This is a genomic window from Cupriavidus basilensis, from assembly GCF_000876015.1.
Taxonomy (GTDB): Bacteria; Pseudomonadota; Gammaproteobacteria; order Burkholderiales; family Burkholderiaceae; genus Cupriavidus; species Cupriavidus basilensis_B.
In genome coordinates this window covers 1-52,845 of sequence record NZ_BBQM01000031.1, presented here as the reverse complement: position 1 = coordinate 52,845, position 52,845 = coordinate 1, and the positions used below count along the sequence as shown (strand labels likewise).

Here is a 52,845-nt window from a genome sequence, read left to right as displayed (position 1 = left end):
CGACAGGCTGACCATCTCGCTGATGGTGAGACCGAGCCCGATGCCGCCGAGCGTGCGCAGAAGACCATCAAACTGGCGGTTCAGCGCGCCGGTGGATTCCACGGCCCGGTTCATCGAGCCGGCCAGGCGCTCCGAGCTGCGCGCCACGATCGCGGCGCTCTGCTCCGCTCGTGTCGCGGCGCCCTGCATGGCGCCCTCGATCTTGGCCCCGGTTTGCACCGCGACGGCGGCGCCACCGGCCATATCCTGTTTGTATTCGGCCAGGTCAGCACGCAACCGGACAACCATGTTCCCGAGATCGGACACAGGCCCCTCCCTTCAAATGAAAACACCCGCCGAAGCGGGTGTTGTGGTCATCGGCGGCGTCTCTCGGCTTCCTCCAGGAAGACTTTGAGCGCCGCACTCTCCATCAACTGGAGATCTGCGAACAAGGCCGCGCGGCTCTTTCCACCGATGCCGCTGAGGCGCATGGCACTCTCCACGGCTGGGTAGTTGAGGCCGGTGCGCACCACACCGGCCATCGTGCCAACGTGGTTCCACTGGCTCCACAGGTCGAGGAAAAACAGCACCGCCTCCCGGGTGTCGTCGTGGTAGAAAAAATCCTCGCCACTGCCCCGGGCCCGCGCTGCTGCCACCACCTCCGCCGGCGCACCCATCGCCTCCAGCGCGTCGGCCACATCGGCGTCCGCCTCGAAGTCGGTTTCGCGCGCGCCGGCCCAATGCCGCGCGGCCTCGATCAGTTTTTTGCGCGCGAGGTGATGACGTTGTCCCAGAACGCTGCCTGCAACGCGGCGACAGCCGGCGGGATCTGCAGCAGCACGGCCTTGTTCTCTTCGTTGAACTCGGCCACGGTGCCGTCGTCGGCTACCAGCTCTTTCCAGCCGACCAGGACCTGACGCGCGAGCCAGCAGGGATCATCCTTGCCCTCGGACAGCCAACGTGCTTTGAGCTCCTCGAGCTGGGTCACGGTGTAGCGGGTGAAAATCGCCAGGAATTGCGATTTCTCGATGACGCCCCTCTCGTTGAGGGTCTCGACGGTGACGCGCGCGCCGAAGGTCGGCGTGGTGGTGAGCTTGAATGCCATTGGGGTGGTTCTCCTGGAAATGACGGAGGCCCGCTCGACGGCGGGCCTCACGGGTTGTGCAGCGGCAAGGCCGCAGCCGGCTACTTGACCGTAATCAGCAGCTCGTCGTTGCCCACGTTCGGATTGATGGTGAGGTTGGAGGTCATCATCGCAACGCCGTCCTGGTCGGCGTATGCCAGGTTCGACATCTGCACCTTGGGAGCGTCGATCTTGACGATGTTGCCGGCCACCGTACCGTGCGTGATCGACAGCGCGCCCAGCACCACGTCGCGCACGGTCGACCACCAGTCCTTGCTGGCCACCGTGGTGAGCTCCATGTTGATGCTGCCGGTCGGCTGGCGATCGGTCTGCTCGACGCCCTCGTAGGCGACCAACGAGCGCCAGACCAGGGTATTCGCCAGATCGATCTGCAGCGCCTGCAACGGGCCCGTATAGCCGGAGATGGACCAGGTTGCCGTATTGGTCTTGTTGACCGCGGCCGGCCGCTGGAATTTCGAGTAGTCCACGCCCGCCGGATTACCCGCATCCGTCACCGGCGCGAACGTACCGATGAACTTGAAACGCATCACCGGGACCTGCTTGGCGGTGATGTCGAAGGCCACCGTACCCTTACAGCCGACCAGCTTGTGCAGCAGGCCGTCGATGTAGGCGTAGATGCTCACCGTCTCGTTGGTGCCAGTCACGGGCGCGTATTTGACATCCGTGGCCGCTGTGACGGTTTCGGACATGCCGCACGCACGCATGAGCGGCCCCCAGGCCGGTGCCGTACCGGCCGCGCCGGCGCCGGCCAGTTCGACCTCGCAGTCGAGCTCGCTGTGAATGCCCACCGGGATCTGCTCGCTGTTGCCGAAATAGGCCCGGATGAGATTGCGCGGCACGTTCTCCGCCACCAGCGGTTGCACGGTGCACGAGCGCGCCAGGATGGCATTGGCGGCGCCGGTCGGAACGGCATCGGTGCCCGGCGTCGTCTCGATTTTTGCCAGCAGCACCGTCTTTCGATTGAGCTTAGCCATGCTGATTCTCCTCGGGTTGGTTGATGGCCGGCCCGGCTACCGGACGGCGCGTGCCGCTGACCGGATCGAACTCGAACGAGCCCGCCACGCCGGCGAAATGGTCGGTGGCCAGCACGCTGGCCGAATCGGACGGTGCCGGCGTGGCCGCGGTGGTAGCCGCGTCCGCCGGCGGCCCGGCCTCCGTGTTTTGCTTCATCTGGATCTCCTATGCACTGAGGCTGTCACGCCCCGTGCGGTAAAAGAAGTCGTAGTGGACTGCGCGCGCGCCGACGATGCCGCCGAGGTTGTCGTAGCTGGGTGCGTCCGTGCCCAGCTCACTGATGTCGATCAGCGCGGGGTCCGTGAACGTCATGACGGCGGGATGCATCAGCGCGAACGCAGCTTCGGACAGGCTGTCCGGGTCCGGGTCGCGCGTCACGATGGTCACGATCAGCACGGCATGCCGGTCGATCTCCGCAGTCGACTCGGCGCCGAGCTGCTCTTTGCCGTGGTGCACCACCAGAACACGCTTCTTTCCGCGCATGTCCAATGCGGCAAAGAGGGACCGGGAGAACGCCAGTCCCAGCGCTTGCAGACCGGGCACGGCCTGCAAGCGCTCGTAGAGGCGCTGGGCCATTTCCTCGCGCTTGGTGGTGGTCATGTCGATACCGGGTTGAGATCGATCAGCACGAACGCGCCGTCACTGCGCTTCGCGGGCTCGCCGACCGGGTTGTAGTCCCCGGCCGCGGGGCCGGCGCTCACCGTCACCACATCACCGGCCGCCAGGACACCGAACAGATCCGCACGGCCCAGCAGTTGCACGCCATTGCCCCGCGAGAGACCGTTGAGCGTGTCGCCGGGCAGATGGTTGATGAGCGCCTTGTGGGAAATGCCCCGGCTGGGCACGTTGACGAGCTCGCCGAAATCCTCGACAAAATCGTCCAGGTCCTCGCCGTCCATCAGGCCTGCGAGCCGGGGTTACTGCCCTGGCCGCCCTGGTCGCCGGTCTGGTCGTCGCCGGCATCCGTATCGCCGGCGCCGCTACCACCGGGCGCGCCAGGCGCGCCGGGATCGGGGGGCGGCGGCTCCAGCTGCGTGCCGGCCGGGTTCTTCGGCTCGCCACCGCGCTTGCGCTCCACGATTTCCACCGCGCCCGCCGCCTTGAGCTCGGAGGCAAGCTCCGGCGAGACATCGAACTCGGCGCCGGCGGCGTGCGGCTCCTTCCTGCCGGTATCCACCGGCCAGATTGCTTTGACTCTCATGCTGTTCCTCTCGAAAAGGAAACGGCCCGCACATGGCGGGCCGCTCTGACAAGACGCGGCGCTAGCGCCCTCAGGCGATAGCGTTCTGGAAGAAGAAGGACAGATCCGGTGCAGTCACCAGTTCGTTGACGCGCTCGCCAGCGCGCACCATGTAGCTGCCCTCGAGGCCGCCATACTGCTTGCCGAAATCGGCATCGGAGATACGTTCGCCCTGCTGCGCGGTGAAGCCCCAGGTGGTGGAGCGCGTGGTCTCCGCCGGCTTCTCGCGGTAGATGAATGCCGCATGCTTGCCCCAGCAACGCTGCAGCGACATCGCCTGGCCTTTGCGCGCCGTGTTGACGAAAGCACTGCCGACCAGGATCTCATCGATCTCAATTGCGCCGGCCAGTTGCTGGCGCGTCACGCCGCCGGACGTACCACCCTTGCCGTTCACGTAGTCGATCACCTTCGGGTGGAGGATCAGCTTGGTCCACACGGTGCGACCGAAGATCGCCACATTCGGCCGCATGATCGGCGCGTCCAACGCGGTCAGGATGGCCGTGATCGGGTCCGAGCTGGTGTAGTCGGACCACTGCGCCGAGCCCGCCAGGGTGAGCTTGTTGGTGTGATTCGCCGCACCGAAGACGGTGTTGGCCACGCGTACCTCCCGGTCGAGCGTGACCAGCTTCATCACGAATTCGGCGGCGAGCGCCAACGGGTCGACACCCTCCGGGGCGTTCTTCACGTCCTCGACCGGGACGATCTCGTCCAGGCCGTAGTCGAACACGGCGCCGGTCTGCATGGTGCCGGAGCTTTCGACCTGGTTGGGCTTCGCCTTGCGGCCCACACGGGTGTCGGGCACGGTGAAGTGGTCAGCGACCGTTTGCACCAGATACTTGAACTCGGCCTGGGAAACCGGCACGCGCGGCATCACCTGGTCGGCGATCATCTCGCCGTTGGCGTAGGCAATCACGATCGCCGCGATGAGCTGCAGATTGATCGGGTACGGAGCGACAGCAGTCGTCATGGATGACTCCTAGAAGAAAGGGAAGAAGGAAGGCGGGACGGGGCGTCTAGCCCTGCATCACGCTGGGCGCCAAGGACACCGGGCAGATGTCGCCCTGGACGCCCGACACGTCGGCGAAGCCGATGATGCGAACGTTGCTGCCAGCGGCCGGCGCCGCCGCGACGGCACGGCCGACCGCATCCGCGGTCAGCGGCTGACCGCGCGTGACGTTGCCGCCGTACTCGATGTCGGCGATACCACTGCGCACGATGGTCGGGCGGTCGCCGGCGACGTAAGCGAAGCCCTCGGTGGCGCCCAGCAGGGGATCGGTGGCCGCGGTGGCCTGCTTGACGCTGCCGTCGGTCGCACCGTGGGTGACGATGCGATTCTTGGCCAGCGGGCCCTCGGCGATATGGGCCTTGAGGAGTCCGGGATTGCTCATGGTGATTTCCTGTGAAGTGATGAGAGACGCGGTGCGGTCAGTCCTGCGCCAGTTCCTTGGCGGCCTGCGTGGCCGCCGCGGCGTAGGACAGGCTCCCGCCATTGGCCTCGGCCTCACGGCGCAGCTCGGCCGCGCGCGCGGCGATCTGCGCTTTGGTCGGCGCATCCTTCTTGCCGCCAGCGCTGGCATCTACCGACGCCGGCAGCGGCGGCGGAGCGTCGGCAGCCTGGCCGCTGGCCTGCTTGGCCAGCGCCGCGCGATGCGCGCCCAGGACTTGGGCGGCGGCCTGGTCCGGCGTCGTCTTGCCGTCGGCCTTCAGCGAGGCAATGAGCGCCTCGTGGCCGACCATCGCGTGCGCCTCGATGCCGAGGATGCGTGCGCGCTCGGCGGTGGCGCCGGCAGCTTCGCCGGCGGCGCGGGCGGCGGATTCGATTTCCTGCAGCAGTGCGGGCGATTCTGCCGCCAGCTCGTCGCGGGTCGTGATGCTCATGGAGTTTCCTTTCGGAGAAGTGGGCATATCCGCCCGGGTCTTGGGACGGGGCACTGCGGCCCCGGGGGTTTTGAACTCGCCAGCGGCAAGCCGGCCGACCAGCTGGTCGAGCGTGGCAATGCCGTCAACCAGCCCAGCATCGACGGCCTGCTGGCCGACGAAAATGCGCCCGTCGGCCATGTCGGCCAGGACCTTCTCAGTGCTGACGCCGCGGTATTCCGCAACGGCCTGCACGAACTGGCCATACAGGTAATCCACGTAGTCCTGCACCGAAGCCCTGCCCTCCTCGGACAGCGGCGCGTAGCTGCCGGCGATGCGCTTGTACTTGCCGGCATAGATTTCGGTGGTCTTGACGCCGCGCATTTCCTCGGAGCGCGACACGTCGCGGTGGCTGCTCACGACGCCGATGGAGCCGACCTGCGTGGTGCCGTCGGCGATAAACACCGCCTGTGCGGCGGCGCCGATCCAGTAGCCGGCCGAGGCGATCAGACCATCGCCCAGGGTGACGACGGGCTTGACCGCGCCTACCTCACGCATCACGTTGGCGGTCTGCTGCGTGCCGGCGACGGTGCCGCCGGGTGTGTCGGCATGCAGCAGGATCGAATTCACCCGGCTGTTCGCCGCAGCCGAGCGCAGATCGCGCATCACCAGGTCGCTGGAAGCGCCGCCGGAGATGTCGCTGAACAGATTCGCGCGGCGCGCGATCGTGCCCATCATCGGAATGATCGCCACACCGTCGACGATCTCGTAGTCCTGCGGCTCGCTGCCGAGCGGCCGGCCCAGGCTGGCGGCTACCGCCTGCAGGTCGATCTGCTCGCCCAGCATGCGCGCGTCGTAAGCTGCGACGATCTCCGAGAGCTTGGCTGGCAGGATCGCCCAGGGCGCCGTCACCACATCGAGTAGTCGATTCATCACTGCTCCTGAAAAACAAAACCCGCCACATGGGCGGGTCCGCGTTACTTGTTGGCCGGCAGATCCGGCAAAGGCTTGGGGTCGCTGGGGTCGGGCGGCGCCGAGGGGTCATCGAGCCCGGGCTCCATTTCTGCGCCGCTGGCCGTGGCCGGCACCAGGAGCCCATCGCGGCGGCGGGCCTCCATCTCCCGTGCCTGCTGCGCGTGGTTGTCGACCCAATTGCTCCCGTCATAGGCCATTGTTTCCTTTGCCAGGGTAGTGCGCCCGATCGCCAGATTCTTCTCCGACGCCAGCGCTTCCTTGAGTGGATCGACCGCGCCCGGCGCGTCACCCACCCACTGGCAGCCCAACCAGGCGCGCCGGATGAGGGGATCAGTGAAATAACCCGGCGCCGACAGGCGGCCGTTGGCGACCGCTTCGTCCATCACCAGCTCGTAGACCGGCTGGCAAAAGTTTGTCGAGAGCCAGAAGCGACGCAGCTTGAAGAAGCGCCATGCGTCCAGGATGGCCGCGCGCGCCGCGGTGTAACTCGAGGTGTAGTGCTTGATGAGCACTTCGAACGGCAACTCGAGCGCCACGCCGATCTGGCGCAGGATCGACTGCACGAAGGGATCGAACAACGCATTCGGGCGGCCTGGGTTGATGACCTCAACGCTGTCGCCGGGCGCACCCTGGATAACTGCGCCTTTGCCAAGCCGGTAGTCCGGCTGCGATTCCTTCCCTTCGTCCTCGGGCAAAACGCCCTGCCCGTCCTCGGTCTTGATGAAGACCGTGAACATGCCCGATACAACCGCAGCGGCCAGCTCGGCCTCCGTGTAGATACCGAGCTGCCGCAGCGGCTCAATCACGGGCGCCAGGTACGGCTGGCCGCGTGTCTGGCCAACCCGCCGCCGCTCGAACAGGTGCAGCACGTTGCGGCGGCCGGTGCCGTTGCCGAATACCTCGCGCCGATCCCAGATGCGCTTGCCTGCGCGGGCACCGATACCGCCCGGGTGCTTGCGCAGGAAGTGACAGGCAACCGGGGCGCCGTAGTCGTCCATCTCAATACCACCAGCAAGATTCTCCGTGTCGGCGGCGTAGTTCGGGTTGCAGCAGCGATCGCCCTCGATCAGTTGCAGGCGGAGGCGATATGCAGTGCGGTGGCGCGTCAGGAGGGGCGTGACTACGAACAGGTCGCCATTTTCCAGCGTGGAACGGAACGCCAGCTGCTGCATCTCGTAGAACGTCTGCGCTAGCGAGATGTCGCATTCCTTCGTGTCAGCGAACAGGGAAAATTCCCGCTGCGCCTGCTGCTGCCAGGTGGACGCCTGCTCCTCCGTCAAGCCCAGCACCTCCGCGTCGATGGTCGGCTGCGGCGCAAGCCCGGTGCCGACCACATTCGTCACCGCCGTGTTGATGGCGCCCAGCGCCAGGGGATTGTTTCGCGCCAGGTCGCGGCTACGATTGCGCAGCTCGGCCAGCGCCGGCAGCAGGTCGGCATCGGCCGAGCCGCCGAACGCAAACCAGTTACGCAACGAGCGCTTGGAACGCGAGGCACCCTCGTATGCGCCGGAGTAGGCCTGCGCGGTGCGCGCCTGGGCCCGGCGGTTGCCGGCGACCGGATCGAAGTAGTTGACGATCCGGTCCGTCAGCGTGAGCTTCAGGTCTGGTTTGCCGACTTTCATTCGGCGACCCCGTAGCCGATGCGCATGCGGCGGCCACCGTTGCGCGCGGCCGCGAGCTTGCCCTCCCAGAAATTGATCTGCCGGCGGATCTCGGCCGCGTCGGCGCGCGTGAGCTTGCGCCCCTCGATCTCGTAAGACTGGTTGCGTGCCACCGCGAGGCTGGCGGCGAGCCATGCGTCGAGCTGCGCCTGTGCTTGTTCTGCAGTAATCATGGGTCAGATCTCCACGCCGCGCGAGACGGTGCCGTATCTTCGGCGCCGCGCCCGCGGTGGCAGGTTGGGTGATGTGTCGGCGGCAGCCGGCTCTGCGGCTCGCTGTGGCCGGGCCTGCAGCGCATCCTCGTCCGGGTCCTCATCTTCCGACTCCGGCACGGCGGGTACAGGTGATGGCGCGTCGGCAACTTGAAGCGGCGCCGGTGGTGGCGGCATGTCGTCGAACAGGCCGCCTTGCGACAGCCGCGCCTCGAGCGTGGACCAGTCCCGCTCCTGCATCAGGTGGACCTTGGCCGCGCGCGTGGCGTGCAATGCGTAGACCTCGCAGTCGAGCGCCTCATTGCGTTTGCCGACCTTCTTCTGCCAGACGCGCACCACGTGCCCGTTTTTCTGGCGCACCGGCGCCTTGACCTCCGCCAGCAACTGGTCGAAGTAGTCGGCGATCACGTCCTTGTAGACGTGAAAGCGGCCCGGCCCCTTGCCCTCCAGTCCGACGCGACCGCGTTCGCCGATCAACAGGTCCTTGGCGCGGCCAACGCCGACCATGAAGACCGACACGCCGTAGCGCGCCGCCTTCGTGTTCTTCTTGTTGGTCTCGATCACCGGCCCGGGCTTACGGAAGATCTCCGCATCGGGACTGCGCGCGCCCTTGATCGCCATGACATGCGGAACGCCGCGGCCCTGGCGCGATCGCACGTATTTGTAAACCGCATCGGATGTGTTGCCGTCCGAGCTGTCGATCGACACCGCCGAGAGGCTCAGGGCGAAGCCGCGCTCATGCCGGTACTTGCCGAAGACCAGCTTGTCGAGCTGGTTCCAGACATCATCCGTAATCAGGCCCGGCTGGCCATAGAGCCGGTCATACCGCACCAACCAGGATTCCTCCCCGCGCCCGTAGGCGCGCAAAACCACCTCCAGGCGGTCGGGCTGCACGTCGACGCCCATGACGAGCACGAGGCCGCCGGCAGGCACAACGCCGGCGGCATATGGCTCCGCCCGCTCCGCCAGCACGCTGGCCTCGGGCTGGTCGCCCTTGAACGAATAGGGCAAGCCCATCGAGCTGTTGACGAAGGCGACGAGCTTGCTTTCGTCGCCCATCTCCAGGTGGTGCATCGCCGTGAGGCGATTTGCCATCAGGATAGGCATCGTCGAGCCGGCGAACGGGCTGTACAACTCGTTGATGTAGTAGCCGGCAATGCCGTTGAACGGCGCGGTCGCCATCCAGCGGCCTTGCTTCACATTGCGGCGTTTCTCCGCATCGTTCCATCGGCCTTCACAGTGCGGGCACACGTAGTAGGCTTCGTCCGGCACCTTCTTGCCGTAGATCGGATGCGCCGCGTCAGGATCTTCGGGGCAATGCAGGTTGGCGAAACTCAGCGCATGCTCCGCGCCGCAGTGATGGCATGGAATCATGCCCACCCGCTTGTCCGAGAGCTCCATCTCGGCCGCGATGGTCGAGGTGCCCTCCACGGTCGGCGTGCCGCCGATGACGATCTTGACGCGCGATCGCCGGTACGTCTTCGTGCGCTCCTTGGCCAGCTTGATCGAATCGCCCTGGCCGCGCAGGTTGAGGTTGCAGTCGTCCGGCTCCTCGATGAAGACGCGCGGGATCGGGCTGGACTTCACGCTCGACGGCGAATTCGACCCGACCAGCTTGAGGAAGCCGCCGCGAAAGCGCTTGAACAGCATGCGCTGCTGCGCCTTGCGGCTGCGCAGATTCACCGCGGCGCGAAGCCGCGGCGTGGCGCCCACCATCGGCTCGAACTTCTCGGCCATGTATTCCTTGGCCGCGCCCTCTTTCGGGAACAGGCCAAGGATGGGCGACGGGTCGAGGTCGATCCACTTGCCCAGGATATTGCCGAGCACACCGGAGGTCCACGCGACCTGCGCCGACTTCTGGCAGCACACCTCGATCACGTTCGGATCGTCGATCGCCTCGAGCGGATTGCCTGGCCAGCACAGGTAAGGCGTCACCTCCGGGTCGTACTTGCCGGCGCGGTCGGCCTCGATGCTCGACAGATAGCGGTGCCGGCGCGACCATTCCAGCGCGTTCATGCGTGGCGGCAACGCCCAGCGCGACACGGCCGCGCGCAGCGCGCGCCTAGCCGTCTTCGTCATCCTCCTCGAGGTCTCCTGCATCGTCAGGATGCTCAGAGTCGGGGTCAGCGTCATCGTCTTCGTCCAGGTGTTGGAGTTTGCCCAGGCACTCCTCAATGAGCGGCAGGGTCAGTTGCTCGTCGACTTCGATGCCATGCGCCTCGAACACGGCGTCAGCCAACTTCCCGGGCAGCAGGAGCAACTCGGTCTTGGCCGCCTCGATGTGGTTGCTCCAGAGCGATTCGAACGTGGCGGCCGGCGCCAGCAGATCGAGCTTTTCGCCGATGCGGATCTCGACTTCGACCTTGCGCACCCGATCAAGCTCGTCTTTCGGGCTGGACAGGCCAGCGCGATGGACCTCGCGCCGCGCCAGCCAAGAAATGACCGCGGCGGTGTCGTACTCGTTGCCGCGGCCGCGCTGGCCAGCGAGCAGAACCGGCATGTCCTCGTCCTTTTGCCACCGAATCAGCGTCTGCACGGCGAATCCGGTGATCTCGGCCAGCTCCAGCAGGTTCACGGTCTTGCCCATCCCATCCCCAAACTAACTAACCCTTGGCGCCCTTTCATCTGGAAATGAATCGGGGCGTGAATGACCCCTGTGAGTCGGGAGGCCGGAAGGACCCGCGGGCCCCCGGCGGGCGCCCCCGCCCCCCCCTGGGGGGGCCGGCCGCCGGGCGGCCCAGCCGGTCGACGCCGCCGATCAGCGCGCCGTGGTCAGCGCGTCGCGCCAGGCCAACAGCATCTCGCGCTCGAAGTTGGCCCGCGCCGTGTGCTCCGCCACCTCGCTGAAGGCCAGCCGCTTCCGGTACTGGGCATCGTTGACGAAGACCAGGAGCGGCACGATGCGGCGATTGCCATCGACGCGGGCATAGATCGCCTCAGGCAGGTCGTGCCCGCGAGGCTTGCCCATGAAGTAGCGCTTGAACTCGCCCGACGAATTCAGCTCGGCGGCGATCTTCTTGATGGTGCCGCGCGTGAGGTTGCCGTACTGGTTCAGCTTGGCGCCAACGCTGGGCACGGCGATGCCCTTGCCGAACAACCGCTCGAAGGTCTTGAGGTCCCGGCGGCCGCCCTCCACTTCCGTGCGCAGGTACGCCGCCTGCCGATCCTTGATGAAGACCGTTGCCTCCAGCAACGCCTTTGTCGCCGCGCTGCTGCCAATCGCGGACCGCGTGAACGGCACGGGGTTATCGAAGGCCTGCACGATCGCGGCGGTCTCGGCATCGCGGACCAGCCCGGCCAGGCGCGTGAGCCCCCGCGCCGCCGCGAACGGCATCTGCCGCTCTTGCGCATCGTTGAACGCGCGCAGCACTGAGCCGATGTCGACGCTGACGGTAGCCATGCACTCCCCCAAAAAGAAAGCGGGCTGGCACCCCACAACACCAGCCCGCATGAAGCCCGCCCTGTCACCGGCGGGTGGAGACAACGGAGGCTCAGGCGGCCGGCGCCGCGTCCTTGGCCGCCTGCGCGGTCTGGTACGGCATCCACTCGGCATAGCGGCCGATGATGTTGCCGTCCGCGTCGGTGGACGGCTCGTCGCCATCCTGCAGCAGGGTGCAGGACAGGACCGGGAACGAACGGCCGACGGTATCGACCACGTTCAGGTTGACGCAACGATCACCCCACACCGCGATGACGGTGGCATCGAGCGGCTGGCCGGCACTTGCGACCATCGGGATGGGGCCGGTCTGGTCAGCTTCGCTCGGGCGATACCAGACCTTGCGGCCGACAGAAGGCTTAATCATGGGAAGCTCCAATGAAAACGGCCCGCGCTGCGGCGGGCCATGCGGGTATGCGCCGAAGCGCAACGGAAAAAGCCCGGAGGCTTGCGCGCTCCGGGCTTCAGTGACTTGCGTTTTGTATGGACGGCCAGATCCCAACGAACCAACCAGGCACCCCTAATTTTTATTCTGTCCTGGGAGGGCTGCACGACTAACGCGAGTGCCAGCGAAAGGGATCGGCATGGCCGACTGGAGCGAAGTCTAGTCCATGTCAGTCGGAGATGCAATGCGCACGCGAAGCTGGCGCGCCACCACATTCTCCGTGTCGCCGTCGAAGGCATCCAGCACGGCCAGCATGCCCAGCAGCACGTCGGACCATCGCCGCCGGTAGGTTTCCAGCGGAAGGCGGAGCGCGTGGGCACGGTCCGCATCGGCATATCGGGCGCGGCCGGAGCCGCCGCACCCGGCGCACACTGCCATCCGATGCAGCTTGCCGCCGGCGGCCACGCCGCCCAGCCCGTTGCATCGATCGCAGCGATCCCGCCAGCGCAACACTAGGCCCGGCGCCGCGAAGGGAATGCGCTCCTCCCACGAGATCCATCGCGCGCCGCCGCAGACGGGACAGCCATCGCGCCCGCGCACCACCGCGCCGCCACCGACTCGCCCGCGGCCGGAACAGCTCGAGCAACGATCATTGACCCACTCGGCCACGGCCCGCGCTGCGAGCCGCTCCAGCAGATCGCCGTCGCCAAGATCGGCTTCCGTCGCGCGCCGGCTCATGCGATGGCCCCGCCGCAAGCGCTTCAGGCCGCGCGCCCGGCGCGCCAGGAGCAGCGCGGCGCGGTGGAATGTCTGCGGCGCGGTGTCCTGGCCGTACTTGAGGCGCCAGAGCATGCGGCCCAAGTCATCGGCGAAGGCCAGCGCCCCGAGCTTCATCTCCGGCTGGGCCACGGCGTCGCCCAATTGCCCCTTCGGATTCATCGCCGCGGCGACCTGCTCCCTCAGATCATCCATTCGGCTCTCCCCTCTTGTCCCATTGTCCCAATGTCCCAAGAGATAAAAGGAAAAATCCGCGCATGATGTGGCGCGCGTACACGCACCCATCGCGCGCTCCCGTGCACGCCACGTCATGCGCACGGAATTTCGCGGGAGTCCCTTGGGACATGGGACAATCCTTGCTGGGCAAGGGATTGCGGCCCGTCCCAAGAAAATTGCATCTGGGACATGGGACACGTCCCAAGAAGCGTCCTTGGGACAAACGAACCGGGACATTGGGACAGCCCGCTATTCTTCCGGCCTCTCGAGCACAAACTGCCCATTGGCGTAGCGCATCACCAAGCCGTCGGGCGACCAGGTTTCCCGAACCGCTCCCAGCGCGATCTCGTATTCCATCACGCTCCGGAGCGGCTCGAACAGCGCGCGTGCCATCTCGTATGCATCGCGATTGATCTTGCCCTTCGTCTCTCTGTCCAAACGCATTTCTGCCTTCTCCAGTGTGGACGGTACTCATGTCAAAGCGGCGAATCATCGTCGCTCCCCGGAAGCGGTGGCATCGGTCCTTCTGGTTCAGCCCCCTGTGCATCCTCCGGGCGCACATAGTACCAATCACGCTTGCCTTTTGCATTGGCTTTCCTCTCGCGCTCGCGCACCCAGCCAAGCGATTTCATGCACTTCCCCACGCGCCGCTGCTCGGCTGGAGTCCACTTGGACACGTCCAGCTTCAGCGCCTGGCCGAGCAGTTCCTCCATCGTGACCTTCGGCACCAGCTCCACGAACTTCGCAATGACGGCCTCGTAGACATCCCCCTCGTAGCGAGCATCCTGCTCGAGCTCGAACAGCGGCCGCTCGTCGCTGGAAGGCCACCACTGCATGCCGCTGCGATACAGGGCGAGCGCCTCGGCCCACAACTGGTCACGATCCACCGCTAGCGCCCCAGCATCGATCTCGTCCATGACACGCACAGGCCAGTAGCGCCGGTTCCCCGTCTCATCCTTGAGGTAGGTGTCCAGGTTCACCGTACCGCCGAAAACGCACATGCGCGGCACGTCGATAGGCCGCTTGCCGTAGGGAGTGCGGTAACGATCCACTGGCGTCGTGAAGAAGCGCTTGGCCTCGCTGGACTCCGCCTTGTTGAACGAATCCAGCTCCGCCAGCTCGACGATCCATTTCCCTCGCATGATCATCGCGCCCTCGCGGTCCCCGAGCTTGAAGGCTGCATCGGTGAACCACTTCTCGCCAGCCAGCACCTTGAGCGCCGTAGACTTCTTCAGGCCCTGCTCCCCCTCGAAGATCAGCACCGAGTCTGCCTTCACGCCGGGCTGCATGATCCGCGCCACGGCCTGCACGAGCCACTTCATACCAGCCAGCCGGACATACGGCGAGTCGGGCACCTTGCAATACTGCGACAACCACGTTTCGACGCGCGGCCGGCCGTCGTGCGCGAGACCTTCGAGATAGCTGCGCACGTCGTGGTAGCGGCATTGATCGGCGACCAGCAGCACCGCCTCCATAACCATGTCCTTCCGCGGCCGGACGCAGTATCGCTGCTCCATCCAGCGCGTGGTACGCAGGTCGTCCATGTCGGACCACTCCCCCACTTCGCCGGCGGAGAATGGTGGCGCCTTCAGCTTGACCACCTGCCCCGTGAATTCATCTTGGGCGATGACACCCTGCCACAGCGGATTCTTCTCGATGATGCTGGCGATGTTGTCCAGCGTCGGGAGGATCGCGCCGCGGTCATTGCGCGCAAGGTGCGCCTCCCAGCGCAGCGCGCCATTCTCCGCACCGTCGTCCTCGTTGTCTTCTGCCCCAGCGCCAGCCTGACGTGGGGGCGGAGCATCGGGGACGAGGGCAAGTTTGGCCTTGCCCTTCCGCCCGGGCTTGCCCGCCGTCGCGGCGGGCGCCGGCGCATCGCTCTCCGACTTCGGCCGAGCGTCCGGCGGCATCAGCGCAGCCAGCACCGCGGCGGAGATCTGCTCGCGCACCACCTGGAGCCCTTCGGCGCAATGCAGGTCGTTGAAGTCGGTCCAGGCATTCTCCCCGCGCGCCGCGAACGCTGGCGCAACGACGGAAGCATTGCCCAGCTCCGCCGCTGCCGCGCGGGCGCGCGCCAGGCCCGTGTTCTCGAAACGCACCGTGTGCGGCAACACCCGGTCATTCGACACCGTGAGCGCCAGGTACGTGCCGCCCAAGGCATCAACCTCACGCGCGAGCGCGAACTCGTACCAGGTGCCATTGCACTCGAGCCGCTGCGGCGGCGCGCCGGCCTCGAGCGATTGCGTTAGGCCGTATCGCTTGAGGAGGTGCGCCGCGAGCTGGCGCTCTATCATCCAGTCGTCGTCAGCGCAGAAAAGCAGATGCAGGTCCGGGTACTGCTGGCGCGCGACACGGCCTACCTCGAGCAAATTGCCGGCATCAAAGGCGATGAACGCAGCCATCGCCTCCTCCGTTGCCATGCGAATGGAGCGCACGGTAGCGTAGCCCTCGCCGATCAGCGCAATGCGGTCGGTCTCGCCCGGCTTGCCGAGCCGGCATGCTGCGCCTTTCTTCGCCATGCCTTTGTTGAACCGCTTGCTGCCGTCCGGCGCGATCTTCTGCAGGCCGACCAGCTGGGCGGTGTCGTACCGGATGACCGGCACGTAGATCGTGCCGTCGGGGTCAAAGCGCACCCACTCCGGCGTCAACTGCTTGCGCCCGAGGTATTCTGACTCGCCGGTCGCCGCGGCGCGCCGCCACTGCTCCGTGGCCCGGCCGGCCGCGCGCTGCGCCTCCAGTGTCCGGCGTTCCTCCTCCTGAACCTCTAACTGCCGCTGGCGCTGCAGCATGTCGGCGCGCTCGGCCGCCGACAGCTTGCCGCCCTCCGCCTGGAATTTCTGCGCGCCATTGTCCAGGCCCTGCCATTCGCCGAAGCTGCCAAAATATTGAACGGCGCCGCTGGCGAGCAGCGCCTCGTGCAGGACATACCATGCCTTCTTGCCCGGCCCATACCGCTTCACCTTGCCGTCGGCGACCGGGTGGCCCTCCGGCAATGCCGGCATGCCGGCCTGGGCGAGCTGCTGGACGATCTGATCCAGTGTCGCCATGAATTATCGTCCCGTGCGGCGCGCCTGGCCGAGCCGGCGCAGGCGCGCGCAACCCGCTGCACTGCGCATATTCACGCGCCGGCCGACAGCTCGCAGCAGGCGCGCGTCGTAATGGGGCTTCGGTTGGGTATCGCTCATGGTTTCTCCCTTAGACGCCGCCATTCGGCGGCATGCAGTTCAGTGAAGCGGCTGTAGTCAGCCTCGGAAAGGATCTCGGCGAGCAAGCCGGCATAGACCTGGCGCTCGTACTTGGAGGCAATCGCCGCGCAATGGCGCGCGGCGGCCGGGATGAAGTGGTCGAAGCAGCCGGCGGCGCGCGCAATGTCGTGCACCGCGCTGGGAACGAAGATCGAGAGGAGCCGCAGCAGGAAGCCCGGTAGCCGGTCCGGCTGGTCCTCCGACAGCGCGCCGCACGCACGAATGGCGCAGCTATGCATGCTGGAGAGACTGCACTCGAGGCCCTGGCCGGTGCGCTCCGCCCTGCAGCAGAGCATTCCCGAATGGAAGCGCGCCACGACTATTCTGCCGCGGCCGCACGCGCGGTGATGAGCAGCCCCTGCAATGCCTGCTGCGCCTCGCGTATTGAGCGGGCAACCCGGTCCGCTTCCTTGTGCGTGATCTTGCCGTCGGCCAGAGCGTCCTGGATGGCGGTGGCCACGTCACCATGCTCCAGGCCAACCCGCAGAAACTGCTGCAGCACCCCGTCGACACCCGTCGCCGTGGGCGCTGCCTCGACGACCAGGCCGTGCGCGGCGGCGCGCGCGTGGATCACATCAAGGGCATGGGGCTGGCGAAGCTCCTGCATCCATTCGACCAGCAGGTCCAGCATCTCCACCGACAGCTTCGTGTCGGCCTCGCCGCGCAGGCGCAGACGGAGCGCCTCGACCGAAATGCGCGTGCCGCGCCGGTTCGTGAGGTAGGCCGCGGCCGCTTCAACGCGGCCCGGGGTGTTTCGCACCGACGTGTAGAGAACGTCGAGCCAGTTCGTTTCGCTGTACCAGCACGTCATGCGTCACCTTTGGAATTTTGGTTTTTCATCCTGTTTACGCACCGGCGCCCCCTCTACGATGCAAGCCATCACGAGGAGCACTGGAATGAGCCGGATTGAGAGAGCGACGCGCGCAATGAGGGCGGCGCGGATGTACAAACAGAACCGAATTGACGCGCACCGCCGACAGCCGCGCGCGCGCCGTGGGCTGCTGGAGCCGGAGACACGTCTTGCCCAGCATGCAGGCCTCGGGCGCCCGGCAAATACTTCTGCCGGCAAATGACAAACACATCTGCATAGCCGCGATGCCAAACTTCTGCGCATGTACACGTATGCCGAACGCCTCCGCTGGGCAATGGACCAAACCGCACCGCCAACGACGCGGCGCGGCCTTGCTCGCCAGATCGGTGTTCAGTACCAATCAATTCAGTACCTTTGCGACCCCAATCGCAACGCGAAGGGAAGCCGCCACACAGACGAGATTGCACGCGCGCTCGGAGTGTCGTCACACTGGCTTGCCACAGGGAAAGGAAAGCCGTATCGCACTCGGCGCCACGCGGCCGATCAACGATCCGCGCTGCGCGAGTCGATTCGCTGCGCAAAGCAACTGCTTGCCCAGCTCGAGCGCATCGCCGTTGCGCTGGACGACGGCCAGAACGGAAACTGAACACGTCAGACCTGCCGTTCGGCCTGATTGCCCGCACCGCACTCGCTGCCTAGCAACGACGCCGGTAGGTGCTTTCGCGCAATCGCCGCGACCACGCGGTCCGCTAGCCGTGGCGGTAGCACCGACGGCCACTGCGAATACGCCTGTGGCGAGATTCCGATTGCCTCAGCGGCTGCTGAGGTCGTCCCTCCCAGGAGGGCGGTAGCCTTGGACTTTTCCATGCGCCAATTAAAGCATTCTTTAAGCTGCTACGCAACCATGCTTTACGGCATTGTAAGTATGCTTTCGCAATGAAAAGCACCTTTGGTCAACGGCTCGAGAAGGCCCTACTGGATGCCAAGAAGGACCGGCATCAATTGGCGGATGAGCTCGACATCAGCGTTCAGGCGGTCTCCCAGGTAATCATCGGGAAGACCAAGGCGCTCACTGCCGAGAACACCGCACGGGCCGCGAGATTCCTCCAAGCGGACTGGTTCTGGCTGGCCACAGGCATTGAATCTGCCGCCGCCCCTGCCCGAGGCGAGGCGACCGAGCGAGCATGGCCTTTTTCGCTGGGCCGGGGCGAATTCGATCGTCTTACCGACGCTCAACGGACTGTGCTGGACAGGGTGATTTCGGAATTTGTCCGCGCCTGCATCGCGGCACAAGACGGATGGGGTGAGCCGCCACCGAGTGGCGTTGTCAGCCTAGAAAAGAAGGGAAAAGGCAAGCTGCATACCGGCTGAACCCGTTCCCGGCACCATACCGATTCTCAACCCGCCCGCTCATCGCGGGCTTTTTTTTTGCCTGGAAATACTCGCGCGGCAGAGAAGCCTGCCGCCCCGGCAGATGCTTTTGCCTCCCACCTCCTAGGGGAAAGCCTGCCCTCCATATCGGCCGTTATTCGATTGAAAGGTTGGGACCCTTACCCAACGCTTTGGCCCATCTGGAGACGTATGGCATGGCAAATCTGTACGACCTAGCAACCTATCGAAAGGCCCAGAAGCGCCCGGAGCAGGCGCCCCCACAAGCAGACACGATCCTGATCCGCCGGATTGCAAACGGTGACTACGCCTATTTCCTGAACGGCATTTTTAGGACCTCCCGCAGGCTGACCGCACAGGTCATCACGAGTGTTCTCGGGGAGGTACTTGAGGACTGACCAAGCCATTTTCATGACGCGACCTTAAAGCATGCTTGCTTTGCTCAATCAAGCATGCTTTAATCACTCCATCGACGCGCCGCCCGGCGCTCATCTGATGGAGAGCGAAGTGAACAAAACCCAACGTATCAAAGTCTGGATCGCCTACGTCGCAGCCGTGGTGGTCGTCTACGTCGTGCACTCGATCGCGCTGGAGCGCGACCAGGCCGCGCCGGCCACCCCGACCACCACCAGCACCAGCCATCGGACTGCGTGAGGTCGGCCATGCATCTCGAACACTTCCGCGTCTATGGCGCAGCCGGCTTCCACTACGAATCCACGCCGAATCCTTGGGTTGTCGTCGACGACTATGGTACCGAGCACGATGACTTGGGCACCCGCGATGTGCCGTACGACCAACGGCAGTACCCCAAGCGCACCGCCTTGCTGTACGCGGACTACCAGGACCCGGATTTCTTCCATGCCAGCACGTGCACCCCGCGCTGGTACCGCATCGACGAAGCGACTGCGTTCTCTACCCCCATCGGGCTGAGCATCAAGGGGTACCTGCGCATCAGCTTTCAGGTCAATCCGCATTGGGATGAGCAGGTTGGCGATGCCTACTACGAACGCGACCGCGGCGCCCGCCTGGAACTCCTAGAGCAAAGCGTCTCGATCGGCGGCTATGACTCGACGTGCCCGATCATCCTGGCTGCGGCCGAACTCGAGGAATTCTGCTGGCAGTACATCGAGCTGGAGCGCGCCCGCGAGCAAGCCAAGGAAATGCGCCGCGCCGCGGACGCCCAGGCCAGGAGGTCATCGTGATGACCGCCGCTCCGAAGAAAAGCTACAGCACCGTGCACGAGCTGGCGTTCCTGCGCACGCTGGGCAATGAGCACACGCGGCCCACGCTCCTGCGCAACTACATCGCGGCAGCACCCACGCGCAACACGTGGGGCGCCATCGACAAGGCCGCAGTGCTGAGCTTCGCCACGCAGGAACTCGCCGCTGCAGAGGCCCGGCTCAGCGCGCACGCGAGGTCGGCATGAGCACGGTCGACCGGCTGGCCAACGGCTATTTCAGCCGGCACCCGGTGCAGGGCATGGTGCTCCTGCTGCTGGCCTTTGGCGTGGCGGGCGCAGTCGCGCCGGGCGTCGAGTTGCTTCTGCCCCCGGGGTAACGATGCCCATTCCGGCCCTGACCGACGCCGACGTGCTCCGCGAGCGCGTGCGTCTCCGCCTGGTTTGCAGCGAGGCGGAGGCGCTGGCTCCTGGCCCGATCCGCAGGGCCATCGAAGCGGCGGCCCATGCCCGCCGTAGCTCGCGCGCGCCGGCCGGCCAGCCGGCACGCGCAGACCTCAAGAAACTCGCCGCCGGCGACAACGAATAGCGACCCATGAACGAAATGACACGCCTCAAGACGGACCGCGCGGCGCCGCCGCGGCTCACCACTGCCATCCTGGTCGGGAAACACGTGGTCGTCCGCCGCCCGATCCCCAGGACGCCGTACCACACCTACACGGTGATGGACGGGAATACCCCTGTGTGGTCGCTGATGAGCTACCCGGACGCCGACGAGTGCGAGCACGCTATCTGGCGTCATCGCGCCGCCGCGGTGCAGGCAGACCAGACGAAGATTCGCAGGCCCGTAGCCCGCACCGGAGCCCGGCGCGCGAAGAAGGGTGCGCTGTGACTGCGCCCGATCATCCCGCGCGCGCCCAGGCCGAAAGCATCGAATTGCTCGCCGAAGTCGCGGCGTGGCGCGAATGCGCGGCGGCCCAGCACGCCTATCGCTACCTGCGCGCCCGCGTGGGCTCGCAGGAGGAAATGCTCGCCGCCCAACGCCTCGAGGCTGCGTTCCGCGCCTGTAGGCCCTACGTCGACGCCGCTACCGGCGTCGTGCCGAAATCCAAATCCTGATCCACCCCAAGCAAGGAGCCCACATGTTCCGGGAATTGCATGAACTCGCCCAGGCCTCGCCGTTGATGCTCACGATCGTGGCCGAGGGCGAGCAACTGCGCGTCACCGTCACGCCGCAGCTCGACGCCTCGAAGACCGTCAAGGCATCGCCTCATCCGCTCTACATCCTGGCCACGCCCGAGGAGCTCGACACCGACTTCGCCGCCGCGCTCAGCATCTATGCCCCTGGCGCGCGCTCCGTCCTGGAGCAGGCATCGGCAGCGGCCGCGGCGAACGGCAGCACGAAGGACAATGCGCCGCCGGCGAAAGGCAGTAACAAGGGGCCAGGCCGGGGCAGGCCGCGCGCGCAGAAGGCGGGCGAGGCAGCACAGGACCCCTCGGGAAACAAGCCGAACGGCCCGGACGACGCCAGCGACGACAGCGGCTCGGACGATGACAATCAAGACTCGCCAGGCAGCGCGCCCGAGCAGGTCCCGGAAGGCATTTCCCCCCCTCCCCCCGCTGCGCCTGCAGAAGGAATCGCGCGCGAGGAAACGCCCAGCGATCCCGCTCCCGCGGAAGGAATCGACCCCCGTCAAATCGGCCTCGAGCTGCCCATCTAAGGTGACACCATGCAGGTCAACATTCTCTCGCGCGAGTTTCGCTACAACGGCGTCAAGCTCGCTGACCCGTCCCCCAGCTTCACGCTGGCGCAGGTTCGTGACTTCTATGCGAACACCTACCCCGAGATCGTCAATGCAGAGATCGAGGGCCCGGAACTGCAAGGCGAGAAGCACATCTTCTCGTTCCGACGTGCCGTCGGAACGAAAGGTAACAAGGGTGGTCCGCTGACGCCCGAGGCTATGCGCCACATCGTCGAGGCTGGCGACTTCGTGAAGTCGAAAGGCGACCGCATCGCGCCCGAGCACATCAACACCCCGGTGGCGCGCACTCTGCGGCTCCTTGGCCTGCGGCGTGGCGCGGGCAGTGCCGTACGGCTCTATCCCCTCTCGACTTCCTTGCCGCTGCTCCCATGACTGCGCTCACTCTGCCACGCCTGACCGGCGTGCCCAGCCAGTTCATGGTGCCTGGGGATTCCACGTGGTGCAGTCAGTTGCTGCTCTCTCTCATCGACGACGGCGCGATGCTGCCCGTCGACTTCGCAGGCCGCCCCACCAGTGCCGCGGAGCTGCTGAAGAACGCGTTGCGCAGGCACTGGCTCGAGATCACCAGGGGCGAACGCATCTTCCGCTGGAATCTCGGCGTGCAGCAAATGGAATGGCCGACCACCGGCGACTACGCAGGTTGCCCCTGGCTGGCTATCTACCCACCGCCACCCGACGATGACTGGTTTCCCTGCCAGCCCTATTTCATCGGCCCGGCCATCACCCGGCTGGAATCCATCATGGAAGGACTCGGCCAGACCGTACTAGCCGTGTTCTTTGACGCACTGGTCTATCTTCCCGGCACGCTCTCGCCACGTGACACGTTGCGGCAATGTGCATTCACCCATTGGCATGGGTGCAGCGATGAAAACGAGGCGCTGGCGGAAATGGCCGCGACCGACGGCATCACCGTGGAACAGGCGCGCGAGACCTACGACATACCCAGGCGCGCTGATCTATTTGCCGGCATGCCTGAGTGGGTCCCGACGCCGCGACGCACGTTGACCGACGCACAGGTTCGAGAAGCGGCTGCATGCGATGAATTCGCCAGGCAGGTGATCGGCGCCGTTGACAGGATCGTCCGCATCGTTCACACCAACGGCCCCTTCGCAGACTGCGGTCACGGCGAGTCGGAATGCGACTCCGTGGCGTGGTGTGCCTGGTTCCGCTGGTCCCCCTCGGATGGAGCGCCTCGCATACTGGACGATTGGGCCAACGACGCGATGCAGGGAGAGTATATCGAGGCAGCGACGGCGGTGCCCTGCCTGCCAGGCGAACAATCGGCAGCCACGTGGCTCACGCGCATGCGAGCCACCGCCAAGCTGGCCAGAGCCGTCGAGAACCTTGTCAATCTCATCGGGGAGCGGGCATGAGCAACGTGCACATTGCCACCGGCGGGGACATGGCCTTGCACCTTAAGCAGGCAATACTGCTGTACTGCTCGGAGAACTCGGGAGCTGTCTACGCCACGATCCACGACGTGAATACCGACCGCAAGACACCCGTCCTGCTGGCCGGCCGCGCAATGACACTGCCTGACCTGGCCACCTTCGCAACCGCGGCGGCTGGCCGCACCGCCTATCACGGCTTCATCGACGAGCGGCTCCTCTACGCGGGCCCCAACACCATTGCCTGGCGGACCCCTCCTCAGCGCCGCCACGTCTGGTTCGGCGCCGGGTCCGACCTCGGCGAGGTGTCGGGACCTGCCAACCATCCCGGCCTGGTCTTCGTCGCAACTGGTGAACGCTGGTACGTGTTCGCGCTGCGCGGCACGTTCCGGCCGACACCGGAGAGCCCCGTCTACGTTGCACCCTACTTCAACGTCTGGGACTCGGGCCAGATATGCACCGGCAATGTTGATCTGCCGGATCGCCCGGGGCCGGCCTCAATCGTCGCCTACGAGAACGCTTTCTTTCGCAGCAATTTCACGCACCCCAACCAGCCCCGGCTGGTCAAGCGCCGCGGCGGCGCGAAACAGCTCTGGCGCGATCTGCTGGCCGGCGCCGAATTTCCGATCCGCTGCCTGATCCCTCGCAACGAAACGCTCGCCGACGCTATTGCCCGCGTCACCAAAGGAGAATGACCATGCAAGCCCTGATAACCGAGTTCAACGCGGCGGCGAAAAGCGGCATCGAAACCATCTCTGGAGCGCTGACGCGCTTCGTCGAGGAAGCGGCCAGCAAGGTGGAGGCCGCGCTCCACAACCCGATCGCGGCCTCGCGCGACGATGCTCAGTATCCGCTCGATGAAAAGCTCTGGCAGAGCGCGCCCACCGTCGCCGTGCCGAAATACGCCGAGTTCCAGGCATTGAAGGAAGTCGGCCACCGCTTCCTGGCCACGGCCGAGGGGCTGTATATCGAAGTGCGCCGCCCCTGGCTGCACTTCATCCAGCCCATCGCCCAGCTGCAGGAGAACTCGCCTCGGCCGCCCTACGGCACCGTCGGCAAGAAGGTCGAGTTGGCGTTCCAGCGCCTCGGCGTGGTCTTCCCGCTGATTCGCCAGTTTGTGGAGGCCGCGCGCGCGGCGCTGCCGAACGAGCATGCCGCATGGATCGTCTGGAATTCCCGGACGGGCGATCTCAACTATCGGGAGGTCGATGCCCCCTCCACGAGCCCGAACCACGTCGACATTCGACGGCCGGCGCTGGAGGAATTTGAAAGCCTTGCCTTCGACATCCACAGCCACGGCGACGACCCGGCGTTCTTCAGCCCGACCGACGATGGCGACGATGCCGGCGAAGTGAAGATCGCGTGCGTCGTGGGCGATCTCGGCCCCGGCAAGACACCCAGCATCGTCTTCCGCATCGGCGTGCTTGGTATGACCATGCCGATCAACGTGCCGGCGAGCGCCGTATTCGGGGAAACGAAGTGAGCGGCGTTCACCTGACGCCTTCCGCCTGCCTCAGTCGCGCGACAGAGGTGGTGCTGGTCGGGTGCGGCGGGAATGGCTCGCAAATGCTGACGGGGCTCGCACGCCTGAATCATGCTCTGGTCGCCCTTGGCCACCCTGGCCTGCGCGTGGTGGTCTTCGATCCCGACACGGTAAGCGAGGCCAACATGGGCCGCCAACTCTTCAGCGCGGCCGACGTTGGCCTGTTCAAGTCCGTGGTCCTGGTGCATCGCGTGAATATGCACTTCGGGTTGGAATGGATCGCACGGCCGAAGCGCTGCGAGGCTGGAGAGCTCCACCATTTGCAGGCGGGAACCATCGTCATCGTTTGCGTGGACAGCGCACACGCACGCCTTGCGCTGCATAAGACCATCGTGCGGCGGCGCGACATCTACGTGCTGGACCTGGGTAATCGCTCAAGCGATGGCCAGGTGATTTTCGGCCACACCCCCCTGGACAAGGTACAGATCGCCGAGCGTGGCGAGATCCCGCTCAGGACGATCCACCCCGCAGAAAGCGCGCTACTGCCGTACCCCTACGATCTACTGCCCGAGCTGATCGACACCAGCCGGCCGGACGACGATACGCCCAGCTGCGGCCTAGCCGAGGCGCTCGAACGTCAGGAGCTGTTCGTCAACCAATCCGTCGTCACACCCGCGCTGGCCATCCTGTGGGAATTTTTCCGACACGGCCGCATTACCTGGCACGGCGCCTTCGTCAACCTCAAGACCGGCAGCATGCGGCCGGTCCCCGTCCCTGAAAGGAAAGCTCATGAAACGGATCTCGTGGCCATTCCCGCGTGAAGTGAAGCTCGCCCACGGCGATGCGCGCGAGGGTGGCGACCCGGACCAGTCGCCGGCGCCGGCCGAGCTCTTGCGCCGCCTGCGCGCTGCGGAACAGGCACGCGCGGAGGCCGAGTCGCTGCTCGCCGTGGCGCGCGAGGTGAACGTCGCGCAGGCCGCCCGGATTTTGCGGCTCGAGCAGCTGGCGCGCGTGCTGATAGCCAGCGCACGAAGGAACCCGATGCAGGCGCTCGCGCGCTGGGTAAAGCATGGCCCGGAGTCACACTTCCTCGCTTCGTTCAACCAGCCCGGCCAGGACAAATGACATGAGCAACGAAAATATCATCGGGAAAGCCGAGGCCTGGCGCAATAACGCCGATGGTCCCTACACGTCGAGCGAGGTGGTTGTTTCGATCACGGACGATGGCCAGCCGCGCGACTTTATCGAAATCGGATTCCAGTTGGGCGATCGACGCGACCAGGTATTCCTATGCGCTGATGCCGAGGCGCTGCTGCTGGCGGTCCTGCGAGTTAGGAGCAAGCGATGAGCAACGAGGACAGGAACAGCCGCAACGAGCGAGTGGCCGAGACGCCCGCCCGCGACGTTCTCGCCGGCTACGGTGCTGCGCCGGCGGATAGCCAGGTTGAGGCTACAGCGGCCATTATCGCCGCGCACTTGCTCGGCCAGCCACAGCGCGACGACGTTGAATGGGTGTCGCGCTTGATCCGCGCCATGCTCGCCGCATCGCCTGCCGCCCAGCACCAGAGCGAGCCGATTGCATGGGTGCACGAGGAAGATCCCTCGCGCGCAATCTCGGCATTGCAGAAGGCCGGCATGCTGCGAGATGGTGGCGCCGGCGCTTCGTCGGTCCGTCCTTACTCAATCGCTGCGTTCGAGCATGCCGCCCCGCAACCGAGCGCCAAGGCGCTGGCCCTGGTCCGCGAGAAGCTGGAGCGGTTTGAAGCGTGCGCGGCAGACGATGAGGGCTGCGATATTGGCCGAAAATGGCTTGAGGCGCTGACCACCATTGGATTGCTGTCTCGCACCCAGCACAGCCCCGCCATGTGGTCGCTGACGCCTGCTGGCGAGGCGGTACTGGACACAGGGCAGCCCAGCGAGGACAAGCGCGATGCGGCTGCACGCACGCTGGAGCGCCTGGGCTACACCTACCACGGCGCCGAGCTGTGGGAGCCGCCCATCGGGAGCACAGCAACGCAGCTGCCACGCCACGCGCTGGAGGCGTGGCGCGCCGTGGTGCGGGAGCGCCGCCGCCAGATCGCGGAGGAAGGCTGGACGCCGGAGCACGACGACGAGCACCAAGCCGGCGACCTGGCACGCGCCGGCGCGTGCTACGCGCTGCATGGCGGCGATGATGCTGGCTTCCTGGACTTCCCGCCGCCTCAATGGCCCTGGGCCGCCCCCTACTGGAAGCCCGGTACCCAGCACCGCAACCTGGTGAAGGCCGGTGCGCTGATCCTGGCCGAGCTGGAGCGCGACATCCGCGCCGCAATCGCCAAAGGAGACGGGACGTGATGAAGCAAACTATCCGCACGACAACCCATGCGGTTGTCTCGGTCACGGTGGAAGTAACCGTGGGCAGTTGGGGGCCGGAGTGCGCCCTCTCGCAGGTATATGACCAGGCAGCACGTGAAGCTGTGAACGCGGTGCGCAATGCCATCCATGCAGGCGGCCGCCAGCACAAGGCGCGCGTCGTCAGCATCGAGCGGATCAAGGCCATCACCACCGACACGGAGCACGGACATGGCTGATAGCGTCAACCTGAAACGTGAGGCACTGGCTTTGCTGATCTCTGCGGCGCGCGAGGCATTGGCCGTCATACCGAAAATCCGGCCAGAGGACCACGGTCGCGGTACCGAGATCCGATTGCAAAAGGCGCTGGACGCGGTTGTGGCCAGCGGGCTGGACGTTGCCTGGGAGAAGGAATGATCGTTGACGACGTGATGACCAACCAGATCACTCTGCACGGGCTCGGCTTCATCCAGGTCCAACTGCCCAACAACCAACGCCTGCATGTCTGGCACCCGGAACTGCCGCGCCGGCGCTGCTTCGAGCACTCATCGATTCACGACCACCGTTTCAGCTTCCGCTCGCGCGTGCTGGTCGGTACCCAGGTCGACATCGGCTATCGCCACTATCCCGCGGAGGAGTCAGGCGAATATGTCATGTATCTGCATGAAGGCGCTCGCACAGCCAGGGGTGGCCGCCCCTGGGTACCTGATGGGCGCTGCGACCTGATCCAGGACTATCGTCGTGCCATCGAGGCAGGCAATGAATACCGCATTCGCGCCTATGTCTACCACCGCACGGAGCCCGGAGGGAACGGCAAGGTTGCCACGCTGATGTACAAGTCCGAGGAGTTCCGCAAAGGCTCTCACTCGACCTGCCGCATTGGCATCCACCCGGATGCCGATTTCGACCGCTACCAGTGGTCGCCCTCGCGACTGTGGGAAGTCGTGAGCGATGTGCTGTTGGCCCCCGTCGGAGAAACAAAATGCGCACGCTAGACACCAACGAATGCGCCGAGTTTCTCAAGGTCTGCCGGGAAACGGTATTGCGCTTAGCGCAGGCCGGGGAGATCTACGGGGCTCGCATCGGCCACGCGTGGGTGTTCATGGAGGACGACCTTGTTGAATACCTGCGTCGGGAATCTCGCCGGCAGACGAGCGAGCGGCAGACCCAATCGCGCGTGATGACCGGCTTCCAGACACCACAGCCGACGGTCAGCCCTATACGCCGGCGCGGCCGCAGTCGGGGCGCGCCACCCGCCCTGCCTGAGATTCCCCAGCCTCACCCTTCGGTATAGCCCCAGCTCGCATCACCAGAGGCGAGCAGCCAGATCACTCCCCCTCAGATTTGCATACCGGCGCAAGACGGCTAGCGTCTTGTGTCCGGTGATCTTGGCGATCTGCAGGTCTGTGAGCGTGGTCTTTTCGTAGAGCCGCGACGTGGCCTCGTGGCGCAGGTCGTGAAAGATGAGATCCGGGCACCCGGCCGCGTCGAAGACCCTGCTGAACTGGTTCGATAGCTTTCTGGACACCTTGCCCAGCACGGCCTTGTCACCATCCCACCAGGGAAAGAGCCAGCCACCATCGAACGAGAATCCGGCCATGCCGCGCTCGCCGGCGGCCACCAGCGACTGGTAGCGCTTGATGGCCGCAACCGCCACCGTCGACAACGGCACCGGACGTTTGTCGCCGTTCTTGGTCTTCTCGAGCGCCACGGTTCGCCCCGCCAAATCGACCTGATCGATCGACAGGGTGTACATCTCGCGCAGCCGCATGGCAGTCTCGACAGCGAGAACGAATAGCAGCTCGAGCGCGGCCTGCCAGGGCAACGTCAGCGGGCGCTGGCGACGCCTCGGCCGGGCGCCGGCGAGAACGAGATTGATCTCCTTCTCCTCATGGGGCGGCAAGCGCCTATCTCTCTCCACATCGGCCTTTGGCGCCAGGTCCTGCGCCAAGACGGCCGCCTGGTCCATCTCGCTATAGGTTGCATACCGCCGCGGCAGCAGGCGAATGGGATTCAGAGGAAAGCCGGGCGCCGGGCGCAACACGCACCAGTCAAAGCAGCGCGCGAGAGCGCCCACGTAGTGCCGAATCGTCGACGGCGACAGATTCTCCTCTCGCTTCATCGCCGTCACCCACGACTGCACCCAGCGATAGTCGATGCTGGCCAGCCTGGCGGACGCCACGACATCCTTGCTGGCGAGGGCATTCAGCAACGGACGGTCAGTGATCGAGACGGCGTGATGGGAGACGTACTCCCTGATCGCGTCCAGGCCTGTCACGATGGAGGATCGAGAATCGACGAACTCTTGCGGCACGACACCGGCGTCGAGTAGCCGCTCGAGCCGGGCGACATAGGCGTCGCCCTCGGCCTCGCTGGAGAAGGTAAAGTAGAGCGGCTTGGGCAGCAGGCCCTTGCGGCGCACCACGTATTCCCATGAGCCCGCTGATCTCTGTCTTTTTGTCGCCATCGTTCGCCTGAAATTACACTGGCGTGTATTGCCAAATGGACAATCACACGCGTGGTTCCCCACTCTTTCGGAGTGGTTTCAGGCAGATTTATACCACTGCGCATCACTTTCAGGCGCGACACGCTCCCGCAGGAAATAAAAAAAGCCCTGACTAATCAGGGCCTTATGGAGGCGGGGGGAACGGAATCGAACCGCCGTGTACGGCTTTGCAGACCGTCGCATAACCACTCTGCCACCCCGCCGCCGAGGAGGACGCCGCGCTGCGCGTCCTCGTTCAGTGCGGGGCGCAGTGTATCCGGAAACGGAAAACTCTGCACGGCGCGGCGCGCATCAGGCCGGCCGCGGCGCGCCGCCGGGCCGCCCCGCGAACAGTTCGTCGATCAGCAGGCGCGCGCCCGGCGACGGCGCCGAGCCGGCGCGGCTGACCACGCCGAACGGCTCTTCCAGCGACGGCAGCGTGACCGGCAGGCGCGCCACCAGCCCGAAGCGCTCGCCGAACAGCGCCACCTCGCGCGGCATGACCGCCACCAGCGTGGGGTCTTCCTGCAGCATGGCGAAGGTGGTGAAGGTGGAGGCGGTCTCGAGCGGGAAGCGCGGCGCCTTGATGCCGGCGCTGGCGAGCTCGCGCTCCAGCGCCACGCGCATCGGCATATCGACCGGATAGGCGATCCAGCTCGAGCCGGCCAGCGCTTCGAGCGCCACCGCCGGCGCGCCGGCGAGCGGATGCGCGCGGGCCACCACCACCGACAGCGGCTCCTCGTCCAGGCGCAGGCAGGCGTAGGCGTCGGGCCGGCGGCTCACGCCGCTGCGGCAGATGGCCACGTCCACGCGGCCCTCGTCGACGAGGTCGAGCAGGCGCGCGCTGGTGTCCTCCACCACTGCCACGGACAGCGTCGGATGCTTGCGGCGCAGCGACGCCAGCGCCCGCGTGAGCAGCGGCACCGCGCCCATGATGGTGCCCACCGCGAGGTGCCCGCCGTGGCCCTGCGCGATGGCGGTCATCTCTTCGCGCAGATGTTCGAGGTCGCTGTAGATCAGGCGCGCGTAGCGGATCACGCAGCGGCCCAGGTCGTTGGCGACCAGCCCCTTGGGCTGGCGTTCGAACAGCGGCATGCCGAGCAGGGTCTCGATCTCGCGCAGCACCCTGGTCGCGCCCGGCTGCGAGATGGCGATCTCGTCGGCGGCCTTGTGCAGCGAGCCGTGGCGGTCGAGCTCGATGAGCAGGCGCAACTGCTTGAGGCGCAGGCGCGAGGCGAGGATGTGCAGCGAGGGAACGGTGTGGCTCATGGCGATGGCGGCGCGGGAGGAAACGCCACTATATCGGCTGCGGCGCCCGGCGGGCTTGCCGGGGCGCCCGGGGCGTCCCGCGCCGGGTGCGGGAACCGGCCCCGGGCCGCCGGCCGATGGCGCCTGGCCGGCAGCACCCGACCGATAGCACCCAACCGATAACGCCCGCTTATCACCCCGGGCCGAAACGTCATTGGCCGGGCGCGGCCGCGGCCGCTACAGTCGACGGCCCGGACGCGCGGCCGGCTCGGCCACGCCGCGCGCCTCGTTGCGGATCGCAGCACCATCCCCCCATCCACAGGAGACCATCGCCATGCCGGAAACGTCGGGCTACAACTACATCGGCGGCGAGCGCCGCGCGGAAGGCTCGGCCTTCCTCTACAGCGTCGACGCGGCCAGCGGCGAACGCCTGCCGCTGCGCTTCGTCGAGGCCACGCCGGCGGAGATCGACGCCGCCGCGCAGGCCGCGGCCGCCGCCTTCCCGGCGTTCCGCGCGCTCGCGCCGGGCCGGCGCGCCGAATTCCTCGATGCCGTCGCCGACGAGATCGACGCGCTCGGCGAGGATTTCGTCGAGCTGGTCTGCCGCGAGACCGCGCTGCCGGCCGCGCGCATCCGCGGCGAGCGCGGCCGCACCAGCGGCCAGATGCGGCTGTTCGCGCAGGTCCTGCGCCGCGGCGACTTCCTCGGCGCGCGCATCGACACCGCGCTGCCCGCGCGCCAGCCGCTGCCGCGCCCGGACCTGCGCCAGTACCGCACCGGCATCGGCCCGGTGGCGGTGTTCGGCGCCAGCAACTTCCCGCTGGCGTTCTCCACCGCCGGCGGCGACACCGCCTCGGCGCTGGCCGCCGGCTGCCCGGTCGTGTTCAAGGCGCACATGGGCCATATGGCGACCGCGCAGGCGGTCGCCGACGCCATCCTGCGCGCGGCGGACCGGCTCGGCATGCCGGCCGGCGTCTTCAACATGGTGTTCGGCGACCGCGTGGGCGAGCGCCTGGTCAGGCATCCGGCGATCCAGGCGGTGGGTTTCACCGGCTCGCTGCGCGGCGGGCGCGCGCTGTGCGACATGGCCGCCGCGCGGCCACAGCCGATTCCCGTGTTCGCCGAGATGAGCAGCATCAACCCGGTGCTGCTCATGCCGCGCGCGCTGGCGCGCCGCGGCGCGCAGGTGGCGGCGGAGCTGGCGGCGTCGGTGGCGCTGGGCGCCGGGCAGTTCTGCACCAACCCGGGCCTGGTGCTGGGCGTGCGCGGCGAGGCGTTCGGCGCGTTCGTGGCGCACCTGTGCGCGGCGGCCGAGGCGCAGCCGGCGCAGACCATGCTGAGCGCGGGCGGGCTGGACCACTACGCGCACGGCTCGCAGGCGCTGGCGGCGCACCCGCGCGTGGCGCGGCTGGCCGGCGCGGCGCCGCGCGACGGCAAGGCCGGCGCCCAGGTCTTCAAGGCCGACGCGGCGCTGCTGCTCGCAGGCGACGCGCTGCTGCAGGAGGAAGTCTTCGGCCCCGCCACGGTGGTGGTCGAGGCGGCCGACGCGGCGGAGCTCGGCCGCCTCGTCGACAGCCTGCGCGGCCAGTTGACGGCCACGCTGATCGCGGACGACGACGACCTCGCCGACTGCGCCGCGCTGGTCGCGCGGCTCGAGCAGAAGGTGGGCCGGCTGCTGGTCAACGGTTATCCGACCGGCGTGGAAGTGTGCGACGCGATGGTGCACGGCGGCCCCTACCCGGCCACCTCGGACCCGCGCGGCACCTCGGTCGGCACGCTGGCGATCGACCGCTACCTGCGCCCGGTCTGCTACCAGAACTTCGCCGACGCGCTGCTGCCCGACGCGCTGAAGGATGGCAACCCGCTGGGCATCGACCGGCTGGTCGACGGCGTCCACACGCGCGCGCCGGTGAACCGGCCCGCATAGCGGGCGCCGCGCGGGCGGGGCGGGCGCGTGGCGGCCTGCCCGCCCCACCCGCGCTGTTTGCCCCGCCCTACCCTTCGCCGCGCGTCTTCGCGCGGTTCCAGGCCCGCCCCGCCGCCAGCCCGGCCGCCGTCGGCACCAGCTGGTCCGACAGTTCCGGCGCGCCCTTGTCGTAGGTCAGCAGACCCGCGTGCACCATCTTGCCGATCTGCCAGCAGTGCACGACCTCGGCCTGGTCTTGCGGCCCCGGCCCGGCCAGCGTCACGCTCGGCAACAGATTGCCCCAGGGGTCGCGGGTGATGCGCAGGACCGCGCCTTCCGCCACTCTGCCCAATAGCTCGCCCTGCCTCATCCCTGCTCCATGCTTCCAGTCTCTGGCTCTTGCGGCGTCCGGGGGAATGGAGGATTCCGCCGCGACGGCGCTGCCGCGATGACGCGGCGACGGGCCGTGCCCGTGGCGGAGCAGCATACGAAAATTACCGGCGGCAAGGCTCACAAATGCTCACTGCGGCCCGCCGTGGGCAGCAACGGCCCGCGCCCCGCGGGCACTACGCGCCGTCGGCCGCCAGCCACGGCTGCACCAGCAGGTAGCCGACGCCGCGCACGGTGCGGATGGCCGGCGCGTGGGGCCAGGCCCGCGCGAGCTTGCCGCGCAGGCGGCTGACCGCGACCTCGATGCGGTGCTCGTCGAACTCCAGGTAGTTGCCGCCCAGCGCCTCGACCAGCTGCCGGCGCGTGGCCGGGCACGGCGCGCTGCGCGCGAGCGCCCGCAGCAGCAGGCATTCCACGCGCGTCAGGATCAGCGCGCGGCCGGCCGGCGTGGTGGCGAGCAGGCGGCGCGCGTCGAGGCGCCACGCCGGCGCGCCGTCCGCCTGCGGCGCCGGCCCGGCATCGGGCGCGGCATCGAGCCGGCGCAGCAGGTTGGCGATCACCAGCAGCAGCTCCTCGACCGGCACCGGCTTGACGAGATAGGCGTCGGCGCCGCCGCGCAGGCCGTCGAGCCGGTGCTGCAGCGTGCCGCGCCCGGTCAGCACCACGATGCCGAGCTCGGGCCGCGTGCGGCGCAGGCGCTCGCAGATCGAGAGCCCGTCCTCGCCGGGCAGGCCGAGGTCGAGCACCACCAGCCGGCACGGCTCGCTGGCCAGGTGCGCGTCGAGCGCCGCGCCGTGGGCCAGCCCGGTGGGCGCGTAGCCCGCATGGGCGAGATGGAACAGCAGCTCGGCGCACAGCAGCGCGTTGTCGTCCACCAGGGCGATGGGCGCGCGCGGTGCCGCGGAACTGGCGACAGGCGCGGCAAGGCGGTTACACATCATGGGGCCTCCGGCAGCCACAGCGCGAAGCAGGCGCCCGCGCGCCAGTCCGGCTCGCAGCGCAGCGCGCCGCCGTGCAGCTCGGCGATGCGGCGCGCCAGCGGCAGCCCAAGGCCGAGGCCGGGATGCCCGGCGCGCTCGTCGAACCGCTGGAATTTCTCGAAGATGGCCTCTTCCTTGCCGGGCGGCACGCCCGGGCCGTGGTCGCGGATGCGCCAGGCCACGCCGCGCCGGCCCAGATGGCCGCGAGCGGCGATGTCGATGCGGATGGCCGTGTCCGGGTAGGCGTACTTGAGCGCGTTGTCGACCAGATTGAGCAGCGCGAAATGCATCAGGCGCGCGTCTCCGGCCAGCTGCGGCGGTGCCTCGCCGGCCGGGCCGGCCCGCACCGCCAGCGCGACCCGCGCCGCGGCCTGCGGCTCCAGCGTGGCCAGCACCTGGCGGCTGAGCCCGTGCAGGTCGAAGGGCTCGGCTGGCTGGTGTCCGTCGCCGGGCGCCAGCCGCTCGCGCGCCTCGGCCAGCTCGCTCAGCAGCGTCAGCCGCCGCACGGCGAGGCGGATGCTCTGGTAGCGGCTGTCGCGCTGGGCGCGGTCGGGGCGGGCATCGTCGAGCAGGCGCAGGCTGTGGGCGGCGGCATCGATCACCGCCGCCGGCGTGCGCACTTCGTGCGCCATCATGGCCAGCAGGCGGTCCTGCTCTTCGCGCGCGCCGCGCTCGCGCTCGGTGGCGGCAACGGCGTGGCTGGCCTGCAGCATGGCCTGGTTGCGCTCGCGCTCGGCGTCGCGCATGCGCAGCATCAGCACCAGGTGCAGCGCCAGCACCGCGGGCAGGTCCACGAGCTGCGCGGCCTGCAGCGCGAGCGGATGCAGCGGCACCAGCCCGAGCGCGCCGAGCATGGCCGGCAGCAGCACCGCGCAATACAGCAGCAGCGCCGCCACGATCAGGCGCCCGGCCGCCCCGCCGGTGCGCCACAGGCTGGCGTACACCGGCAGCGAGAGCACGTGGCCGGCCAGCGTGGCCGCGTAGAGCAGGCGCATCGCGGCGGTGAAGTGGCCGGTCGGCGCGGCGGCCACGGCCAGCGCGCCGAGCAGCACCAGCCCCTGGAAATAGCGCAGCAGGCGCGGGGCGCGCTCGCGCAGCTGCAGCAGCCGGATGCGGAACAGGTTGGCGCACAGCGCCTGCAGGGCCAGCAGCGCGTCGGCCAGCGGCTGCGGCACGGCGGGGCCGGCGGGGAACAGGAACTGGCCGGCCAGCCCGCCGGAGACGAACCAGCGCAGCGCGCCGGCGGCCACGAACAGCGCGAACAAGCCGTACAGGCCGCGCCGCGTCACCAGCCAGCCGGCCAGGTTGAACAGCGCCACCGTCAGCATCAGGCCCAGGTACATGCCGGCGCCGAGCGTGGCGACGCCGGCCGCGGCCTGCAGCGCGGGCTCTCGCCACAGGCGCAGCTCGGCCGCCATCGCCTGCCCGGTGCGGATGCGCAGGTACAGCACGTCGCCGGGGCGCGGGCGCGCCAGCCGGAAGACCGCGCCGCGCACGGGCATCTCGCGCTGCCGGAACGGCACGGCGCCGCCGCCGGGGCGCTCGCGCCAGGCGCCGCCGCGGCCCTCGTACAGGCGCACGTCGGCCAGCCCGCCCGGAGACACCTCCAGCAGGTGCCCGCTGTCGCGCACGGCGGGCGGCAGCACCACCCGCAGCCAGAAAGCGTCCGGCGAGCGGCCCGCGCGCAGGCTGCCGCGCAGCGGCGCGAAGCCGCCGGCCGCCGCCACCTGGGCGATGCCGAGGCGGCCGCCGGGGTCGCGCAGCCAGGACACGGCCGTGCCTTGCAGCAGCAGCGGGCCATCGTCGGCCGCCGCGGCGCGCGCCATCAGCAGGCAGACCAGCGCCAGGCCCCGCCACGCCGGCCGCAAGCATCCCGCGCCAACGCGTCTCCTGGCCGGCGCGGCCCCCCACTCCGGGCGGCATCCCAGCCGCCCGGCAAGCCAATCATGAATCATTCCCGAGACAAAGTGCGCGGCACGGCGAATCGGTGATTCCCGGCCACATATACGACAACGGTGAAGCTTCTAGTCTTCCCGCTGCGGCTGGCGCGGCGGGGTGCCCTGTGCCGGGCAGGTCTTTGGTCTTGGCGTGGGCCGCGGGCCGGCGGGATCCTTACCCATCCCTCCGGGAAACCCGGGGCCGGTGCTGCCCATGCCACTCCAGGAGCAGTAAACGGCCTGACGCCGCTCCGGCCCGCCTTTCGCTGGCCGGACCGGGCGCGCGCCGAACCGCTTCCGCGCGGGAGTTTGCCACATCCCGATGACGCGACAAAGGTCGGCTGCCGGGTCCCGCGCCGGCAGCGGCGGCGCGGCGGCGATGATCGGGGCGGTGAAGTGCGCCCTCAGGGAGCGCGAGGGGGGAGCATGGCCGTGATGCGAGGTGGCATCCCTCCCCGTTGATGCGCGGCGCGGTCACATGCGGACAGGCAGTCTTACGCGTGTCTCGTACTTGCGCCGCTTGGCTGGAGGCGGCCTGCGGGTCGCTGCGCAGATGCCGCCCCCATTTGCCCGGTTTGCCCGACGGCGAGATGCGCACGCCGACGCGGTCGGCGCCCCGCACCGGGACCGGCGTGGACCGCGCGGGCGATCGCCTGCCGGCCGGCCATCCGGCCATCGTGGTGGATGGTGGAGCATGACAAGTCCCGGGACGCCCGGAGACAAAGGCTCAGGCAGCGCGGAGCGCGCTGCCGTCGCGCTGCCGTGTAGGCGGACGGCCGATAGCGGCCGGCGCGGCTCTGGCCGACACTCGGCTCGTGAACCACGTTCCCCGCCCGCTCCCGGGCAAAGTTGCTTCGCCCGGGGCGGCGCGGGATGGAAGCGCATGTCCGACGCAGCCGGGACAAACCCGCCGCGGCCGTGCGGCGAGCCCGCCCGTATCTCGCGCGGGCTGCGCCGGCGCCCGCTATGCCGCTTACTCGACCGTGACCGACTTGGCCAGGTTGCGCGGCTTGTCGACGTCGGTGCCGCGCGCGCAGGCCGTGTGATAGGCCAGCAGCTGCAGCGGCACCACGTGCAGGATCGGCGAGAGGTCGCCATAGTGCTCGGGCAGGCGGATCACCTGGATGCCTTCGCTCGACTGGATGTGGGTGTCGCTGTCGGCGAACACGTACAGGCGGCCGCCGCGCGCGCGCACTTCCTGGATGTTGGACTTGAGCTTTTCCAGCAGCGCGTCGTTGGGCGCCACCGTGACCACCGGCATGGCCTCCGTCACCAGCGCCAGCGGGCCGTGCTTGAGCTCGCCGGCCGGGTAGGCCTCGGCGTGGATGTACGAGATTTCCTTGAGCTTGAGCGCGCCTTCGAGCGCGATCGGGTAATGCAGGCCGCGGCCCAGGAACAGCGCGTTCTCGCGGCGGGCGAAGTCCTCGGACCACGAGATGATCTGCGGCTCCAGCGCCAGCACGCCATGCAGCGCGACCGGCAGGTGGCGCAGGTTGGTCAGCGCGGCGGCCTCGGCCTCGGCGGTCAGCCTGCCGCGCACCTTGGCCAGCGCCAGCGTCAGCATGTACAGCGCGGCGAGCTGGGTGGTGAAGGCCTTGGTGGAGGCCACGCCGATCTCGGTGCCGGCGCGGGTCAGGAAGCGCAGCTCGGTCTCGCGCACCATCGCGCTGGTGGACACGTTGCACACGGCCAGCGTGTGGGTGTGGCCGAGCGACTTGGCGTGGCGCAGCGCGGCCATCGTGTCGGCGGTCTCGCCGGACTGCGAGATCACCACCACCAGCGCGCGCGGGTTGGGCACGGTCTCGCGGTAGCGGTATTCGCTGGCGACCTCGACCTGGGTCGGGATCTTCGCCACCGCCTCCAGCCAGTACTTGGCGGTGCAGCCCGAGTAGTAGCTGGTGCCGCAGGCCAGGATCAGGATGCTGTCGATCTCGGCGAACACGCTCGCCGCGTTGGCGCCGAACAGTTCGGGCACGATGGCGTCCACGCCTTCGAGGGTGTCGCCGAGCGCGCGCGGCTGCTCGAAGATTTCCTTCTGCATGAAGTGGCGGTACGGGCCCAGCTCGACCGCCGCGGCGTGGGTCTCGACCACGCGCACCTCGCGCTCGACCAGGTGGTCGTGCAGATCGCGGATGGTGGCGCCCTCGCGGGTCAGCTCGACCACGTCGCCCTCTTCGAGGTAGATGATGTGGTTGGCCGTGCCGGCCACGGCCAGCGCGTCCGAGGCCAGGAACGACTCGTTCTCGCCCAGCGCCACCACCAGCGGCGAGCCGGCGCGCGCGCCGACCACGCGCTCGGGATGGTCCTTGGCGAACACGGCGATGGCGTAGGCGCCGTGCAGGCGCTTGGTCACGGCGCGCACCGAGGCGAACAGGTCGCCGCGCGTGGCGCTGCTCGGGTAGCTGTAGGCCTGGTGGATCAGGTGGGCCACGACCTCGGTGTCGGTCTGCGACTCGAAGCCGTAGCCGGCCGCGCGCAGTTCCTCGCGCAGCGGCTCGTAGTTCTCGATGATGCCGTTGTGCACCAGCGCGATGGTCTCGCCCGAGAAATGCGGGTGGGCGTTGGTGGTGTCGGGCTTGCCGTGGGTGGCCCAGCGCGTATGCGCCACGCCGGTGAAGCCGGCCAGGCCGGAGGCGCGGGTCTGCTCGTCCAGGTCGGCCACGCGCGAGACGGTGCGCGCGCGCTCGAGCGCGCCTTCGCGCACCACGGCCACGCCGCACGAGTCATAGCCGCGGTATTCGAGGCGGCGCAGGCCTTCGATCAGGACCGGTACGATGTTGCGCGTGGAAACCGCGCCGACGATGCCGCACATAGTTTTCTCCCGATAGGCGCGGTCATGGCCGCGCCGGTTGGTTTGCGCGGTAACGGCGGCGCCGTTACCCGCGTATTGCCAATGCCGCCCGGCTTTTCCCGGGCCGCGCGGAGGCGGGGGTTATTTCTTTGCCTGCTTGACCGGACGCTGCCAGCCGTCGAGGGTCATCTGCTTGGCGCGCGACAGCGTCAGCTTGCCGGCCGGCGCGTCCTTGGTCAGCGTGGTGCCGGCGCCGAGCGTGGCGCCGCGCCGCACGGTCACGGGCGCCACCAGCTGCGAGTCGGAGCCGATGAAGACATCGTCCTCGATCACGGTGCGGTGCTTGTTGGCGCCGTCGTAGTTGCAGGTGATGGTGCCAGCGCCGATGTTGACGCGCGAGCCGACCGTGGCGTCGCCCACGTAGGCGAGGTGGTTGGCCTTGCTGTGCGCGGCGATCTGGCTGTTCTTGACCTCGACGAAATTGCCGATGTGCACGTCCTCGCCCAGCACGGTGCCGGGGCGCAGCCGCGCATACGGGCCGATGCGGCCGTGCGCGCCCACGCTGGCGTCCTCGAAGTGGCAGAACGGCTGCAGGTGCGCGCCGGCGCCGACGGTGCTGTTGCGGATCACGCAATTGGCGCCGACGTGGGCGCCGTCTTCGAGGTGCACGCGGCCTTCGAACACGCAGTTGACGTCGATGGTCACGTCGCGCCCGCAGGTCAGCTCGCCGCGGATGTCGATGCGCGCCGGGTCCATCAGCGTCACGCCGGCCTCGAGCAGGCGCTGCGCGAGGTTGCGCTGGTGGATGCGCTCGAGCTCGGCCAGCTGCACCTTGCTGTTGACGCCGAGCGTCTCCCACAGCGCGCCGGGCTGCGCCGAGACCACTTCCACGCCGTCGGCGACGGCGCGCTCGACGGTGTCGGTCAGGTAGTACTCGCCCTGGGCGTTGTCGTTGCGCAGCGTGGACAGCCAGCGGCGCAGGTGGCCGGTGGGCGCCATGATGATGCCGGTGTTGATCTCGCGGATGGCGCGCTGCGCCGCGCTGGCGTCTTTCTGCTCGACGATGCGCGTGATGCTGCCGGTGTTGTCGCCGCCCTCGCGCACGATGCGGCCGTAGCCGGTGGGATCGTCCATCTCCACGGTGAGGATGCCGAAGCGCTCCGCGCCGGCCTCGGCCACCAGGCGCCGCAGCGTGGCCGGCTCGGTCAGCGGCACGTCGCCGTAGAGCACCAGCGTGGGCCGGCTGTCGTCGAGCAGCGGCAGCGCCTGCGTCACGGCGTGGCCGGTGCCGAGCTGCTCGGCCTGCAGGGCGAAGGCGACGTCGTCCGCGCCCACGGCCTCGCGCACGCGCTCGGCGCCGTGCCCGACCACCACCACCAGCCGCGTCGGCGACAATTGGCGGGCCGTCGCAATCACATGCGCAAGCAGCGGCCGGCCGGCGAGCGGATGCAGTACCTTGGGCAGCGCGGAATTCATCCGCTTGCCCATTCCCGCAGCGAGAATGACGATATTCACAAGGAGGATCCTAAGTGAGTGTGTCCATGAAACCGTTTGAAGCCGCCCTCCGGACCGAGTCGGGGACGAACGCACCCGCCGGCCGGATGATCGGGTTTCCGGGGCGCGCGGCACAGCCCACCACGGAGGTGGGCCGGGCGCGCGCGGCAGCGCCGGGGGAAGCGCCGGATCGCGCGGGAAAGGATTCTATCATGGGGGTTTTACGCAGTTTGTCACCAAATCTCACGTTTTTGCGCGGCTTGCGGCACCTGGCCCTGGCCGGCGCCGTGCTGGCGCTGAGCGCCTGCAATGCACTGAAACTGGGCTACCAGCAGGGCGACCGGCTGGCGTTCTGGTGGGTCGACAACTACGTGGACGTGTCGGCCAGCCAGGAGCCGCCCACGCGCGACGCCATCGCCCGCTTCTTCGCCTGGCACCGCCGCGAGCAGTTGCCCGAGATCGCCGGCCTGCTGCGCCAGGCCCGCAGCGAGGTGCAGCAGCCGGTCACGCCGGCCGAGGTGGCCCGCATCCAGGAAGGCGCCCAGCGCCTGGCGCGGGTGGCGTTCGACCGCTCCGCGCCGGACGTGGCCGACCTGCTGCTGACGCTCGCGCCCGAGCAGATCGCCCGCATGGAGAAGAAATTCAGCGACGCCAACGCCAAGTACCGCAAGGAATACCTGCGCCCCGACCCGTCCGCGCGCGCCGAGGCCCGCTTCGACAAGGTGATGGACTATGCCCGCCTGGTCTACGGGCGCTTCTCCGACGAGCAGGAAGACGCCATCCGCCGCGCGATCGGGCCGGTGGTGCAGGGCGCCGAGGCGCGCTACGACGAGCGCGTCAAGCGCCAGCAGGAATGGCTGGCGCTGGCGCGGCAGGTGCAGGCCACCCATCCGCCCCGCGCCCAGGTGGTGGACATGCTCAAGCGCTACGGCGACCACTGGCAGAACCCGCCGACGCGCGAGCGCGACGCGCGCTACGACGCCAACAACGAGGCCGGGCTGGTGCTGACGGCCACCATCGCCAACCTGACCACGCCCGAGCAGAAGCACCACGCGGCCGAGCGCTTCCAGAAATGGATCGACGACGCCAACGCGCTGATGCGCGAAGGCCAGTCCGGCAAGACCGCCGGCGCCCTGCCGGCCCGGGCGGACAACTGAGGGCGGCCGCCGAGGGCGGCCATCGCAGGCGACGGTCGCGGGCGTCGGCCGGGCGCCCGCGGCGTCCCCCGCCGCCCGGCCCTTACTCCGCGCCGGCCGGCTGCGTGTCCGCCGGCGCGGACTTCTCGAAGCGCACGAACTCCAGCTTGTTCTCTTCCATGCCGCCGGCGAACACCAGCGGCTGCTGGGAAAACGCGGTCTGGCCGAACAGCATGGCCTCGTCCACCTTGGCCAGCCCGGTGGCCAGGCCGTTGAAGTCGAACAGCTCGGTGTCGGCCAGGTGCGACGGCACCACGCTGCGCAGCGCCGCGAAGATGTTGTCGATGCGGCCCGGGTTCTGGCGCTCCCACTCCAGCAGCATCTCCTTGACCTTCTTGCGCTGCAGGTTCTCCTGCGAGCCGCACAGGTTGCACGGGATGATCGGGTAGGCCATCGCGCGCGCGTAGGCGGCGATGTCCTTCTCGGGGCAGTAGGCCAGCGGGCGGATCACGATGTGCTGGCCGTCGTCGGTGGCCAGCTTGGGCGGCATGGCCTTCATCTTGCCGCCGAAGAACAGGTTCAGGAAGAAGGTCTGGACGATGTCGTCGCGGTGGTGGCCCAGCGCGATCTTGTTGGCGCCCAGCTCCTTGGCGGTGCGGTAGATCACGCCGCGGCGCAGGCGCGAGCACAGCGAGCAGGTGGTCTTGCCCTCGGGCACCTTCTCCTTGACGATGGAATAGGTGTCGGCGTCCACGATCACGTACTCGACCCCGACCGACTTGAGGTAGGCCGGCAGCACGTCGGCGGGAAAGCCGGGCTGCTTCTGGTCGAGGTTCATCGCGATCAGCTTGAAGTCGATCGGCGCGCGCTTCTGCAGCGCCATCAGCACCGACAGCATGGTGTACGAGTCCTTGCCGCCGGACAGGCACACCAGCACCGTGTCGCCGTCCTCGATCATCTTGAAGTCGCCGATGGCGCGGCCCGTCTGCGACTGGAGGTAGGTTTCCAGGCGGAAGAAGTTCTTGGAATGCGTGGTGGCGGTCATGGCGCTCTGATCGGGAATGCGGAGGCGGAACGGCCTGCGGCGCGGCACGCGTGTCGCTTGTGAGTCACCCGTACATCACTTGTAGGTAACTCGCGCGGTGCCGCCGGGTCCGGTCCGTGGCCGGACAGCCCGGTATTTTAGCGTGAGCGCGCCGGCCGCGCCGGACGGCGGCCGGCGGCGTTGCGCGGCTTCGTGCCGCCGCGTGCGCTCATTGGGCGGTCGCTGGCCGCGTTTGTGCGGCGTTTGTGCGGCGTTTGTGCGGCGCTTGTGCGACGTGCTGGCGCGCCCGATGGCCTTATATCGCCTCGGCCGCCTTGATGTGGAACACCTCGACGCCGACCGAATCGCAGTCCGGGTACACGTCCGGCTTCTCGGTCGAGACGCGCACGGCGCGCACCTTGGGATGCCGGAGCATGGCGCGCGCCACGTCGTCGCACAGCGTTTCCTGCAGGTGCACGTGGCCCTGCGCCATGCGCTCGGCCACGGTGTTGCGCATGAAGTCGTAGTCCACCACTTCCTGCAGCTTGTCTTCCTGGGGCGTGCTCTGCGCCAGCGGCACGAACAGGTCGATGTTGATCAGCACGCGCTGCTCGCCCTTTTTCTCGAATTCGTGCACGCCGATGTTGATCTGCACTTCATAGTTGCGCAGGAACATGCGGCGGCAGTCTTGCAGGCTGGGGTGGGTAAGGGCGGCGAGCATGGTCATGATGGGGGAAAAACGGGTCGGGAAGGCGCGCGGGCCGGGTCGCGGCCGCGCGCCGGGTACGTCAAAGCGTCATTCGGTGAGGAACATCACGTCGCGCGCGAGCGGCATCAGGTGCTGCCCGCCATCGACGTAGAGCGTGGTGCCGGTCACGGCGCGCGCCTCGGCCAGGTAGGCCACCGCCTGCGCGATGTCCTCCGGCGTGGACGAGTGGCCCAGCGGCGTCATGCAGTGCGCGCGCCGGAAGCCGGAGCCGGACTGGTCGGCCGAGACCATCGTGATGCCGGGCGCCACGCCCACCACGCGCAGCTTGGGCGCGAGCGCCTGGGCCAGCTGCACGGTGGCGGTCTGCAGCGCCGCCTTGGACAGCGTGTAGGACAGGAAATCCGGGTTGAGGTTGTCCAGCTTCTGGTCCAGCAGGTTGATCACCACGCCGGTCTGCCCTTCGGGCAGCGCGCGGTGCAGCTCGCGCGACAGCAGCAGCGGCGCCGCCACGTTGGTGCGCATGTGCGTGTCGAGCGAGGCGTAGGAGAAGCTGGTGGCCACGTCGTACTGGAACAGCGAGGCGTTGTTGACCAGGCAGCCCGGCACGCCCAGCGCCGCGGTGCAGGCGGCGATCAGCTTGCCGGTGGCGGCCTCGTCGGCGAGGTCGGCCTGCAGCACCGCGGCGCGGCGGCCGCGCGCGCGGATCTGCTCGGCCAGCGCCTCGGCCTCGGCCAGCGAGCGGTGGCAGTGCACGGCCACGTCCCAGCCGCGCGCGGCCAGTTCCAGCGCGATCACGCGGCCGAGCCGGCGCGCCGCGCCGGTCACGAGCGCGACGCCGCGCGCCGGCGCGGCGGCCGCGGAAGCGGCGGCGCAGGCGCTGCCGGGCGAGGCGGAGTCAGGAGATGTGGAGTCGGGCATTGCTACAATCGCGATATGCACAAAGGCGCTAGTCTACCCCTTCCCCCCGCGGACGCGCTGAGCGCCTCTGCCACGCTCGGCGCACATATCGCCCAGGCCATCGACGAAGCCGGCGGCTGGCTCGGTTTCGACCGCTACATGGCGCTGGCGCTGTACGCGCCCGGCCTCGGCTATTACAGCGGCGGCGCCGCCAAGTTCGGCCGCGACGCGCGCGACGGCAGCGACTTCATCACCGCCCCCGAACTGAGCCCGTTCTTCGCCCGCACGCTGGCGCGCCAGTTCGCGCCGCTGCTGGCGCGGCCGGGCCTGGCGCAACTGCTCGAATTCGGCGCCGGCACCGGCCGCCTGGCGGCCGACCTGCTGCTGGCGCTGGAACAGGAAGGCCAGTTGCCCGCGCGCTATGCCATCGTCGAGCTCTCCGGCGAGCTGCGCGCGCGCCAGCAGGCCACGCTGGCCGAGCGCGCGCCGCACCTGGCCGCGCGCGTGGCGTGGCTCGACACGCTGCCCGAGCGCTTCGAGGGCGTCATCGTCGGCAACGAAGTGCTCGATGCCATGCCGGTGCGCCTGTTCGCCCGCAGCCACGGCCGCTGGCTCGAGCGCGGCGTGGTCCGGGCGGATGCCGAAGATGGCGCCGGAGATCGCGCCGAGACGGCGCAGGGCGGCAACGCCTTCGCCTTCTCCGACCGCCCGCTGCCCGCCGACGACCTGCCCGAGGCGCTGCACGCCATCCCCGGCGACCACGACATCGTCACCGAGACCCACGCCGAGGCCGAAGGCTTCATGCGCGCGGTCGGCGCGATGCTCGCGCGCGGCGCCGCCTTCTTCATCGACTACGGCTTCCCGGGCGCCGAGTATTACCACCCGCAGCGCGCCGGCGGCACGCTGATGTGCCACTACCGCCATCACGCGCACCCGGATCCGTTCCTCTACCCCGGGCTGCAGGACATCACCGCCCACGTCAACTTCAGCGGCATCGCCCACGCCGCCGCCGACACCGGCCTGACCGTGGCCGGCTTCGCCTCGCAGGCGCGCTTCCTGATGAACGCCGGCATCACCGACCTGCTGATGGCGCTCGACCCCAACGACACGCACAGCTTCCTGCCCGCCGCCAACGCCGTGCAGAAACTGCTGTCCGAGGCCGAGATGGGCGAGCTGTTCAAGGTCATCGCCCTGACCCGCGGGCTCGACGACGCGCTGCCGCTGGCCGGCTTCGCGCGCGCCGACCGCAGCCACGCGCTGTAACGCCGTGGCGCTATAGTCAGGCACCCCGACCTCACAGGCACCCATCATGCTGCGCTGGACCTTCACCATCTTCCTGGCCGTCATCGTGCTGTCGGCGGCCTTGCCGTGGCTGCAGAAGCTGGGGCTGGGGCGGCTGCCCGGGGACGTGCGCTTCCGGCTGTTCGGGCGCGACTTCATGCTGCCGTTCGCGTCGACGATCCTGTTGTCGATGGTGGCGTTGCTGGTGGGGAAGCTGATCTGATTCGGTGGCGGGGACGGTGGCGGTAGCGGTTCTGCGGGCGCCGGCCCTCTCCCAGCCCTCCCCCGGCCTGTCTCCCGCGAGCGGGAGAGGGGAGCAAACCGTGGGCACGTGGCAAAACCGCTCAAGCCAACGGATGCGCCGAAGCCACTAGTGGTGCCCGACGGTTGTCATTCCCCTCACTGCAAGAACCCCGCTTCCAGCGCCCACGCCTGCCGTTCGGCCTCCTCCGGCTTGCCGCGGCGGAATCTCTCGAGGTTCAGCAGTTTCCAGCGTATGGCCGGCAGCTCGGCGACATGCGCATGCTGCAGCAGGGACCAGTCGGGTTGCGCGCGCACCAGGCCCGCGAGGAACCGCCGTTGCGCCTCGCTGAAGCGGCGCGGCAGTTCTCGTCTGAGCGTCTTCCGCGTTTCCAGCAGGGTCTCCAGCGGGCAATCGATTTCCATCATGCCGGCGAAAGCGCGCTCGTACTCGCGGGCGATGTCCTTGTCATTGCCGAACAGGATTTCGTGCGGCGGGCGCGGATGGCCCGCGAGATAGACGACGACGCACTCGACCATCTGCGCTGTGAAGCCGCCCGACCCGAGCAGTTGCCACACGTCGAACAGGTCGCGTGGATGCTGGCGGTCCATCGCGGCAACCAGCTTGCCCGCGTAGAGTTCGTCGGGAGCCAGGACCGGCAGATCGAATTCGACGCCGAAACGGTCCGCTGTCCTCGCCATGCCTGGGGACGTAGACCACGTCGATGTCGACGGACAGCCGCGGCATGTCCTGCACGAACAGGTTGATCGCCGTGCCGCCCTTCAGCGCAAATATCTCGTTGCGGAAGACATCGGGAGCGATGTCGAGCAGCAAGCGGACCGTGTCCGCATAGGCCTTATCCATGCGGCTTGAGGCTCAGCAGCGTGCCGTCGTCCAGCCGGCTCATCCAGCGCCGGTTGCTGCCGGTGCGGACCGGGAACCGTTCCAGCAGCGCATCCACGTCCACCACGCCGGTCTCTCGGGCCCAGGTCAGGAAAAGCCGGACCGCCTTCACGCTGGTGCAACAGGCCAGCAACTGGCCCATGAGTTCCTTGCGCGGGCTGCGCAGCCCTTCGAAGAGGTTGCGCGCCTCCTCCAGTCCCTGGTGAACCCCGACGTCGTAGAGCAGTTCGAGGATGGCGCGCTCGGGCACGGAGACCGGCAGGCCGTCCGGCAGGCCCGGCGGCGTGGCCAGCGTCTTGCCGGCCAGGCTCTCTCCAGCCCAGTCGAACAGGCGCGCATGGCGATAGCGCGCCGGGAATCTCGACGCGAACCAGTCCGGTATCTCGAAGCGCGCATCGCCCCACAGGGTCAGCGTTTCGCGCGTGCCGAGATTGTGCCGCACGCCTTGCAGCGCCAGCGCGCTCTTGCCGCCGACGTGCAGCCCGGCCACCCGCTGCCGGAGGAATCCAAGCGCGCCATAGACGCCGAATGCATCGTTGGGAAATGCGTAGACGCCCTGGGCCAGCCGCAGGAGCCAGCCGCTCGACACGTAGTGCGCGGCGAGCTGCGCGGACACGTCGAGACGCTGGAGGGCCTGCAGATCGAAAGGGGCGCCGCGGGGCAACTCAAGCTGCAGGCGCTTGATTGGATGCTTCCTTGGATTTTCAACCATGCTTTAAAAATAGCACGAATTCTAATCAACTCGACCGGAATCGATTCGACTTAGGCTGAAAATATCGTATCAGATACGATTTCTGATACTGAATCTAATCAGATTTCCGCTCATTCATGCCGACGCTTTCCCCCAGCGCCGCCTCCACCGCCGCCACCCGCGCCACATGCACGCGGTCCTTGATGAGGCTGGCATTGCCGGCGCATTCCCGCGCCACCGCGCCGGCATCCACCGCCGCCGCCGCGGCCAGCGCCGCCATCAGCCGCGCCGCCTGCGGATAGCTGCGCTGCTCGAAGCCGAGCCGGCCGCGCGCGTCGGCTTCGCAGGCCTGCAGGATGCCGGCGAAGCGCGCGGGCTTGCGCAGCGCGTCGCAGCGCTCCAGCAGGCGCGTCAGCGCGGCCGCGCCGAAGGCGTCGCTGCGGTGGATGTTGCCGTGCTCGCGCGCCACCGCCACCGCGAGGTCGCGGCATTCGGTGGACACGCGCAGGCGCTTGCAGACGTCTTCGAGCAGCGCCACGCTGCGCTGCTCGTGGCCGATGTGGCGCGGCAGCACGTCGGCCGGCGTGGTGCCCTTGCCGAGGTCGTGCACCAGCGCGGCGAAGCGCACCGGCAGCGGCGCGTCCATGCCGGCGGCGGTATCGACCACCATCATCACGTGCACGCCGGTATCCACCTCGGGGTGGTAGTCGGCGCGCTGGGGCACGCCCCACAGCCGGTCCAGCTCGGGCAGCAGGCGCGCCAGCGCGCCGCAGTCGCGCAGCACCTCGAACATGCGCGAGGGCCGGACCTCCATCAGGCCGCGCGCGATTTCCTGCCAGACGCGCTCGGCCACCAGCGCGTCGACCTCGCCGGCATCGACCATGCCGCGCATCAGCGCGAGCGTGTCCGGCGCCACGGTGAAGTCGTGGAAGCGCGCGGCGAAGCGGGCCACGCGCAGGATGCGCACCGGGTCTTCGGCGAATGCCTCGGAGACGTGGCGGAACTGGCGCGCGGCGAGGTCGCGCCGGCCGCCGTAGGGATCGATCACCGGGCCGGCAAGCTCGCCGCCGGCATCGACCGCGCGCGCCATCGCGTTGATGGTGAGGTCGCGCCGCACGAGGTCGTCCTCGAGCGTGACGTCGGGCGCGCAGTAGAACGCGAAGCCCTTGTAGCCGGCCGCGGTCTTGCGCTCGGTGCGAGCCAGCGCGTACTCCTCCCTGGTCCGTGGATGGAGGAACACCGGGAAATCCTTGCCGACCGGCTTGTAGCCGGCGGCTTCCATCTCGGCCGGGGTCGCGCCCACCACCACGTAGTCGCGGTCCTGGCTGGGCTTGCCCAGCAGGGCGTCGCGAATGGCGCCGCCGACGGCATACACCTGCATGAACAACCCTCAGTGATTGATGATGATGGCGTCGGCGCGGTCCGGCGCGAGCCGGTACGGCTCGTCCGCCACGATGAAGTCGCGCTCCTCGCGCGCATCGGCGATCCATGCCTGCATGGCCGGCAGCGCCAGGATGAAGTCGGCGTAGCGCTTGGCTTCGTCGGGCAGGTGCGTGCCGTAGGTGGCGAAGCGGCTGACCACCGGCGCGAAGTACGCGTCGGCGATGGTGAAGGCGCCGAACAGGAACGGGCCGCCGGCGCCGAAGCGCGCGCGCAGGTCGGTCCAGATCGCGGCGATGCGGTCCACGTCGCGCTGCACGGCGGCGTTCCAGCCCAGGCCGGGCAGCATCGCGGTGGCGTTCATCGGCATCTGGCTGCGCAGGTTGCCGAAGCCCGCATGCATCTCCGCGCAGACCGAGCGCGCCAGCGCGCGCGCGTCGCGCTCGGCCGGCCACAGCTGCTTCTCGGGAAAGCGCTCGGCCAGGTATTCGGCGATCGACAGCGTGTCCCACACGGCGAGGTCGCCATCGACCAGCACCGGCACCTTGCCGGCCGGCGAATGGCGCGCGACCACCGCGTCAAAGTCCGGCGTGGACAGGCGCACCTTGATCTCCTCGAAGGCGATGCCGGCCTGCCGCATCAGCAGCCACGGGCGCAGCGACCAGGACGAATAGTTCTTGTTGCCGATGACGAGCTTCATCGCGGAATCCTTGCTGGAACTGGGAAAGGGAGCGGCCGGGAAAGCACACCGGCGGAACAAGGCATTGTAGCCAGCCGCGCCTGGCCGATCCAAGCGAATTGCGCTCGCAGCGATGTGAGCGCGGGTCACAAGCGGATCACAAGCCGATCACTGGCGCGTCACGGGCGGGCCCGCGCCCGGCCCGCCTGCCCGCACCATCCGCACCGGCAGCTTCAGCGATACACGCTGCGCCGCAGGGTCTGCATCTGGCTCTCGTGGCCGCGCCCGGCCAGCACGTCGGTCATCACCGCTTCCAGGCTGACCGGCTGGCGCAGGCCCAGTTCCGGCGCGAGCGAGCCGGCCATGACGTTGTCGAGCCGCATGGAGTCGAGGTTGTCGCGCGTCATCACCGGCGTGCCCGGCATGTGCTCCAGCACGGCCGCCTGCAGGCGCGCGAGCGCGTCGGGCAGGTGCAGGACCGGGCGCGGGTGGCCGCTGGCGCGCCCGGCATAGCGCACCAGCGCCTCGAGCGTGTAGACCTGCGGCCCGGCCAGGTCGTAGGCGTAGCCGACGGTGGCCGGCGTGGCCATCGCGTTGACGAAGGCCTGCGCCACGTCCTGCACGTAGACCGGCTGGAAGCGCGCCTGCGCGCACGCCAGCGGCACCACCGGCGCGATCTGCTGCATGTGGGCGAACAGGTTGAGGAAGTGATCGTCGGGCCCGAAGATCACGGACGGGCGGAAGATGGTCCAGTCCAGCCCGCTTTCGCGCACCACGCGCTCGCCGTCGCCCTTGCTGCGCAGGTACATCGACGGGCCGGCGCTGTCGGCGCCCAGCGCGCTCATGTGCAACAGCCTGCGCACGCCGGTGCCGCGGCAGGCCGCCACCAGGCGCCGCGGCAGCTCCACGTGCGCCGCGGCGAAGGCGGCGCCGTAGGGCTCGGCGCGCTCGCCGTGCAGGATGCCGGCGAGGTTGACCACGATGCCCTCGGTGCCCAGCGAGCCGACCGCGGCGTCGAGCGCCGCCTCGTTGCGCACGTCGAGCTCGACGACTTCCACGCGCGGCAGCAGCAGCAGGTGCTGGGCGTGCTCGGCATCGCGCGCGGCGGCGACGATGCGCTCGGGGTCGATGGGCGGCTCGGTCACGCTGCCCGGCTCGAGCGGCGTGGCCGAGGCGGTGGCCACGCCCGCCAGGCGGGCCACCAGGTGGCTGCCGACGAAACCGGCGGCGCCGATCACTAGAACGTTGCTGGTCTGCATGGATTCCTCCGTGGCAAGGCCCGGCCGGCGCGCGTCCCGGATGGGGCATGCGCCGGCGGCCGCACTCGCCGGCAGACCGCGCGCCGGCTCAGGGCAAGGCGGTGGTGGTGATCTGCGACGGCGACACCGTGCCCAGGCGATCCTTGAGCGACTGCGGCCTGCCGCTCATCAATGCAGCATAGTACGTGGCGTTCGACAGCACGTTCTTGACGTAGGTGCGGGTCTCCGCGAACGGGATGGTCTCGGCGAAGACCGCGCCCTCGACCTGGCGCGGCAGGCTGGTGCGCCAGCTCTTGGGGCGCCCCGGGCCGGCGTTGTAGGCGGCCGAGGCCAGTGTCCACGAGCTGTCCAGGTCGGTGAACACCATGCTCATGTAGTTGGTGCCGAGCATGATGTTGACGTTGGGATCGCCCATCATCGACGGCGAGAAATCCGTCATGCCGATCTTGCGCGCGACCCACTTGGCGGTGGCCGGCATCACCTGCATCAGGCCGTGCGCGCCGGCCGACGAGCGCGCGTTCATGATGAAGCGCGATTCCTGGCGCACCAGGCCGTAGGCCCACGCCATGTCGAGGCCGACGTCGTCGGTGGCGCGCTGCATGATGTCGCGGTAGGGCATCAGGAAGCGCAGCGAGAAATCGTGCTCGGCCTGGGTGCGGTCGGCGGTGTTGACGGCGCGGTCCAGCAGCTCGATGCGGCGCGCGTAGTCGGCCGCGGCCAGCAACTGGCGGTCGGTCATGCCGCGCAACTCCCAGTTCCACTCGCGGTTGCCTTCGAAGCGCAGGTTGAGGTCGTAGAACTTCTGCGCGCGCAGGAAACCCGGGCGCGCGCGCATGGCGTTGACCTCGGCGTCGCTGACCTGGGTACGCGCGGGCAGCACGGTACGGTTGCCCAGCTCTTCATTGGCGAGCTGGCCGTAGAAGTTGAACTGGCCGGCGATGGCCTGGAACTGCTGCTGCGCCTCGGCGGCGCGGTTGTCGGCCTTGAGCGCGCGGCCGTACCAGTAGGTCCAGGCCGGGTCCTTGGCGCGCAGCTCGGGGCGCATGGCCTCGACCGCCATGCGCACCTGCTTCCAGTCGCCCTGGCGCAGCGCGGCGCGCACGCGCCACTCCTGGCTTTCGTCGGACAGCCACTGGTTGCCGCCCAGGTCCATCTGGCGGCGGTAGTAGCCGGCCGCCTCGGGCGCCAGCTTCTTGGCCGCGAACTGGCCGATCACGCCCCAGCCCGCGCCCTGCTCGTCGCGCGACAGGCCGGCGGCGCTGGCGTTCAGGTAGGCGGCGGCCTGCGACGGATCGTTGCGCGCCATCTTGACCACGGTGGCCAGCGTGTTGCTGTCGCCGCGCGCCTCGGGCGCGGTGGCGGCGATGCGCCCGGCCAGCGTGACGAAGTTCTGCTCCAGCGCCTGGCGTGCCTGGAAGGCCACGTCGCTCGGCTCGATCTGGCGGCTCTGCGCGAGATAGCCGATCAGGTCGACGCAGCCTTCGCCGTAATACTTCGGATCGGCCAGCGCCGCGCGTGCCTCGGCCGCCACGTTCTGGCCCTTGAGCGCGCGCGACAGCAGCGCATAGCACTCCACCTGGGTGTCGTCCTTGAGCACGAACTGCGGGTACTCGGCGTCGAAGTTCACCCAGTCGCGCTTCTTGCCCAGCACCAGCAGCCAGTCGTTGCGCATGCGGTCGGCGATGGCCTCGCCCTTGTAGCGCTGCAGGAACGCGCGCACCTGGTCGTCCGGCGCGTCGATGCGGGCCAGGCCGCTGGCGTCGAACATCTGCGGCTTGATGCGGAAATATTCCACGTACGACGAGATCGGGTAGTCCACCAGCGTGGCCGAGATGGCATCGGTGCGGACCACGTCGTTCTTGCGCGCGGCGTCGCGCAGCGCCACGAAAGCGTCGTCGGGATTGCCCGGGATGAAGGTTGCCGGGGATTGTGACTGCGGCTGCGACGATGGCCGCTTCTGCGCAAACACCGGCGCGGCAAGCAGCGCACACGCGATCGCCGCGAGGGCGGCCCTGGCCGCACGCTGCGGATATACTCCCTTCGGCATTCTTGGCTTTCCTTGTTGTGACGGCCGGACGGCATCGCCTTCTCCGCTCTTGTCGAAGGGCCCGCGTCCGACCGTGCGATATTTGGTCGACAGCAAACATTATCCCACGCAGCCATGCCCAGCGACGAGGTTCGCAACCGTTCCGGCGCGCCCGACAAACCCGCCGCGCAGGCCCCCGCCAGCGAAGCACGCGGCGCCCTGCGGCGCCGGCTGCTGGCGCTGCGCGCCACCCTGCCCGCGCGCGCCGACGCCGATGCCGCCATCGAAGCCGCGCTGGCCACCCTGCTGGAACGCCTGGCCGCGCGGCGCCTCGGTTTCTACTGGCCGATCCAGCACGAGTTCGACGCGCGCGCCACCGTGACGCGCTGGCTGGCCGCCGACCCGGGCCGCCAGGCGGCCCTGCCGGTGGTCAGCCGCCCCGGCGCGCCGCTCGACTTCCACCTGTGGCAACCCGGCACCGCGATGACCAAAGGCCACTACGGCATTCCGATTCCCGACGGCACGCCGGCCGTGGTGCCCGACGCGCTGCTGATTCCATGTGTCGGTTTCAGTGCCGATAAGTTCCGGCTTGGATATGGGGGCGGGTTTTATGACCGCACACTGGCGGCGCTGGCAGCCGGCGGGGTCACTCCGGTGGCGATTGGGGTTGGTTTTGAGGCTTGCCGGATTGCGCTGGCCGCGCAGGGGCATGATTTGGCTATGGATTGGATTGTTAGCGAAGGGGGGTGTTTTTGAAGGGGGTTTCTTAGTTTTCTTGTTTGGGCTTGGGTGGGGGCTTTGTTCTAGCTGCTGTGGGTCTGGCTTGAGACTTGGATGGGGTCCTTGTTCGGGCTGTTTGTGGGCCTTGAGGCTCGGACGGTTTTGGTGCTTGAATCCAAAGGCCA

The 52,845-nt window shown here is 68.3% G+C and carries 66 protein-coding genes, 1 tRNA gene and 1 pseudogene (1 of these 68 only partly in view); 28 read left to right on the top strand and 40 right to left on the bottom strand.

Annotation, left to right across the window (positions count from 1 at the left end):
• The 23 genes from KF708C_RS31490 to KF708C_RS31385 all read right to left on the bottom strand — a co-directional run.
• Positions 1-306, bottom strand: the 5' portion of a protein-coding gene (locus KF708C_RS31490) for a tape measure protein (protein WP_156174040.1). 4,527 nt of this gene lie to the left of the window's left edge; 306 of the gene's 4,833 nt are visible here — the first part of the coding sequence; the start codon lies at positions 304-306; its stop codon lies beyond the left edge, outside the window.
• 47 nt (positions 307-353) lie between these two features.
• Positions 354-677 carry a DUF1799 domain-containing protein gene (locus KF708C_RS31485; RefSeq protein WP_059415611.1) on the bottom strand — a complete coding sequence of 108 codons (324 nt, stop codon included), beginning with the start codon at positions 675-677 and terminating at the stop codon, positions 354-356.
• A 59-nt stretch (positions 678-736) separates the two neighbouring features.
• Positions 737-1,084, bottom strand: a complete 348-nt coding sequence (locus KF708C_RS31480) for a hypothetical protein (protein ID WP_059415609.1) — start codon at positions 1,082-1,084, stop codon at positions 737-739.
• A gap of 80 nt (positions 1,085-1,164) precedes the next feature.
• Positions 1,165-2,097, bottom strand: coding sequence for a phage tail tube protein (locus KF708C_RS31475; protein WP_059415607.1), 933 nt, complete (start codon positions 2,095-2,097; stop codon positions 1,165-1,167).
• Positions 2,090-2,293, bottom strand: coding sequence for a hypothetical protein (locus KF708C_RS31470; protein ID WP_059415604.1), 204 nt, complete (start codon positions 2,291-2,293; stop codon positions 2,090-2,092). The genes KF708C_RS31475 and KF708C_RS31470 overlap by 8 nt, the downstream gene beginning before the upstream one ends.
• Positions 2,294-2,302: 9 nt before the next feature.
• Entirely contained in the window at positions 2,303-2,737 is a 435-nt protein-coding gene (locus KF708C_RS31465; protein WP_059415602.1) for a hypothetical protein, read from the bottom strand.
• Complete coding sequence (locus KF708C_RS31460) at positions 2,734-3,036, bottom strand: hypothetical protein (RefSeq protein WP_059415600.1); 303 nt, start codon at positions 3,034-3,036, stop codon at positions 2,734-2,736. The genes KF708C_RS31465 and KF708C_RS31460 overlap by 4 nt, the downstream gene beginning before the upstream one ends.
• Entirely contained in the window at positions 3,036-3,338 is a 303-nt protein-coding gene (locus tag KF708C_RS31455; RefSeq protein ID WP_156174039.1) for a hypothetical protein, read from the bottom strand. The genes KF708C_RS31460 and KF708C_RS31455 overlap by 1 nt, the downstream gene beginning before the upstream one ends.
• Positions 3,339-3,408: 70 nt before the next feature.
• Complete coding sequence (locus tag KF708C_RS31450) at positions 3,409-4,344, bottom strand: major capsid protein (protein ID WP_059415595.1); 936 nt, start codon at positions 4,342-4,344, stop codon at positions 3,409-3,411.
• A 46-nt stretch (positions 4,345-4,390) separates the two neighbouring features.
• Complete coding sequence (locus KF708C_RS31445; RefSeq protein ID WP_059415593.1) at positions 4,391-4,765, bottom strand: DUF2190 family protein; 375 nt, start codon at positions 4,763-4,765, stop codon at positions 4,391-4,393.
• Positions 4,766-4,802: 37 nt separating this feature from the next.
• Entirely contained in the window at positions 4,803-6,167 is a 1,365-nt protein-coding gene (locus KF708C_RS31440; RefSeq protein WP_063923102.1) for a S49 family peptidase, read from the bottom strand.
• Positions 6,168-6,211: 44 nt separating this feature from the next.
• On the bottom strand, positions 6,212-7,831 hold the full coding sequence (locus tag KF708C_RS31435; RefSeq protein WP_059415588.1) for a phage portal protein: 1,620 nt from the start codon (positions 7,829-7,831) through the stop codon (positions 6,212-6,214).
• Positions 7,828-8,043 carry a DUF6148 family protein gene (locus KF708C_RS31430; RefSeq protein ID WP_059415586.1) on the bottom strand — a complete coding sequence of 72 codons (216 nt, stop codon included), beginning with the start codon at positions 8,041-8,043 and terminating at the stop codon, positions 7,828-7,830. The genes KF708C_RS31435 and KF708C_RS31430 overlap by 4 nt, the downstream gene beginning before the upstream one ends.
• A 3-nt stretch (positions 8,044-8,046) precedes the next feature.
• Positions 8,047-10,161, bottom strand: a complete 2,115-nt coding sequence (locus tag KF708C_RS31425; RefSeq protein WP_059415584.1) for a phage terminase large subunit family protein — start codon at positions 10,159-10,161, stop codon at positions 8,047-8,049.
• Positions 10,145-10,669 carry a terminase small subunit gene (locus tag KF708C_RS31420; protein ID WP_059415580.1) on the bottom strand — a complete coding sequence of 175 codons (525 nt, stop codon included), beginning with the start codon at positions 10,667-10,669 and terminating at the stop codon, positions 10,145-10,147. The genes KF708C_RS31425 and KF708C_RS31420 overlap by 17 nt, the downstream gene beginning before the upstream one ends.
• A gap of 171 nt (positions 10,670-10,840) precedes the next feature.
• On the bottom strand, positions 10,841-11,482 hold the full coding sequence (locus KF708C_RS31415) for a hypothetical protein (RefSeq protein ID WP_059415578.1): 642 nt from the start codon (positions 11,480-11,482) through the stop codon (positions 10,841-10,843).
• 91 nt (positions 11,483-11,573) lie between these two features.
• A complete protein-coding gene (locus KF708C_RS31410; protein ID WP_156174038.1) occupies positions 11,574-11,885 on the bottom strand; it encodes a hypothetical protein in 312 nt (103 codons plus the stop codon).
• 237 nt (positions 11,886-12,122) lie between these two features.
• Positions 12,123-12,875: a hypothetical protein gene (locus KF708C_RS31405; protein ID WP_059415573.1), complete on the bottom strand. Its 753-nt coding sequence runs from the start codon at positions 12,873-12,875 to the stop codon at positions 12,123-12,125.
• A gap of 270 nt (positions 12,876-13,145) precedes the next feature.
• Positions 13,146-13,340 carry a hypothetical protein gene (locus KF708C_RS31400; RefSeq protein WP_059415572.1) on the bottom strand — a complete coding sequence of 65 codons (195 nt, stop codon included), beginning with the start codon at positions 13,338-13,340 and terminating at the stop codon, positions 13,146-13,148.
• Positions 13,341-13,372: 32 nt separating this feature from the next.
• Complete coding sequence (locus KF708C_RS31395) at positions 13,373-15,943, bottom strand: VapE domain-containing protein (RefSeq protein ID WP_059415570.1); 2,571 nt, start codon at positions 15,941-15,943, stop codon at positions 13,373-13,375.
• Positions 15,944-15,946: 3 nt separating this feature from the next.
• A complete protein-coding gene (locus KF708C_RS36985) occupies positions 15,947-16,081 on the bottom strand; it encodes a hypothetical protein (RefSeq protein ID WP_269432200.1) in 135 nt (44 codons plus the stop codon).
• The gene (locus tag KF708C_RS31390; protein ID WP_156174037.1) at positions 16,078-16,380 is read right to left on the bottom strand and encodes a hypothetical protein; all 303 of its coding nucleotides are present in this window, start codon (positions 16,378-16,380) and stop codon (positions 16,078-16,080) included. Before KF708C_RS31390 ends, KF708C_RS36985 begins: the two co-directional genes overlap by 4 nt.
• 80 nt (positions 16,381-16,460) lie before the next feature.
• Positions 16,461-16,952 carry a phage regulatory CII family protein gene (locus tag KF708C_RS31385; RefSeq protein ID WP_059415565.1) on the bottom strand — a complete coding sequence of 164 codons (492 nt, stop codon included), beginning with the start codon at positions 16,950-16,952 and terminating at the stop codon, positions 16,461-16,463.
• A 301-nt stretch (positions 16,953-17,253) separates the two neighbouring features.
• Here KF708C_RS31385 and KF708C_RS36190 point away from each other — a divergent pair, with 301 nt between their 5' ends.
• The 23 genes from KF708C_RS36190 (at position 17,254) to KF708C_RS31290 (ending at position 27,777) form a co-directional block, all read left to right on the top strand.
• A complete protein-coding gene (locus KF708C_RS36190) occupies positions 17,254-17,598 on the top strand; it encodes a hypothetical protein (RefSeq protein WP_156174036.1) in 345 nt (114 codons plus the stop codon).
• A 290-nt stretch (positions 17,599-17,888) separates the two neighbouring features.
• On the top strand, positions 17,889-18,323 hold the full coding sequence (locus KF708C_RS31380; RefSeq protein WP_059415563.1) for a helix-turn-helix domain-containing protein: 435 nt from the start codon (positions 17,889-17,891) through the stop codon (positions 18,321-18,323).
• Between the two features lie 215 nt (positions 18,324-18,538).
• Positions 18,539-18,739 (top strand): hypothetical protein, encoded by a 201-nt coding sequence (locus KF708C_RS31375; RefSeq protein ID WP_156174035.1) that lies wholly within the window; start codon positions 18,539-18,541, stop codon positions 18,737-18,739.
• Positions 18,740-18,848: 109 nt separating this feature from the next.
• On the top strand, positions 18,849-18,995 hold the full coding sequence (locus KF708C_RS36185) for a hypothetical protein (RefSeq protein ID WP_156174034.1): 147 nt from the start codon (positions 18,849-18,851) through the stop codon (positions 18,993-18,995).
• Positions 18,996-19,003: 8 nt separating this feature from the next.
• Positions 19,004-19,543, top strand: a complete 540-nt coding sequence (locus tag KF708C_RS31370) for a hypothetical protein (RefSeq protein ID WP_156174033.1) — start codon at positions 19,004-19,006, stop codon at positions 19,541-19,543.
• Positions 19,543-19,767, top strand: coding sequence for a hypothetical protein (locus KF708C_RS31365; RefSeq protein WP_059415557.1), 225 nt, complete (start codon positions 19,543-19,545; stop codon positions 19,765-19,767). Before KF708C_RS31370 ends, KF708C_RS31365 begins: the two co-directional genes overlap by 1 nt.
• On the top strand, positions 19,764-19,898 hold the full coding sequence (locus KF708C_RS36980; protein WP_269432199.1) for a hypothetical protein: 135 nt from the start codon (positions 19,764-19,766) through the stop codon (positions 19,896-19,898). Before KF708C_RS31365 ends, KF708C_RS36980 begins: the two co-directional genes overlap by 4 nt.
• A gap of 2 nt (positions 19,899-19,900) precedes the next feature.
• Positions 19,901-20,107: a hypothetical protein gene (locus KF708C_RS31360; protein WP_059415555.1), complete on the top strand. Its 207-nt coding sequence runs from the start codon at positions 19,901-19,903 to the stop codon at positions 20,105-20,107.
• Positions 20,108-20,113: 6 nt separating this feature from the next.
• Positions 20,114-20,410, top strand: a complete 297-nt coding sequence (locus tag KF708C_RS31355; RefSeq protein WP_063923101.1) for a hypothetical protein — start codon at positions 20,114-20,116, stop codon at positions 20,408-20,410.
• Positions 20,407-20,637 carry a hypothetical protein gene (locus KF708C_RS31350; protein ID WP_059415551.1) on the top strand — a complete coding sequence of 77 codons (231 nt, stop codon included), beginning with the start codon at positions 20,407-20,409 and terminating at the stop codon, positions 20,635-20,637. The genes KF708C_RS31355 and KF708C_RS31350 overlap by 4 nt, the downstream gene beginning before the upstream one ends.
• Positions 20,638-20,660: 23 nt before the next feature.
• Positions 20,661-21,239, top strand: coding sequence for a PRTRC system protein E (locus KF708C_RS31345; RefSeq protein ID WP_059415549.1), 579 nt, complete (start codon positions 20,661-20,663; stop codon positions 21,237-21,239).
• A 9-nt stretch (positions 21,240-21,248) separates the two neighbouring features.
• On the top strand, positions 21,249-21,653 hold the full coding sequence (locus KF708C_RS34215) for a PRTRC system protein C (RefSeq protein ID WP_063923100.1): 405 nt from the start codon (positions 21,249-21,251) through the stop codon (positions 21,651-21,653).
• Positions 21,650-22,654, top strand: coding sequence for a PRTRC system protein F (locus tag KF708C_RS31335; protein WP_059415547.1), 1,005 nt, complete (start codon positions 21,650-21,652; stop codon positions 22,652-22,654). The genes KF708C_RS34215 and KF708C_RS31335 overlap by 4 nt, the downstream gene beginning before the upstream one ends.
• Complete coding sequence (locus tag KF708C_RS31330) at positions 22,651-23,364, top strand: PRTRC system protein B (RefSeq protein WP_059415545.1); 714 nt, start codon at positions 22,651-22,653, stop codon at positions 23,362-23,364. Before KF708C_RS31335 ends, KF708C_RS31330 begins: the two co-directional genes overlap by 4 nt.
• Positions 23,365-23,366: 2 nt before the next feature.
• Positions 23,367-24,152, top strand: a complete 786-nt coding sequence (locus KF708C_RS31325; RefSeq protein ID WP_059415542.1) for a PRTRC system protein A — start codon at positions 23,367-23,369, stop codon at positions 24,150-24,152.
• Positions 24,149-24,973, top strand: coding sequence for a PRTRC system ThiF family protein (locus KF708C_RS31320; RefSeq protein WP_063923099.1), 825 nt, complete (start codon positions 24,149-24,151; stop codon positions 24,971-24,973). The genes KF708C_RS31325 and KF708C_RS31320 overlap by 4 nt, the downstream gene beginning before the upstream one ends.
• The gene (locus KF708C_RS31315) at positions 24,942-25,277 is read left to right on the top strand and encodes a hypothetical protein (RefSeq protein WP_156174032.1); all 336 of its coding nucleotides are present in this window, start codon (positions 24,942-24,944) and stop codon (positions 25,275-25,277) included. The genes KF708C_RS31320 and KF708C_RS31315 overlap by 32 nt, the downstream gene beginning before the upstream one ends.
• Before the next feature lies 1 nt (position 25,278).
• A complete protein-coding gene (locus KF708C_RS31310; RefSeq protein ID WP_059415537.1) occupies positions 25,279-25,500 on the top strand; it encodes a hypothetical protein in 222 nt (73 codons plus the stop codon).
• Complete coding sequence (locus KF708C_RS31305) at positions 25,497-26,486, top strand: hypothetical protein (protein WP_059415535.1); 990 nt, start codon at positions 25,497-25,499, stop codon at positions 26,484-26,486. Before KF708C_RS31310 ends, KF708C_RS31305 begins: the two co-directional genes overlap by 4 nt.
• Positions 26,486-26,722: a hypothetical protein gene (locus KF708C_RS36180; protein WP_156174031.1), complete on the top strand. Its 237-nt coding sequence runs from the start codon at positions 26,486-26,488 to the stop codon at positions 26,720-26,722. Before KF708C_RS31305 ends, KF708C_RS36180 begins: the two co-directional genes overlap by 1 nt.
• Complete coding sequence (locus KF708C_RS31300; RefSeq protein ID WP_059415533.1) at positions 26,715-26,900, top strand: hypothetical protein; 186 nt, start codon at positions 26,715-26,717, stop codon at positions 26,898-26,900. The genes KF708C_RS36180 and KF708C_RS31300 overlap by 8 nt, the downstream gene beginning before the upstream one ends.
• The gene (locus tag KF708C_RS31295; protein WP_059415531.1) at positions 26,897-27,478 is read left to right on the top strand and encodes a hypothetical protein; all 582 of its coding nucleotides are present in this window, start codon (positions 26,897-26,899) and stop codon (positions 27,476-27,478) included. Before KF708C_RS31300 ends, KF708C_RS31295 begins: the two co-directional genes overlap by 4 nt.
• Positions 27,466-27,777, top strand: a complete 312-nt coding sequence (locus KF708C_RS31290; protein WP_059415529.1) for a helix-turn-helix domain-containing protein — start codon at positions 27,466-27,468, stop codon at positions 27,775-27,777. The genes KF708C_RS31295 and KF708C_RS31290 overlap by 13 nt, the downstream gene beginning before the upstream one ends.
• A gap of 12 nt (positions 27,778-27,789) precedes the next feature.
• Here KF708C_RS31290 and KF708C_RS31285 read toward each other — a convergent pair whose 3' ends face one another.
• The 3 genes from KF708C_RS31285 to KF708C_RS31275 all read right to left on the bottom strand — a co-directional run bounded on the left by KF708C_RS31285 (position 27,790) and on the right by KF708C_RS31275 (position 30,237).
• Positions 27,790-28,905, bottom strand: coding sequence for a site-specific integrase (locus tag KF708C_RS31285; protein ID WP_231586649.1), 1,116 nt, complete (start codon positions 28,903-28,905; stop codon positions 27,790-27,792).
• Between the two features lie 211 nt (positions 28,906-29,116).
• Positions 29,117-29,192 (bottom strand) — tRNA-Cys (locus KF708C_RS31280).
• Positions 29,193-29,280: 88 nt separating this feature from the next.
• Positions 29,281-30,237 (bottom strand): LysR family transcriptional regulator, encoded by a 957-nt coding sequence (locus KF708C_RS31275; RefSeq protein WP_059415525.1) that lies wholly within the window; start codon positions 30,235-30,237, stop codon positions 29,281-29,283.
• A 313-nt stretch (positions 30,238-30,550) separates the two neighbouring features.
• Between KF708C_RS31275 and KF708C_RS31270 the strand changes: the two genes are divergently transcribed.
• Entirely contained in the window at positions 30,551-32,143 is a 1,593-nt protein-coding gene (locus KF708C_RS31270; protein ID WP_059415523.1) for an aldehyde dehydrogenase (NADP(+)), read from the top strand.
• Between the two features lie 67 nt (positions 32,144-32,210).
• Here the strand turns inward: KF708C_RS31270 and KF708C_RS31265 are convergent, their stop codons facing one another.
• The 5 genes from KF708C_RS31265 to glmU form a co-directional block, all read right to left on the bottom strand.
• A complete protein-coding gene (locus KF708C_RS31265; RefSeq protein WP_231586652.1) occupies positions 32,211-32,465 on the bottom strand; it encodes a hypothetical protein in 255 nt (84 codons plus the stop codon).
• Positions 32,466-32,688: 223 nt separating this feature from the next.
• Positions 32,689-33,453 carry a response regulator transcription factor gene (locus KF708C_RS31260; RefSeq protein ID WP_082080154.1) on the bottom strand — a complete coding sequence of 255 codons (765 nt, stop codon included), beginning with the start codon at positions 33,451-33,453 and terminating at the stop codon, positions 32,689-32,691.
• The gene (locus KF708C_RS31255; RefSeq protein WP_059415517.1) at positions 33,450-35,360 is read right to left on the bottom strand and encodes a sensor histidine kinase; all 1,911 of its coding nucleotides are present in this window, start codon (positions 35,358-35,360) and stop codon (positions 33,450-33,452) included. The genes KF708C_RS31260 and KF708C_RS31255 overlap by 4 nt, the downstream gene beginning before the upstream one ends.
• 1,042 nt (positions 35,361-36,402) lie before the next feature.
• Entirely contained in the window at positions 36,403-38,241 is a 1,839-nt protein-coding gene (gene glmS / locus KF708C_RS31250) for a glutamine--fructose-6-phosphate transaminase (isomerizing) (protein ID WP_020205242.1), read from the bottom strand.
• A gap of 120 nt (positions 38,242-38,361) precedes the next feature.
• Positions 38,362-39,735: a bifunctional UDP-N-acetylglucosamine diphosphorylase/glucosamine-1-phosphate N-acetyltransferase GlmU gene (gene glmU, locus KF708C_RS31245; RefSeq protein WP_059415515.1), complete on the bottom strand. Its 1,374-nt coding sequence runs from the start codon at positions 39,733-39,735 to the stop codon at positions 38,362-38,364.
• Between the two features lie 239 nt (positions 39,736-39,974).
• Here glmU and KF708C_RS31240 point away from each other — a divergent pair, with 239 nt between their 5' ends.
• The gene (locus tag KF708C_RS31240) at positions 39,975-40,871 is read left to right on the top strand and encodes a DUF6279 family lipoprotein (RefSeq protein ID WP_231586648.1); all 897 of its coding nucleotides are present in this window, start codon (positions 39,975-39,977) and stop codon (positions 40,869-40,871) included.
• An 82-nt stretch (positions 40,872-40,953) separates the two neighbouring features.
• Here the strand turns inward: KF708C_RS31240 and ttcA are convergent, their stop codons facing one another.
• The 3 genes from ttcA to KF708C_RS31225 form a co-directional block, all read right to left on the bottom strand.
• Positions 40,954-41,895 (bottom strand): tRNA 2-thiocytidine(32) synthetase TtcA, encoded by a 942-nt coding sequence (gene ttcA / locus KF708C_RS31235; RefSeq protein WP_020205239.1) that lies wholly within the window; start codon positions 41,893-41,895, stop codon positions 40,954-40,956.
• A 295-nt stretch (positions 41,896-42,190) separates the two neighbouring features.
• Positions 42,191-42,601 (bottom strand): dihydroneopterin aldolase, encoded by a 411-nt coding sequence (locus tag KF708C_RS31230; RefSeq protein ID WP_029044086.1) that lies wholly within the window; start codon positions 42,599-42,601, stop codon positions 42,191-42,193.
• A 69-nt stretch (positions 42,602-42,670) separates the two neighbouring features.
• Positions 42,671-43,501, bottom strand: coding sequence for an SDR family oxidoreductase (locus KF708C_RS31225; protein WP_020205237.1), 831 nt, complete (start codon positions 43,499-43,501; stop codon positions 42,671-42,673).
• A gap of 15 nt (positions 43,502-43,516) precedes the next feature.
• Here KF708C_RS31225 and KF708C_RS31220 point away from each other — a divergent pair, with 15 nt between their 5' ends.
• Both KF708C_RS31220 and KF708C_RS31215 read left to right on the top strand, forming a co-directional pair.
• Positions 43,517-44,743 (top strand): class I SAM-dependent methyltransferase, encoded by a 1,227-nt coding sequence (locus KF708C_RS31220; protein ID WP_059415513.1) that lies wholly within the window; start codon positions 43,517-43,519, stop codon positions 44,741-44,743.
• 46 nt (positions 44,744-44,789) lie between these two features.
• Positions 44,790-44,984: a DUF2905 domain-containing protein gene (locus tag KF708C_RS31215; RefSeq protein WP_020205235.1), complete on the top strand. Its 195-nt coding sequence runs from the start codon at positions 44,790-44,792 to the stop codon at positions 44,982-44,984.
• A 176-nt stretch (positions 44,985-45,160) separates the two neighbouring features.
• Here the strand turns inward: KF708C_RS31215 and KF708C_RS31210 are convergent.
• The 6 genes and pseudogenes from KF708C_RS31210 to KF708C_RS31185 form a co-directional block, all read right to left on the bottom strand.
• Positions 45,161-45,866 (bottom strand): annotated as a pseudogene (locus KF708C_RS31210) (nucleotidyl transferase AbiEii/AbiGii toxin family protein).
• Positions 45,859-46,617 (bottom strand): type IV toxin-antitoxin system AbiEi family antitoxin domain-containing protein, encoded by a 759-nt coding sequence (locus KF708C_RS31205; RefSeq protein WP_029044084.1) that lies wholly within the window; start codon positions 46,615-46,617, stop codon positions 45,859-45,861. Before KF708C_RS31205 ends, KF708C_RS31210 begins: the two are co-directional and overlap by 8 nt.
• Before the next feature lie 94 nt (positions 46,618-46,711).
• Entirely contained in the window at positions 46,712-47,977 is a 1,266-nt protein-coding gene (locus KF708C_RS31200) for a multifunctional CCA addition/repair protein (RefSeq protein WP_059415685.1), read from the bottom strand.
• A 9-nt stretch (positions 47,978-47,986) separates the two neighbouring features.
• Positions 47,987-48,676, bottom strand: coding sequence for a glutathione S-transferase family protein (locus KF708C_RS31195; protein ID WP_059415511.1), 690 nt, complete (start codon positions 48,674-48,676; stop codon positions 47,987-47,989).
• 212 nt (positions 48,677-48,888) lie between these two features.
• A complete protein-coding gene (locus tag KF708C_RS31190; RefSeq protein WP_020205230.1) occupies positions 48,889-49,914 on the bottom strand; it encodes a complex I NDUFA9 subunit family protein in 1,026 nt (341 codons plus the stop codon).
• Between the two features lie 88 nt (positions 49,915-50,002).
• Positions 50,003-51,961, bottom strand: a complete 1,959-nt coding sequence (locus KF708C_RS31185; protein WP_059415509.1) for a lytic transglycosylase domain-containing protein — start codon at positions 51,959-51,961, stop codon at positions 50,003-50,005.
• Positions 51,962-52,075: 114 nt separating this feature from the next.
• Between KF708C_RS31185 and KF708C_RS31180 the strand changes: the two genes are divergently transcribed.
• Positions 52,076-52,696, top strand: coding sequence for a 5-formyltetrahydrofolate cyclo-ligase (locus tag KF708C_RS31180; protein ID WP_059415507.1), 621 nt, complete (start codon positions 52,076-52,078; stop codon positions 52,694-52,696).
• Positions 52,697-52,845 lie beyond the last annotated feature (149 nt).

What these genes read in the sequence shown, in the direction of transcription:
- KF708C_RS31480 (WP_059415609.1), bottom strand. Translation starts at nt 1,084, where the DNA reads ATGGCATTCAAGCTCACCACCACGCCGACCTTCGGCGCGCGCGTCACC.
- KF708C_RS31475 (WP_059415607.1), bottom strand. Translation starts at nt 2,097, where the DNA reads ATGGCTAAGCTCAATCGAAAGACGGTGCTGCTGGCAAAAATCGAGACG.
- KF708C_RS31470 (WP_059415604.1), bottom strand. Translation starts at nt 2,293, where the DNA reads ATGAAGCAAAACACGGAGGCCGGGCCGCCGGCGGACGCGGCTACCACC.
- KF708C_RS31465 (WP_059415602.1), bottom strand. Translation starts at nt 2,737, where the DNA reads ATGACCACCACCAAGCGCGAGGAAATGGCCCAGCGCCTCTACGAGCGC.
- KF708C_RS31460 (WP_059415600.1), bottom strand. Translation starts at nt 3,036, where the DNA reads ATGGACGGCGAGGACCTGGACGATTTTGTCGAGGATTTCGGCGAGCTC.
- KF708C_RS31455 (WP_156174039.1), bottom strand. Translation starts at nt 3,338, where the DNA reads ATGAGAGTCAAAGCAATCTGGCCGGTGGATACCGGCAGGAAGGAGCCG.
- KF708C_RS31450 (WP_059415595.1), bottom strand. Translation starts at nt 4,344, where the DNA reads ATGACGACTGCTGTCGCTCCGTACCCGATCAATCTGCAGCTCATCGCG.
- KF708C_RS31445 (WP_059415593.1), bottom strand. Translation starts at nt 4,765, where the DNA reads ATGAGCAATCCCGGACTCCTCAAGGCCCATATCGCCGAGGGCCCGCTG.
- KF708C_RS31440 (WP_063923102.1), bottom strand. Translation starts at nt 6,167, where the DNA reads ATGAATCGACTACTCGATGTGGTGACGGCGCCCTGGGCGATCCTGCCA.
- KF708C_RS31435 (WP_059415588.1), bottom strand. Translation starts at nt 7,831, where the DNA reads ATGAAAGTCGGCAAACCAGACCTGAAGCTCACGCTGACGGACCGGATC.
- KF708C_RS31430 (WP_059415586.1), bottom strand. Translation starts at nt 8,043, where the DNA reads ATGATTACTGCAGAACAAGCACAGGCGCAGCTCGACGCATGGCTCGCC.
- KF708C_RS31425 (WP_059415584.1), bottom strand. Translation starts at nt 10,161, where the DNA reads ATGACGAAGACGGCTAGGCGCGCGCTGCGCGCGGCCGTGTCGCGCTGG.
- KF708C_RS31420 (WP_059415580.1), bottom strand. Translation starts at nt 10,669, where the DNA reads ATGGGCAAGACCGTGAACCTGCTGGAGCTGGCCGAGATCACCGGATTC.
- KF708C_RS31415 (WP_059415578.1), bottom strand. Translation starts at nt 11,482, where the DNA reads ATGGCTACCGTCAGCGTCGACATCGGCTCAGTGCTGCGCGCGTTCAAC.
- KF708C_RS31410 (WP_156174038.1), bottom strand. Translation starts at nt 11,885, where the DNA reads ATGATTAAGCCTTCTGTCGGCCGCAAGGTCTGGTATCGCCCGAGCGAA.
- KF708C_RS31405 (WP_059415573.1), bottom strand. Translation starts at nt 12,875, where the DNA reads ATGGATGATCTGAGGGAGCAGGTCGCCGCGGCGATGAATCCGAAGGGG.
- KF708C_RS31400 (WP_059415572.1), bottom strand. Translation starts at nt 13,340, where the DNA reads ATGCGTTTGGACAGAGAGACGAAGGGCAAGATCAATCGCGATGCATAC.
- KF708C_RS31395 (WP_059415570.1), bottom strand. Translation starts at nt 15,943, where the DNA reads ATGGCGACACTGGATCAGATCGTCCAGCAGCTCGCCCAGGCCGGCATG.
- KF708C_RS36985 (WP_269432200.1), bottom strand. Translation starts at nt 16,081, where the DNA reads ATGAGCGATACCCAACCGAAGCCCCATTACGACGCGCGCCTGCTGCGA.
- KF708C_RS31390 (WP_156174037.1), bottom strand. Translation starts at nt 16,380, where the DNA reads ATGCATAGCTGCGCCATTCGTGCGTGCGGCGCGCTGTCGGAGGACCAG.
- KF708C_RS31385 (WP_059415565.1), bottom strand. Translation starts at nt 16,952, where the DNA reads ATGACGTGCTGGTACAGCGAAACGAACTGGCTCGACGTTCTCTACACG.
- KF708C_RS36190 (WP_156174036.1), top strand. Translation starts at nt 17,254, where the DNA reads ATGTACACGTATGCCGAACGCCTCCGCTGGGCAATGGACCAAACCGCA.
- KF708C_RS31380 (WP_059415563.1), top strand. Translation starts at nt 17,889, where the DNA reads ATGAAAAGCACCTTTGGTCAACGGCTCGAGAAGGCCCTACTGGATGCC.
- KF708C_RS31375 (WP_156174035.1), top strand. Translation starts at nt 18,539, where the DNA reads ATGGCAAATCTGTACGACCTAGCAACCTATCGAAAGGCCCAGAAGCGC.
- KF708C_RS31370 (WP_156174033.1), top strand. Translation starts at nt 19,004, where the DNA reads ATGCATCTCGAACACTTCCGCGTCTATGGCGCAGCCGGCTTCCACTAC.
- KF708C_RS31365 (WP_059415557.1), top strand. Translation starts at nt 19,543, where the DNA reads ATGACCGCCGCTCCGAAGAAAAGCTACAGCACCGTGCACGAGCTGGCG.
- KF708C_RS36980 (WP_269432199.1), top strand. Translation starts at nt 19,764, where the DNA reads ATGAGCACGGTCGACCGGCTGGCCAACGGCTATTTCAGCCGGCACCCG.
- KF708C_RS31360 (WP_059415555.1), top strand. Translation starts at nt 19,901, where the DNA reads ATGCCCATTCCGGCCCTGACCGACGCCGACGTGCTCCGCGAGCGCGTG.
- KF708C_RS31355 (WP_063923101.1), top strand. Translation starts at nt 20,114, where the DNA reads ATGAACGAAATGACACGCCTCAAGACGGACCGCGCGGCGCCGCCGCGG.
- KF708C_RS31345 (WP_059415549.1), top strand. Translation starts at nt 20,661, where the DNA reads ATGTTCCGGGAATTGCATGAACTCGCCCAGGCCTCGCCGTTGATGCTC.
- KF708C_RS34215 (WP_063923100.1), top strand. Translation starts at nt 21,249, where the DNA reads ATGCAGGTCAACATTCTCTCGCGCGAGTTTCGCTACAACGGCGTCAAG.
- KF708C_RS31335 (WP_059415547.1), top strand. Translation starts at nt 21,650, where the DNA reads ATGACTGCGCTCACTCTGCCACGCCTGACCGGCGTGCCCAGCCAGTTC.
- KF708C_RS31330 (WP_059415545.1), top strand. Translation starts at nt 22,651, where the DNA reads ATGAGCAACGTGCACATTGCCACCGGCGGGGACATGGCCTTGCACCTT.
- KF708C_RS31325 (WP_059415542.1), top strand. Translation starts at nt 23,367, where the DNA reads ATGCAAGCCCTGATAACCGAGTTCAACGCGGCGGCGAAAAGCGGCATC.
- KF708C_RS31315 (WP_156174032.1), top strand. Translation starts at nt 24,942, where the DNA reads ATGAAACGGATCTCGTGGCCATTCCCGCGTGAAGTGAAGCTCGCCCAC.
- KF708C_RS31310 (WP_059415537.1), top strand. Translation starts at nt 25,279, where the DNA reads ATGAGCAACGAAAATATCATCGGGAAAGCCGAGGCCTGGCGCAATAAC.
- KF708C_RS31305 (WP_059415535.1), top strand. Translation starts at nt 25,497, where the DNA reads ATGAGCAACGAGGACAGGAACAGCCGCAACGAGCGAGTGGCCGAGACG.
- KF708C_RS36180 (WP_156174031.1), top strand. Translation starts at nt 26,486, where the DNA reads ATGAAGCAAACTATCCGCACGACAACCCATGCGGTTGTCTCGGTCACG.
- KF708C_RS31300 (WP_059415533.1), top strand. Translation starts at nt 26,715, where the DNA reads ATGGCTGATAGCGTCAACCTGAAACGTGAGGCACTGGCTTTGCTGATC.
- KF708C_RS31295 (WP_059415531.1), top strand. Translation starts at nt 26,897, where the DNA reads ATGATCGTTGACGACGTGATGACCAACCAGATCACTCTGCACGGGCTC.
- KF708C_RS31290 (WP_059415529.1), top strand. Translation starts at nt 27,466, where the DNA reads ATGCGCACGCTAGACACCAACGAATGCGCCGAGTTTCTCAAGGTCTGC.
- KF708C_RS31275 (WP_059415525.1), bottom strand. Translation starts at nt 30,237, where the DNA reads ATGAGCCACACCGTTCCCTCGCTGCACATCCTCGCCTCGCGCCTGCGC.
- KF708C_RS31270 (WP_059415523.1), top strand. Translation starts at nt 30,551, where the DNA reads ATGCCGGAAACGTCGGGCTACAACTACATCGGCGGCGAGCGCCGCGCG.
- KF708C_RS31260 (WP_082080154.1), bottom strand. Translation starts at nt 33,453, where the DNA reads ATGATGTGTAACCGCCTTGCCGCGCCTGTCGCCAGTTCCGCGGCACCG.
- glmS (WP_020205242.1), bottom strand. Translation starts at nt 38,241, where the DNA reads ATGTGCGGCATCGTCGGCGCGGTTTCCACGCGCAACATCGTACCGGTC.
- ttcA (WP_020205239.1), bottom strand. Translation starts at nt 41,895, where the DNA reads ATGACCGCCACCACGCATTCCAAGAACTTCTTCCGCCTGGAAACCTAC.
- KF708C_RS31230 (WP_029044086.1), bottom strand. Translation starts at nt 42,601, where the DNA reads ATGACCATGCTCGCCGCCCTTACCCACCCCAGCCTGCAAGACTGCCGC.
- KF708C_RS31225 (WP_020205237.1), bottom strand. Translation starts at nt 43,501, where the DNA reads ATGCCCGACTCCACATCTCCTGACTCCGCCTCGCCCGGCAGCGCCTGC.
- KF708C_RS31220 (WP_059415513.1), top strand. Translation starts at nt 43,517, where the DNA reads ATGCACAAAGGCGCTAGTCTACCCCTTCCCCCCGCGGACGCGCTGAGC.
- KF708C_RS31215 (WP_020205235.1), top strand. Translation starts at nt 44,790, where the DNA reads ATGCTGCGCTGGACCTTCACCATCTTCCTGGCCGTCATCGTGCTGTCG.
- KF708C_RS31205 (WP_029044084.1), bottom strand. Translation starts at nt 46,617, where the DNA reads ATGGTTGAAAATCCAAGGAAGCATCCAATCAAGCGCCTGCAGCTTGAG.
- KF708C_RS31200 (WP_059415685.1), bottom strand. Translation starts at nt 47,977, where the DNA reads ATGCAGGTGTATGCCGTCGGCGGCGCCATTCGCGACGCCCTGCTGGGC.
- KF708C_RS31195 (WP_059415511.1), bottom strand. Translation starts at nt 48,676, where the DNA reads ATGAAGCTCGTCATCGGCAACAAGAACTATTCGTCCTGGTCGCTGCGC.
- KF708C_RS31190 (WP_020205230.1), bottom strand. Translation starts at nt 49,914, where the DNA reads ATGCAGACCAGCAACGTTCTAGTGATCGGCGCCGCCGGTTTCGTCGGC.
- KF708C_RS31185 (WP_059415509.1), bottom strand. Translation starts at nt 51,961, where the DNA reads ATGCCGAAGGGAGTATATCCGCAGCGTGCGGCCAGGGCCGCCCTCGCG.
- KF708C_RS31180 (WP_059415507.1), top strand. Translation starts at nt 52,076, where the DNA reads ATGCCCAGCGACGAGGTTCGCAACCGTTCCGGCGCGCCCGACAAACCC.